The sequence below is a fragment of the Streptomyces sp. NPDC058295 genome (assembly GCF_042880655.1).
GTDB lineage: Bacteria > Actinomycetota > Actinomycetes > Streptomycetales > Streptomycetaceae > Streptomyces > Streptomyces coriariae.
In genome coordinates this window covers 1-57198 of sequence record NZ_JBHVYO010000042.1, presented here as the reverse complement: position 1 = coordinate 57198, position 57198 = coordinate 1, and the positions used below count along the sequence as shown (strand labels likewise).

Sequence of the window (57198 nt, the reverse complement as noted above, 5' to 3'; positions counted from 1 at the left end):
GTGAGAGCGACGCCCCGGACACGGCCCTCACCGCCACGCCCGTCGCCCTCGCTCACCTCCTGGCAGGGATACGCGCCGGACTCGCGCCTCAGCGGACGACGTCGAAGACGTTCTTCTGAAGGCCGTTGGCGTACGCCTCGTGCTCGACGAGCTTCAGCTTCTGGGTGTCCTTGTCCGTGGCGCTGAACAGCCGCTTGCCCGCGCCGAGCAGGAGCGGGAAGACGAGCAGGTGGTAGCGGTCGATCAGGCCGGCGTCCGAGAGGGACTGGTTGAGGGAGGCGCTGCCGTGGACGATGATCGGGCCGCCCTCGGTCTCCTTCAGCGCGGCGACGTCGTCGAGCGAGCGCAGGATCGTCGTCTCGCCCCAGTTCGACACCAGGTCGTCCTCGGTGAGGGTGGTGGAGACGACGTACTTCGGCATCACCTTGTAGTCGGCGAAGTCCGCCATGTCGGGCCACACGGGGCTGAACGCCTCATAGCTGGTCCGGCCCAGCAGCATCGCGGTGGCCTCGGTCTGCTCCCGGCCCTTGATCTCGAAGGCCTCGGGCAGGAACTCGATGTCCTTGAAGGTCCATCCGGCGTTCCGGTAACCGGGCTCGCCGCCCGGTGCCTCGACGACACCGTCGAGCGAGATGAATGCGGTGCTGATCAGGGTGCGCATGTGAGGTCCTCGGGGTGTCGGGGCGTCGCCGTCGGTTCAGTCATGATCTCTGACCGCGGATCACGGCGAAACTCATCGGCGCCCGTCAGAGATCGGCGCCGCAGCCGGCGATGTCGCCGCTGCGGGCCGCCGCCACCAGGGCGATCGTCAGGGTCGCCGACCAGGCGAGGAAGTGGATCGACGGCGGGTAGCTCGCGAGGGTGTAGCCGCCCCCGGTGAGGGCGGCGACGAAGAGGGCCGCCACCGGCAGTCCCGCGGTGAGTGCCGCCAGCAGGCCGCGCAGCGGGGGGCGGGTGAGGAGGCCGCGGGGTGCGAGCGCCAGGGCGAGGCCGGTGGCCGTGCCCAGGGTGACGCCCACGGCCATGCTGCCGAGCACGGCGAACGCGCCCGCTGCCGTCAGCTTCCACGCACTGCCGTCGTGGCCGCCGACCAGGAAGACGAACGCCGCCACCAGGCACAGAGTGCCGACGATCCCCGCGGGCCACACGCCGATCAGCGCGCCGAGGCGCACACCCCGCCCGACGACCGTGCGGACGGTCATGCGAGACCGCCGGCCGTGTCCCCCGTGTTCCGGGAGGTGTGCGGCAGCGGGCCCGCGCGGTCCAGCAGACCCGTGCGGGCCGCGAGCGCCGCCGCCTCCAGCCGGGAGCCGACGCCCAGCTTCATCAGGACCCGCTGGACGTGCGTGCGGGCCGTGGACGGGGCGATGCCCATGCCGGCGGCGATCAGGCGGGTGTCCTCGCCGTCCGCGACCCGGACCAGGACCTCCACCTCGCGGGGCGTGAGCATCTGGAGCAGCCGCTGGCCCTCGTCGTCCGGCTGGGCCGCCGGGTTCAGCAGTTCGCCGAACGCGCCCTGCAGCAGCGCCGGAGCCACCGCCGCCTCGCCCGCCCGCGCCTTCATGATGGCCCGTTCCACGCCCTCTATGCGCTCGTCGTGGCGTACGTACCCGGAGGCGCCGGCGGCGAAGGCCGCCGCGATGCCCCGAGGGCTCGGTACCGGACCGAGGACCAGGACCGCCACCTGCGGCCGCTCCCGCTTGATGCGGACGACCGGGTCGAAGATGCCCGGCTCGGCCGGGACCGCCGTACCCAGCAGACACACCTCCGGGGCGCGGGTGATCACCAGCTCGGCCGCGCCCGCGGCCGGTGCCGCCGCGGCGAGCACCCGGTGCCCCCGCAGTTTGAGCGCCGAGGCCAGTGCCTCGGCGAGCAGTCGGTGGTCGTCGACCACCATCAGCCGCACTCCCAACGAGCAACCCCCCAGTCCCCCCATGGATGCCCTCACGGGCTCACACGGACTCACACGGACCAACAAAGGGTGCCCCCCGGCACCCCGTCCTTCATGCCCCCGGAAGCTACACGCTTGTTCGACGTTGCGCTCCCCCTACCGGTGAGAAGTGCCCCGGATCGCCGAAATTCCTCACATTCGAGGGTCATGGGCGGTAAGTGAACGGCCCCGCCCCTGAGCAGGGGCGGGGCCGTCACGGCGATTAAGACGATCAGCTGCCCGCGCCGAACGCGACCACGAGGTTCTGCGGGTCGCCGCTCGAGAGCGAGCCGTCGTCGGCGTACACCTCGGACATGTAGAGGCGTCCCTGGGAGTAGAGGACCTCGGAGTACTCCGGGGACATGCTGGTCTCCAGGTCGTGCACCGCCTCCGTGGACGGGTTCTCCAGCAGCTTGGTCTCCTTGAAGGAGCCTCCGGCGATGCTGACGACCTGGCCGCCCTTGTCGTACGGCGGCCGCTTGTAGGCGATCAGGTTGCTGCCGTCCATGCGCAGCGGGTAGATCGTGTAGCCGTCGCCGGCGTCCGCGCGCTGGCCGGTCTGCTTGCCGGTGGCCAGGTCGAAGGCGATGACCTCGTTGGTCCGGCTGTAGTCGCCGGTGCCGTCGTGCTCCTCGGTCGGGACGTAGATCCGGTCGTTACCGACGGCCAGCCCCGTGCAGGCCTCGATCCTGGTGATGCCCTCGCAGTCGGCCGCGTACTGGTCGCCCGGGACCGAGATCCGGGTGCGCAGCTTGCCGGTCTTGTTGTCGATGGAGAAGAAGTCCGAGATGCCGCTGCCGTCACCGGCGCTGTCGCCGACGTCGGCGGCCACCACCAGGGGGTCGCTGGACACGACGGACGCGTAGTCGATGCCCGTGGCCAGCTTGTACTCGGAGATCACCTTCCCGGACACCGGGTCGATGGTCTGGATGCGCAGCTCGGGGTTGTCGTACGCGCCGCACTTGCGCACGGCCACCAGCTTCGGGCCGCCGCCGTAGCCGGCGTCGTAGCAGGTGTCGGCCGGCTTCGGCGACCACAGCACCTTGCCGGAGTCGATGTCGAAGGCGGCGCCGCCGTTGGTGCTGCCGAGGGCCACCGTGTTCGCGCTGACCGTCACGTTATTGAAACTGATCGGGTAGTCACCGGAGTTGACGGTCTTCTTCCACAGCTGCTTGCCCGCGGCGAGGTCGATCGCGGCGACCTGGTCACAGGAGGCCGTCTCGGCGGCGCTCGCCTGGAAGGTGACCGCCGTGCGGTAGTCGTCGGTGGCGAACCTGCTGGCCTCGCACACCGGACCGGGCAGCGGGACCGACCAGAGCTTGGTGCCCTTGTCCAGGTCGTAGCCGACGATCTCGTTGACGCCCGTCTTCACGTACGCCTTGTCGGTCAGCCAGGAGCCCTTGACGCCGACGCTGTCGTCCTTCTTGATCACGGGCATCGGGACCTTGAACAGGACGTCCGAGGCGGGGTCGGCCGGCACCTTCTCCTTGCCGCCGGAGGACGTGCCGCCGGTGCCTCCCGAGCCGCCGGTGTCGCCCCCTGCGCCGGTCGGGCCCGCGGGACCCGCCTCTTCCTTCTTCCCGCTGTCACCGGACTTCGCGTACCAGACGCCGCCGCCGACGATCAGCGCGATCGCCACGACCGCCCCGACGATGATCGCCACCTGCGCGTTGAACTTCTTGCCGGCGCCGCCCGTTCCCTGGCCGGGGCCGCCGGCCTGCGGGTGCATGGGCATGGTGGGCTGCCCCGGGTAGCCGTAACCCGGCTGAGCGGCCGGATACCCCGGCTGACCCGGCTGTCCCGGGTAGCCGTAACCGGGCTGCTGGCCGTACGGGGGCGTCGGCTGGCCGTAGGGGCCCGGCTGCTGGGGCTGACCGTACGCGGACGGCGCGGGCGTGCCCGGCTGGGCCGGGTAGCCGTAACCGGGGGCCGCGGCCGGGGGCGCCGCCTGTCCGGGCGCCTGCGGGTAGCCGTACCCCGGCTGGGGCTGCTGCGGGGGCCCGGCAGGGGCCGGGGGCGGAGGCGTCTGCGGCGGCTGGGGCGGATGGGGGTGCTGAGCCGCCTGGGCCGGAGCCTGGGGCGGCTGGGGCGTCTGGCCCGGCTGGGGTGCCTGCGGGTAGCCGTAGCCCGGCTCCGGAGCCTTCGTCAGGTCGGGGGCGGGAGGCTGCGGCGCGGCGTCTTGAGGGGTCGCGTCCTTGGGCACGGCGTCCTTCGGCGGCGTGTCCTGCGGCGGCTGGGGCGGGCCGAAACCGCCCTGCTGCGGCTGCTGCGGGGGCTGGTTCGGCGGCGGGGGCGGCGGCTGGGTCATGGTGTGGATACCTCGGGAGAACGCTCGGAAAGCTCGGGCGGACGGGGACACGACGTCGACGGGGCGGGGAAGGCGGTGGGTCGCCTCACTTGCCGTAGGCGAGCATCAGCTTCTCCTTCGTCTCGTCGTTGCCCGTCAGCCGGGTGGAGGAGAGGTAGAGCCGCCCGTCGACCCAGGCGAGGTCACGCGAGTAGAAGCCGTCCTCGATCTCGGCCGTGCTCTGGGGCAGCTGCATCAGCGTCGTCGGCGTGTGGGCGGACCCGGCCGTCGGGATGCCCACCACCCGGCCGGCCGCGTCGTACGACGGCTCGACGTACGCGACGAGGTTGCCGCCCTCGACCTTCACCGGCAGCATCGCCTCGTCGGTCGGGGACTTCACGCGCCACTTCTCCTTGCCGGTGGAGAGGTCGATCGCCACGATCTCGTTGGGGCCGCTGCTCGACTCGGTCGGCAGGTAGAGCGTGTTCGCGTCGGAAGCCGTGCCCGTGCAGCCCGTCAGGTTGCGCTGGAGGAAGCCGGAGTCGCACTCGGGCGCGAAGTCCTCGTCGAAGCCGACCTGCGAGCGGTAGCCGCCGTTCGGCTTGAACGTCGCGATGTTCCAGGTGTTCTTGTCCTCGTTGGTGCTGTAGACCACCAGTGGGTCGACGGAGTACGTCTTCGCGACCGACCAGCCCTTGTCGAACTTCTGGGTCCACCTGACCTTGCCGGTCGCCGGGTCCAGTTCCTGGATCTCGTCGTGCTCGTTGGCCTCGGTCGCGTCGCAGGACGCCACCGCGATCAGCCGGGTGCCGCCGGCGAACGCCGTCGGGAAGCAGGAGTCGCCGTACTTCTGCTTGTCGTACAGCTTCTTGCCGGTGCGGACGTCGTACGCCGTGCCGGACTGCGAGCGGCCCACCATCAGGGTGTTGCCGGCCAGCGACAGCTCGATGCTGATGGCGCTGTCGAACAGCGCGCCGTCCGCGACCACGCCCTTCCAGCCCTGGGCGCCGGTGTCGAGGTCGATCTGCTGGAGCTGGTTGCACTTGGCGCGGTCACTGGTGCCGCTCATGTACGCCACGACGACCTTGTCGTCCGCCGTCTTCTGCGGGGTGACCGCGCAGATCTTCTGCGGCAGGGCGATGGTGTCCCAGGTGGGCTTGCCGTCGCCGACGTTGTACGCGACGACCTCCTTGTACGCGGCCTTCACGGCCACCTTGGAGGTGATCCACATGCCGGGGGCGTCGGCGCCGGAGGCGGGCGCGTCGGGCGCCTCCTTGTACCAGAGCACCTTCGCCTCGCCGGCCTTGCGGTCCGCGTTGAAGTCCTCGGTGTCCTCGCCGCCGTCGCCGCTGCCGTCACCCGGGTTGGCCGGTGCGCCGCTCGATGTGGCCTTGCCGTCGTCGCTCGGCTCGGCGACCGGCTTCTTGCCGCCGTCGTCATCGCCGTTCGAGACCGCGAACACCGTCCCGCCGATCACCAGCAGCGCCGCCACCGCGGCCCCGACCACCAGCGCGGGCCGCCCCTTGAAGGGGTTGCGCCCACCGGGCGGCGTACCGGGAGCACCGGGCGCTCCGGGGAACTGGGGCGCCTGCGGATAGCCGTAGCCCGGCTGCTGGCCGTACGGCCCCGGCTGGGCGTAGGGGCCGGGCTGGCCGGGCTGGCCGTAGGGGCCCGGCTGCTGGGGCTGACCGTACGGACCGGCCTGCGGCGGCTGACCGTACGGGCCGGGCTGCTGCGGCTGCTGCTGCTGCTGCTGATAGCCGTAACCCGGCTGCGGCGGCTGGGCGGGCGGGCCCTGCGGCGGCTGCGGCGGCATCTGGGGCGCGCCGAAGCCACCCTGCGGCGGCTGCGGCGGCTGCGATGCCTGTGGCGGCTGCGGCTGGTCCTGCGGTGCTCCGAAACCACCCTGCTGCGGCGGCTGATTGGGCGGCTGAGCCATCAGCGTGTTCCCCCTATGTCACTGGTTTTTAGCCACGCCCCCAGGTCAGTGACCCGCCCGGAGCCGTCTTCAGAGAGTTCTCAGACGGCTCTTTCTATCACCCGCGGCCAATGGCTCCCGGGGCCGATCCACCCCTGTTCCCAAGGGAGGACCGGCCCGTGATGCCGTCGTTATGCGCCTTCACGCACCCTTCACGCGTCCTCGGCGAGTTCCAGCCACCGCAGCTCCAGCTCGTCGCGCTGGCCCACCAATCCCCGCAGCTCGGCGTCGAGTTCGGCGACCTTCTCGAAGTCGGTGGCGTTGTCGGCGATCTGGGCGTGCAGCTTGGACTCCTTCTCCGAGACCTTGTCCAACTGCCGCTCGATCTTCTGGAGTTCCTTCTTGGCGGCGCGCTGATCGGCGGCGCTCTTCTCGGTCACCGGCTTCGCGACGGCCGCCGGAGCCGAGGCCGCGGCGACCTCCTCCATGCGCTGCCGGCGCTCGATGTACTCGTCGATGCCGCGCGGCAGCATCCGCAGGGCGGCGTCGCCGAGGAGGGCGAAGACCCGGTCCGTGGTCCGCTCGACGAAGAAGCGGTCGTGGGAGATGACGATCATCGAGCCGGGCCAGCCGTCGAGGAGGTCCTCCAGCTGGGTCAGGGTCTCGATGTCGAGGTCGTTGGTGGGCTCGTCGAGGAAGAGGACGTTGGGCTCGTCCATGAGCAGGCGCAGGATCTGCAGGCGGCGGCGCTCACCGCCCGACAGGTCCCCGACCGGCGTCCACTGCTTGTCCTTGTTGAAGCCGAACGTCTCGCAGAGCTGCCCGGCGGTCAGCTCCCGCCCCTTGCCCAGGTCGACGCGCTCCCGCACCTGCTGGACGGCCTCCAGAACCCGCAGCCCGGGGTCGAGCTCGCCGACCTCCTGGGAGAGATAGGCGAGCTTGACGGTCTTGCCGACGACGACCCGGCCGGCCACGGGCTGGACCTCGCCCTCGGTGCGGGCGGCCTCGGCCAGGGCCCGCAGCAGCGAGGTCTTGCCGGCGCCGTTGACCCCGACGAGGCCGATGCGGTCACCGGGGCCCAGGTGCCAGGTGATGTGCTTGAGCAGCACCTTGGGACCGGCCTGGACGGTGACGTCCTCGAGGTCGAAGACGGTCCTGCCGAGGCGCGAGGAGGCGAACTTCATCAGCTCGCTGCTGTCGCGGGGCGGCGGCACGTCCTTGATGAGCTCGTTGGCGGCCTCGACGCGGAACCGCGGCTTGGACGTCCGCGCGGGGGCGCCGCGGCGCAGCCAGGCGAGCTCCTTGCGGACCAGGTTCTGCCGCTTGACCTCCTCGGTCGCGGCGATGCGCTCACGCTCGGCGCGCGCGAACACGTAGTCGGAGTAGCCGCCCTCGTACTCGTGGACGTCACCGCGCTGCACGTCCCACATGCGGGTGCAGACCTGGTCCAGGAACCAGCGGTCGTGGGTGACGCAGACGAGCGCGGAGCGGCGCTCGCGCAGATGCCGGGCCAGCCAGGAGATGCCCTCGACGTCGAGGTGGTTGGTCGGCTCGTCGAGGACGATCAGGTCCTGCTCCTCGATCAGCAGCTTGGCGAGCGCGATCCGGCGGCGCTCACCGCCGGAGAGCGGACCGATGACGGTGTCCAGGCCCTGCGGGAACCCCGGCAGGTCGAGCCCGCCGAAGAGCCCCGTGAGCACGTCCCTGACCTTGGCGTTGCCGGCCCACTCGTGGTCGGCCATGTCCCGGATGACCTCGTGCCGGACGGTCGCGGCCGAGTCGAGCGAGTCGTGCTGGGTGAGGACGCCGAGGCGGACCCCGCCGGAGTGCGTGACCCGGCCGGAGTCCGCGTCCTCCAGTTTGGCGAGCATGCGGATCAGCGTGGTCTTCCCGTCGCCGTTGCGGCCGACGACGCCGATCCGGTCCCCTTCGGACACGCCGAGCGAGATGCCGTCGAGGAGGGTACGGGTCCCGTACACCTTGCTGACGTTCTCGACATTGACCAGATTGACGGCCATTTCTCTCCTGCCACGGGGGATGCTCGACCCTCCAGGGTAGTCGGCGCGGCGGACACCCTTCGGCGCCCGGCTTTTTCGCGGTCATGAGGGCGGCAGCGGCTTGCGGCAGGGCGCGCGATGGTCGTGCGCGCTGTTCACGAACGGCGCGTGCGCGGATCGCTCACGCCCCCGGTCCCCGCGTGCCGACGGTGACACCCATCGGGCGGCGGCCCGCGACGAACGGTTGCGCGCGCGGGGCGGACGCCCCCTCGCGCACGCCGTGGCGGGCCGGGCACGGGCGCGAGCCCTTCCGGCCGGGCCGGCATCGTCACTCCGGCTCGGAAGGCTTCGCTTCGGAGCCCCTCGGCTCGGAAAGCCTCGACTCGGAGACCTCCGGGTGGCGTTCCTCGTAGCGCCACATCGCCCGCACGAGGCCGTCGTCCGGGCCGCCGTCGACGTCGAGGGGCCGCAGCGCGCGCACGGCGGCGACACAGCGCGGGTCGTCGCGCTGCGCGAGCCCGTAGGCGGCGTGTACCCGGGTGTCCCGCAGCTCGTCGTCGAGGAGTCCGGCGAGCACGTCGGTGACGCCGGGCGCCTGCGCGGGGCAGTGCGCCAGCCAGTGGGCCGCCCGCTCACGCACCCGGGGGTCGGGGTCGCCCGCGAGTGCGTACAGGACGTCGAGCTTCCCGCGCGCCACGCGCGTACCCGCGGATTCCGGTCGCAGGGTGTCGGGCACCTCCAGGCGTACACGCGGGTCGGGATGCCCGGCGTACGGCAGACCCACGGCCTCGATGATCTCCCCGTTCCCGTCCGAGTCGCCCTCCTCGCTCAGCCCGGACAGCACCAGGGCGAGCACCTCGGGATCCGGCTCCTCCAGGGCCCAGGGCAGGAACACCTCGGGCGCGAGTTTGTGGACGACGGAACCCGGCCGCGAGAACATGCCGCCGAACCCGATGACGAGGCACCGCAGCACGTCCGCGGCGAAGAGTCGGTGCAGTCGGTCGGGATGCGCGCTCAGCGCCTGGGCGGCCCCCCAGGTCTCCTCGTCCAGCCGACCGGCGAGGAGGACGACGGAGTCGGACCAGACGCCGTGGTCCCGGTCCGGGCGGGTGAGTGCCCGCGCGACCAGCTCGTCGAACGACGTCCGGATCCGGAAGCGCTGCTCCAGCACGGTGAGGACACCCGGATGGCCGTCCCACACGGTCTGCCCGCCGAGCGAGTGGCGCTCGTACTGCGAGGACCAGGAATCGACCCGCACCGTGCCGCGCTCGACCGGCCCGGCCGCGCCGGTCCTGCGCCGCAGCTCGGTCCCGAGGTCCGCCTCGGCCCAGTACCGCGCGCGTGCCAGCAGATCGGCCCGCGCGTCGGCGTCGAGGCGCACGAGATCGGGGAGCAGCCTGGCGGCCATCCAGGAACAGCCGCCGTCCACCGCCCGGGTCAGCGCGGTGTCCCCTCCCGGCAGCCCGGGGTCCCCTCCCGGTACCCCGGCCAGTGGGCGCAGCGGATCGGCGCCGGCATCGATCAACGCCTCGGCGACCGGTTCGTCGTACGCCGCCACGGCCACGCAGAGGAGCGGAACGCCGTCGGCCGGGTCGCAGGCGTTCGCGTCCTCCACGCCCTCCAGCAGGTCCCGGACGGCTTCGACGTCCCCGCGCCGGACGGCCGCGGCCAGATCGGCCGATCTCATACGCATGCCTCCCCACCCCGGCGTCCTGGGTGGAACCGGCCGGGGGAGCCTAGAGGGGACGGGCCGCTGGTAGCAGCCGAATTACGGCCGGGACAGGCTGTCTACGACGAGGACGGCCGCGTCACGTGCGGTCCCCGACGACCGTCGCGCCCGGCGCCGGTCCCGCCGCCACGCGCACGTTCCGGCAGGTGCCCGACGTGCGCAGCGCCTGCGCGATCTTCTCCGCGGCGGCGGGGTCGCGGGCGAGGAACGCGGTGGTCGGGCCCGAGCCCGAGACGAGGGTGGCGAGGGCGCCGGCCGCGTGGCCCGCGGCGAGGGTGTCGGCGAGTTCGGGGAAGAGCGACAGCGCGGCCGGCTGGAGGTCGTTGGAGACGGTGGCCGCGAGGGCGTCGGGGTCACCCTCTGCCAGGGCGTCGAGGAGGCGCCGGGAGGCCACCGGTGCGGGGATGTCCCGGCCCTGCGCCAGCCGGTCGAACTCCCGGAACACCGACGGGGTCGACAGCCCCCGTTCGGCCATCGCGAACACCCAGTGGAACGTGCCGCCGGCCTCCAGGGCCGTCAGCTTCTCGCCGCGCCCGGTGCCGAGAGCCGCCCCGCCGACCAGGCTGAACGGCACATCGCTGCCCAACTCGGCGCAGATCTCGAGGAGTTCGTCACGGGTGGCGCCGGTGCCCCACAGCGCGTCGCAGGCCAGCAGCGCGCCCGCGCCGTCCGCGCTGCCGCCCGCCATGCCCCCGGCGACGGGGATGTCCTTGGCGATGTGGAGGTGCACGTCGGGCGTACGGCCGTACCGCTCGGCCAGCGCGATCGCGGCCCGCGCCGCCAGGTTCGTACGGTCCAGGGGCACCTGGCCGGCGTCCGGGCCCTCGCAGGTGACGCGGAGTCCGTCGGCCGGGGTCACCGTGACCTCGTCGTACAGACCGACCGCGAGGAAGACGTTCGCCAGGTCGTGGAAGCCGTCCGCGCGGGCGGCGCCCACCGCGAGCTGCACGTTGACCTTGGCGGGCACCCGCACGGTGACGCTCACTCGGAGGACTCCTCGGGCTGTCCGGGCTGCTCGGGCTGCTTGTTCTCGGCGATGCGGGCGAACTCCTCGACCGTGAGGGCCTCGCCGCGCGCCTGTGGCGAGACGCCGGCCGCCACCAGGGCCTCCTCGGCCCGGGCCGGGGAGCCCGCCCATCCGGCGAGCGCGGCCCGCAGGGTCTTGCGGCGCTGGGCGAACGCCGCGTCGACCACGGCGAACACCTCGCGCCGCGACGCCGTGGTGTCGATCGGCTCGGTCCGCCGCACCAGCGACACCAGCCCGCTGTCCACGTTCGGCGCGGGCCAGAAGACCTTGCGCCCGATGGCGCCGGCCCGCTTGACCTCGGCGTACCAGTTGGCCTTGACCGACGGCACGCCGTACACCTTCGAGCCGGGCCCGGCGGCGAGCCGGTCGGCGACCTCGGACTGGACCATGACGAGGGTGCGCTCGATGCTCGGGAAGGTCTCCAGCATGTGCAGCAGCACGGGCACGGCCACGTTGTACGGCAGGTTCGCGACCAGCGCGGTCGGGGCGGGGCCGGGCAGCTCGGTCACCTGCATCGCGTCGGAGTGCACCAGCGCGAAGCGCTCCGCGCGCTCCGGCATGCGCGCCGCGATCGTCGCGGGCAGCGCGCCGGCCAGGACGTCGTCGATCTCGACGGCCGTGACCCGGTCGGCGGTCTCCAGCAGCGCCAGGGTGAGGGAGCCGAGCCCCGGGCCCACCTCGACGACCACGTCGTCGGGCCGGACCTCCGCGGTGCGGACGATACGGCGGACCGTGTTCGCGTCGATCACGAAGTTCTGGCCGCGCTGCTTGGTGGGACGCACGCCGAGGACCGCCGCCAGCTCACGGATGTCGGCGGGGCCCAGAAGGGCGTCGGGGGCGGGGCTGGTACTCACGGGACAAGGGTACGGGGGCGCACGGACACCGCCCGCCGCCGCACCTCTCACCCGTCCGCCGCCGACCGCTCAGCCGTGCAGCCGCGTCCCGCAGTGCGGCCAGGGACTCGCCCCGCGTCGCACGTACAGCTTCTTCGCGCGGAGCGTCTGTTCCGCCGCCGGTGCGTCCTGGGGCCGTCCGCTGCCGCCGAGGCTCTGCCAGGTGCGGGTGTCGAACTGGTACAGCCCGCCGTACGTGCCCGAGGGGTCGACCGCGTTCGGCCGGCCGCCCGACTCGCAGACCGCGAGACCCTGCCAGTCCAGGCCGTCGGCGCCCTGCACGGAGGCGGGCAGCGGCTTCGTCCCGACCTTCACCACCTGATCGCGCGGTTCGCGCACGATCTCGTCGCGGATCCGCCGCGGTTGCTGCCGTACGCCGTTCACGGTGCGCAGCGAGTACGTGATCCGGCGCAGGCCGGGCTGTCCGGCCCGCTCCACCACCTCCGTGCCCTTGAACAGCGAGGAGTCGTCGGTGCGGTGCACGTCGAACGGGATCGCCTCCTCCCGTACCTCCTTGGTGCCGGTGATCCGCAGCACGGTGACCGTCTGTCCGTCGCGCGGGAAGCTGTCGGGCGCGACGGACGTGGCGTCCTGGCCGCGCAGGGTGATCCCGGCCGCCGCCACCGCCTCGCCCACGGTCGCCGCGTTGGTGCGGATGGTGCGGGCCCGGCCGTCGGCCATGACCGTGACCGAGCGCTCGGTGCGGACGTCCAGCGCGAGCCCCGCGCGGCCGATCGGCTGGGAGCGCGGGACGGACAGGTAGGCGCCCTCCGCGCGCACCCCGAGCTGCTGGAGCGCCTCCTGCACGGTGTGCGCCGTCGTCCACACCTCGTGCCGGTGTCCGTCCAGGGTGAGCCGGACGGGCCGCCCGTAGTGCACCGCGATCTCGTCACCGCTGGTGAGGGCGGTGTCGGGGCCGGGCGCCACCACGTCGTGCGCGCCCACCCGCACGCCTTCCTCGGCGAGGAGTTCGCTCACGTCGTCGGCGAAGGTGTGCAGCGTGCGCGGCTTGCCGTCGACGGTCAGCTCGACCGCCTTGTCCTCGGCGACGAAGGCGGTGGTGCCGCCGGCCAGGAACGCGACGACGAGTGCCTGCGGGACCAGTCGGCGGATGGTGGACTCGGGACGCTCGGCGGAGCGCCCCCGGCGCCGGCGCGCGGCCCGCCCCGCGTCCTGTCCCGCGTCCTGCCGCGGCAGCGGGGACAGCGGGGGCGGCGGAGCCTGCTGGGGCAGCACCGGTCCGGAGAGCTGGACCGTCTCGGCGTACGGAGCGGCCCCCGTGAACCGGCCCGGCTCGGCGTAGGGAGCGGTCCCGGCGGGCGGGGCCTGCTCGGCGAACCGGACCGGTTCGGGGAGCTGGAGCGTCTCGGGAGGCGGGGGCGGCGCTTCGTACGTCTCGTACGCGGGCCGGTAGGTGTCGTCGTACGTCCCGGGCGCCGCGTACACGCCGTACGCGATCGTCTCGGCGTTGTGCAGGTCGACGTACGACCCGCCACCGGCGTACGGCTCGTACTCGAAGTACTGCGAGTTGCTCACGCCGACACTCCAGGGGAGGGGTCCGGATCAGGCCCCCAGAACCTAGCGGAGCGACGGTCACTCTCCAAAGTGGCGCGGCTACCGAGAGTTGTGTTCGACGGGTGGCGGGCGCCCTCAGTAGTCGAACGCGCGTGCGGTGTTCGCGGCGAGGGCGGTGGCCAGGGTGTCCTCGTCGATGTCCCGTACGGCGGCCATGGCGCGCACCGTGACCGGAATCAGATACGGCGCGTTGGGCCGTCCGCGGTAGGGCGCCGGGGTCAGGAACGGGGCGTCGGTCTCCACCAGGAGCAGCTCCAGCGGGGCCACCGCGACGGCGTCCCGGAGGTTCTGGGCGTTCTTGAAGGTGACGTTGCCGGCGAAGGACATGAAGTATCCGGCGCGGGCGCAGATCTCGGCCATCTCGGCGTCGCCGGAGTAGCAGTGGAAGACGGTGCGCTCGGGGGCGCCCTCCTCCTTCAGGACGCGCAGGACGTCCGCGTGGGCGTCACGGTCGTGGATGACCAGGGCCTTGCCGTGCCGCTTGGCCATCTCGATGTGGGCGCGGAAGGAGGTCTCCTGGGCGTCCTTTCCCTCGGGTCCGGTGCGGAAGTGGTCGAGTCCGGTCTCGCCGACGCCCTTGACGTGCGCAAGCGCGGCCAGGCGGTCGATCTCGGCGAGCGCCTCGTCGAGCGCCTGCGTGCCGCCCGGCGTCCGCGCGCCCTGGCGGGACCAGCCGTCGGGATCACCGTGCACGATGCGCGGCGCCTCGTTCGGGTGCAGGGCGACCGTGGCGTGGACGCTGCCGTGGGCCGCCGCCGTCTCGGCCGCCCACCGGGAGCCCCGTACGTCGCAGCCGACCTGCACGACCGTCGTCACGCCGACCGACGCCGCTTTCGCGAGGGCCTCCTCCACCGTGCCCGACTGCATGTCGAGGTGGGTGTGGGAGTCGGCGACCGGCACCCCGAGAGGGGCCGGAAGCGGCGGCGCGGCGTTCTTGTCGGCGTTCTTGTCGGCGTTCGAAGGCATGCCCCGATCCTACGGAAGGGGCACGCCCTCCTCGGCGGGCGATCGGGCCGCCCGCCTGCGCCGCCCGCCTGGCCGGCTCGCCTGCCCGGCTAGCTCGCCTTGCGGAACGGGTGCAGAAGGTCGGACAGGTGCCAGTGGTGGTGCTGCGGCGCCTTGGACCGCGCGTCGGGCTGTGCGTCGGAGGGCTCCCCGGCCGCCGAGACCGGTGCCTGGACCGGTCCGGCCGGGGGCGCCTTGTGCTGTCGAGCCGCGTTGAGCACCGACGAGACCTGCCCCGCCCGCATGATGCGCACCACGTGCCCGTCGCAGTTCTGGCACGCGGGGCGGCTCAGCGGCGACGGCACGACCCGCCCGTTCGCCACGTAGAGCACGAACTCGTGACCGTCCGCGTCGGTGTGGTGCTCTATCTCGAAGGCCTGCTCCCAGCCGTGCCCGCAGCGCATGCAGGCGAAGGAGTACGACTCGTTGACGACGGCGCCGGCGCCGCCGCGGAGGCCGGTCTGCCCTGTGATGTCACTCATGACCGCTCCTGGTGTCCGCTGGTGGGACCGCTCAGGTCCCGTCATCCAGTGGACGCCTCGCCCGGAGCGAATGCACTCGACCTGTGCACTGTTGAAGGCGATTTGGGCGTCCCTTGCCCCAACGCCCGGCGTCCTTTGCCCGCACATGGGGCGCACGCTCAGACGACATGCGCCCTGCTCAGAGGGGGTGTGAGTCCCTTCACAACACCCGGGCAACAACCGTCACAGGCCCCCGGTGTTCTTCGCCGCCACCACCGCGTCGAACACCTCGCGCTTCGGCAGCCCCGCCTCCGCGGCCACCGCCGCGATGGCCTCCTTGCGGCGCTCGCCCGCCTCCTCGCGCACCCGCACCCGCCGCACCAGCTCCGCCGCGTCGAGCTCCTCGGGGCCGCGCTCGGGCGCCCCGGTGACGACGACGGTGATCTCGCCCCGCACGCCCTCGGCCGCCCACTCCGCCAGCTCGCCGAGCGGACCGCGCTTCACCTCTTCGTACGTCTTGGTCAGCTCCCGGCACACGGCGGCCCGCCGGTCCGCGCCGAACACCTCGGCCATCGCGGCGAGGGTGTCGTCGAGCCGGTGCGGGGCCTCGAAGTACACGAGGGTCCTGCGTTCCTGCGCGACCTCCCGCAGCCGGGACAGCCGCTCGCCAGCCTTCCTCGGCAGGAACCCCTCGAAGCAGAACCGGTCGACGGGCAGCCCGGACAGGGCCAGCGCGGTGAGCACCGCGGACGGGCCGGGGACGGCGGTGACGCGGATGTCCTGCTCGACGGCCGCGGCGACCAGCCGGTATCCCGGGTCGGAGACCGACGGCATCCCGGCGTCGGTGACGAGCAGCACGCGCGCGCCGCCCACCAGATCCGCGACCAGATCGGGAGTACGGGCGGACTCGTTCCCCTCGAAGTAGGACACGACCCGCCCCTTGGGCGTCACCCCCAGCGCGTGGGTCAGCCGCCGCAGCCGGCGCGTGTCCTCGGCGGCGATCACGTCGGCGCCTGCCAGCTCCTCGGCGAGACGGGGCGGGGCATCGGAGACGTCACCGATGGGAGTACCGGCGAGAACGAGGATTCCGGGCGTAGCTGTCACGTTTCCATCCTCGCAGGGCCGGGCCCCACTCGATCGGCCAGGCCGGTTAGGGCCCGTGCACGGGACTCACACAGACCTGTTCCCTACGATGGCGCGGTGACCAGTACCGCGTCCTCCATGGACTCCACGGACTACCGGCAGGGCCAGACACCGCCAGACCAGCGGCCGTCGTGGCAGCAACGGCTGCGCCGTTTCGGATACACCGCGGAGCCCTCCGCCGACGTCCGGGAGCGGCTGGTGCCGCCGTTCGCGCAGCCCAGCGCCCGGTTGTGGCAGGCGCTTGGCATCTCGCACCAGCGGGCCGACCGGATCGCGCGCCGGTCGTCCTGGACCGGTCCGCTGCTGGTCACGCTGCTGGCGGGCGTGCTCCGGTTCTGGCATCTGGGCAGCCCCAAGGCGGTGATATTCGACGAGACGTACTACGCCAAGGACGCGTGGGCGGTCGTCCACCGCGGGTTCGAGGTCAACTGGGACAAGAACGCCAACGACGTCATCCTCTCCTCCGGCGGGCACGTCACGATCCCGGCGGACGCGGCGTACGTCGTGCATCCGCCGGTCGGCAAGTACGTGATCGGGCTGGGCGAGCTGCTCTTCGGGTTCGACCCGTTCGGCTGGCGGTTCATGACGGCGGTGCTCGGCACGCTCAGTGTTCTGCTGCTGTGCCGGATCGGCCGCCGGATCTTCCGCTCCACCTTCCTGGGCTGCCTGGCGGGCGCGCTGATGGCGGTCGACGGGCTCGCCTTCGTGATGAGCCGCACCTCGCTGCTCGACGGCGTGCTGATGTTCTTCGTGCTGGCGGCCTTCGGCTGTCTGGTGGTCGACCGGGACAAGGCGCGCGAGAAACTCGCCGCCGCGCTCCCCGTGGACGTGGACGGCCGCTGCCGCCCCGACCCGCACATCGCGGAGACCACCCGCCTGGGCCTGCGCCCCTGGCGCTGGGGCGCCGGTCTGATGCTGGGCCTGGCCATCGGCACCAAGTGGAACGGCCTGTACATCCTGGTCGCGTTCTGCCTGATGGCGGTGTTGTGGGACGTCTCCTCGCGCAGGGTGGCGGGTGCCCGCCGCCCGTACCTGGCGGTGCTGAAGCGCGACACGGGCTTCGCGTTCCTGGCCACGGTGCCGGTCGCGCTGGTCACCTACCTGGTGTCGTGGACGGGCTGGATCCTGTCCGCCACGGACGGCAAGGGCGGCTACTACCGCAACTGGGCGGCCACCGACGGCAAGGGCGGCAACTGGACCTGGCTGTTCCCCGACTGGTGGCGCAGCCTGTGGCACTACGAGCACGAGGTCTACGAGTTCCACACCCACCTCACCTCGCCGCACACGTACCAGTCGAACCCGTGGAGCTGGCTCGTCCTCGGCCGCCCGGTCTCGTACTTCTACGAGTCCCCCGCCCCGGGCCAGGACGGCTGCCCGACGGACGCGGGCGAGAAGTGCGCCCGCGAGGTCCTCGCGATCGGCACGCCCCTGCTGTGGTGGGCGGCCTGCTTCGCGGTCCTCTACGTCCTGTGGCGCTGGCTCTTCCGCCGCGACTGGCGCGCCGGCGCGATCGTCTGCGGCATCGCGGCCGGCTACCTGCCGTGGTTCATGTACCAGGAACGCACGATCTTCCTCTTCTACGCCGTCGTCTTCCTGCCGTTCCTGTGTCTGGCGGTGGCCATGATGATCGGCGCGCTCATCGGTCCCCCGGGCTCCAGCGACACCCGCCGCGTGGCGGGCGCCACCGGCGCGGGTGTCCTCGTCCTGCTCATCGCCTGGAACTTCATCTACTTCTGGCCCCTGTACACCGGCCAGGCCATCCCGATCGACGACTGGCGTTCACGTATGTGGCTGGATACGTGGGTCTAACGATTACTGAAACTCTCGCCCCACGCGCCACCCTTTCCGCTTACTGTGAGCCTGAGGGAATTTTCTGAACGCGTTCAGAAACGCCCACGAGGGCGGCAACGGGGACAACGGGGAGGGCGTACATGCGCAAGGGGGCCAAGGCAGCGGTAGTCGGCTCGGTCTTCGCGGTGATGGTGGGCGGGGCCGGGTACGGGGCCTTCAACATCGTCAACGCGCTGAACGGCGGCGGGAGCGGGGCCGACGGGCCGGGGGGCAGCGAGCCGGTGGCCGTGAAGACCGGGCCGCCCAGCGGGTCCGAGGTGAAGGACACGAGCGCCCGGTTCTTCGCGGCCTGGGAGAAGGGGCAGGCCGTGGCGGCCGCCCATCTCACCAACAACGCGGCGAAGGCCGAGCCCCTGCTGACCTCGTACGGCCAGGCGGCGCACATCACCGGCGTGAAGATCACGCCGGGCGCGTCGGTGGGCGACAGCGTGCCCTTCACGGTCCGGGCGACCGTGTCGTACGACGGGAAGTCCAAGCCGCTCACCTACAAGAGCGAGCTGACGGTCGTCCGGGGCGTCACCACCGGCAAGGCACTGGTGGACTGGGCGCCTTCGGTCGTCCACCCCGAGCTGAAGTCCATGGACGACACCCTGGTCACGGGCTCCTCGACGGCGCCGTCGATCGAGGCCGTGGACCGTGACGGCAAGGTGCTCACGAAGGAGAAGTACCCCTCCCTGGGGCCGATCCTGGACCAGCTGCGCGCCAAGTACGGGAACAAGGCGGGCGGGACGGCCGGCGTCGAGCTGGCGATCAGACACGCCACCCCGGACACCGCCGACACCCCGCTGCTGACCCTCGCCGAGGGCAAGGCGGGCAAGGTGCCCACCACCCTCAGCGCCGACGTGCAGGCGGCCGCGGAGAAGGCGGTGCAGAAGTACGACCAGTCGTCGGTGGTGGCCGTCAAGCCGAGCACCGGCGAGGTGCTGGCGGTCGCCAACAACCGGACGGACGGCTGGAACGCGGCGTTCCTGGGAGAGGTCGCACCCGGCTCCACCATGAAGATCCTCAGCGCGGCCACGCTCATCGACAACGGCCTGACCACCGCGAACGGCCCCGCGCCCTGTCCGTCCACGGCCGTCTCCGAGAGCCAGACCTTCCACAACATCACCGGCATGAAGCCGAACGACAACGCGACCCTCGCCGAGAGCTTCGCCCGCTCCTGCAACACGGCGTTCGTGAAGTTCGCGGACGAGGTGAAGGTCGACTCGCTGACGAACGAGGCCCGGGACCGGTTCGGGATCGGCCTCGACTGGCAGACCGGCATCGCGTCCTTCGACGGCTCCGTCCCGGCCGCCGGCGGCCCGGACACCGCGGCCGGCCTGATCGGCCAGGGCCAGGTCCAGATGAACCCGCTGAACATGGCGTCGGTCATGGCGACCGCGATGACGGGCACCTTCCGCCAGCCGGTGATCGTGCCGCTCAGCCTCGACGGCCGGGAAGCGGCACACGCGCGTGGTCTGTCGTCGGGCACCGTGCAGCAGCTGCGCTCCATGATGAACCGCACCGCGACCAGCGGCACCGCGGCCGAGGTGATGGCCGGGCTGAGCGGCCGGATCGGCGCGAAGACCGGTTCCGCCGAGGTCGACGGGCAGAGCAGGTCCGACAGCTGGTTCACCGGCTACCGGGGTGATGTGGCGGCCGCCGCGATGACCCAGGACGGCGGTCACGGCGTCGACGCGTCCGGCCCGATCGTCGCGGACGTGCTGCGGGCCGGCTGAACGGCGGGACGGTGGCTGACGTCACACATGACGTCACCCTCACAGGACGGGACTCTAGGGTGGTAGCCGTCGTTGGGGTCAATGAGGGCAACGAGGGCAGCGGGGCTGGGGGGAAGCCCCTGGGGATCCGGAGGATCTGGCAGTGGGCAAGAGAAGGCGCGTCGAAGAACGGCGCAAGAAGCGGCGGCCCGCCGTCGCCGGCGGCATGATCGCCGTCGTGATCGTCGGGGCGGGCATCGGCGTCTACGCGCTGTACGGGGGCGGAGCGGCGGCCGACGAGGGCTCGGCCGCGACGGCCAACGGCACCCAGGTGCCCCGGGTCAGGGCCGACGCGCCGTCGGCGACCGAGGCGAAGACCACGGCCGCCCGGTTCCTGACGGCCTGGCAGCAGGGCAAGGTGTCCGGGGCGGCCGCCGCCACGGACGACCCCGCGGCCGCCACCGCCCTCCTGACCGGCTACACCAAGGACGCCCACGTCACGGGCGCCACCTTCACCGCGGGCAAGGCCGCCGGCGCCAAGGTCCCGTTCTCCGTGAAGGGCACGGTGAAGTACAAGGGCGTCAGCAAGCCGCTCACGTACGCCAGCACCCTCACCGTCGTCCGCAACCCGAAGAACGGCACGGCGCAGGTCGACTGGCACGCTTCCGTCGTCCACCCGGACCTCCAGGACGGCGACACGCTCGTCACCGGCGACTCCGGCACCCCGCCGGTCAAGGCCGTCGACAGTGCGGGCGGCGAGCTGACCGCCGCCAAGTACCCCTCCCTGGAGCCGGTCCTGGACGGGCTGCGGGAGAAGTACGGCAAGAAGGCGGGCGGCAAGGCCGGTGTGGAGCTCCAGGTCGTCCGCGGCAAGGCGTCGAAGGCGAAGAAGGCCTCCGACAAGACGCTGCTGGAGCTCAGCAAGGGCACTCCGGGCACCGTGAAGACCACACTGAGCCCGACCCTCCAGGCGGCCGCCGAGCGGCAGGTGGCGAAGACCGCGAAGTCGTCGGTCGTCGTGATGCGCCCCTCCACGGGCGAGATCCTCGCGGTGGCCAACGCCAGCCACGGCTTCAACACCGCGTTCAACGGCTCGCTCGCGCCCGGCTCCACGATGAAGGTCATCACCTCGTCGCTCCTCATCGAGAAGGACCTGGCGTCGGCCGACAAGGTGCACCCCTGCCCGAAGACGTTCACCTACGGCGGCTGGAAGTTCCACAACGACGACGACTTCAAGATCGACGGCGGCACGTTCAAGGCGAGTTTCGCGCGCTCCTGCAACACCGCCTTCATCAGCCAGGCGCCCGACCTGGACAACGACAGCCTGACCAAGCAGGCGCAGCAGGTCTTCGGCCTGTCGATGAACAACTGGGCGATCGGCGTGCCGTCCTTCGACGGCTCGGTCCCGGTGCAGTCGGCGGCGCAGATGGCGGCGTCGCTGATCGGTCAGGGCGGGGTCCGGATGAATCCGCTGAACATGGCGTCGGTCGCCTCCACCGTGAAGGCGGGCACCTTCCACCAGCCGTATCTGGTCGCCCCGTCCGTCGACGACCGCACGCTGGCGACCGCCTCGCGCACGATGTCGTCTTCCACCCTGTCGCAGTTGCGGGAGCTGATGAACTACACCGCCGCGGCCGGCACCGCCGCCGAGGCGATGTCCGGCCTGGGCCCCGACTACGGCGCCAAGACGGGCTCGGCCGAGGTCGACAACCAGGACAAGCCCAACGGCTGGTTCACCGCCTACCGCGGCGACCTGGCGGCCGCCGGCGTCGTCCAGGCGGGCGGCCACGGCGGCGACACGGCCGGACCCATCGTGGCCTCACTGCTGCGCCTGGGCGGCTGACACCCCGCCCGAAAGCCCACCGGAACGCGGGCCTGACGCCCACCGGAACACGGTCCGGCACGCCCGCCGGGCCGGTCCGGTCCGGGCCGGACCGTCCGGCTAGTGCGTGACGGGCTGCTGTGCCGTCGCCATGTAGGTGCGGCGCAGGAACCGCAGCAGCGTCTTCGACTCGAACTGGACGACCGAGACTCCGTGCGGGGAGTGGAACTCGACGACGGCCTGGACGCGCCCGCACGGCCACACCCGGACCTCGCCGGTACCGGCCGGGGCACGCAGCCCCTGTTCCAGGAGAGTGCGGGAGAACGTCCACTCGCGCCGGTCGGGCAGCCCGACGCGGACCGACCGGGGATCCTCGGGGTCGTACCGCAGGACGACGGGTACGGCAGTGCGTTCTTCCTCGGCCTGATCGGCGTCGGTGACGATGTGGGCTCGCGCGTACTGTTCGACTACGGACATCGGCCGACCCTCTCACGCAGCGTGACCTGTGCGGAAGCTGTGCGTCCGCTCCCCTTCCAATGTCGCATATTTTGCGGATTGCGCTCCTCGCGCAGGCATATCTCACCTGTGCGATACACGGATGCGGCGGGGGCCCGCCGCAGGATTGCCGCGAGCCCCGCGCACCTCGCAAGCCCCGCGAGCCGCGAGCCCCGCGCCGGAAGAGACAAGCTTCTCGCTCTTGCGAACCGTTCGCATTAAGCCACTATCATCGTCGGGTGCACGTACCCGACGGATTCATCAACGCCCCGACCTCCGCCGTGACCGGAGTCGTCGCCGCCGGCGCCATCGCCGTGAGCCTGCGCGGCGCGCGCCGCGAGCTGGACGACCGGACCGCGCCGCTGGCCGGCCTGGTGGCGGCGTTCATCTTCGCCGTGCAGATGCTGAACTTCCCCGTCGCGGCGGGGACCAGCGGCCACCTGCTCGGCGGCGCGCTCGCCGCGATACTCGTGGGCCCCTGCACAGGGGTCCTGTGCGTGTCCGTGGTCCTGCTGATGCAGGGCGTCCTCTTCGCCGACGGCGGTCTGACCGCGCTCGGCGTGAACATCACCGACATGGCCATCGTGACGACCGTCGTGGCGTACGCCGTCTTCCGCGGCCTGGTGAAGGTGCTGCCCCGCAGCCGCCGGTCCATCACGGTCGCCTCCTTCGTCGCCGCCGTACTGTCCGTGCCAGCCGCCGCCGTCGCCTTCACGCTCATCTACTGGATCGGCGGCACCACCGACGTGGCGATCGGCAAGGTGGCGACCGCGATGATCGGCGTGCATGTGCTGATCGGTATCGGCGAGGCCGTGATCACCGCGCTGACCGTGGGCGCCGTTGTCGCCGTCCGGCCGGATCTCGTCCATGGCGCACGCGATCTGCGGCAGAAGCTCCGGCTGCGGGTGCACGGCGAACTCGTCGACGCCCCGGCGGCCGAGGAGGCGCCGGCCGGCGCGCGCACGCCCGTGGCGGCGCGCACCTCGCGGCGCACGCTGTGGGTGACGGGCCTGGTCACGTCCCTCGTCCTGGCCGGATTCGTCAGCTTCTACGCCTCCGCCAACCCCGACGGCCTGGAGAAGGTCGCCGCCGACAAGGGCATCGACAGGAAGGCCGAGGGGCACGCCTCCGCCGACTCCCCGCTCGCCGACTACGGCGTCAAGGACGTGACGAACGCCCGTCTGTCCGGCGGCCTCGCGGGCGTGATCGGCGTCGGCACGACCGTCGTCGCGGGCAGCGCGGTGTTCTGGGCGGTGCGCAGGCGCCGGACGGGCGACGACGTGTCACCGACGGCCGTAGAGAACGTCTGACGTCATGGGCGCGGGACACGCACACCGGCTCTACCGGCACGGGCACTCGCCCGTGCACGGCCTGCCGCCGCACACCAAGCTCGCCGCCGTCTTCGCCTTCGTGGTGGTCGTCGTGTCGACGCCGCGGGAGGCGATGTGGGCGTTCGGCCTGTACGCGGTCCTGCTGGCCTTCGCCGCGCGCCACGCGCGCGTGCCCGCCGGTTTCCTGCTCAAACGGCTGCTGATCGAAGTGCCGTTCGTCGCGTTCGCGGTACTGATGCCGTTCGTGGCGGAGGGCGAACGGGTGGACGTCCTCGGCCTGTCGCTCAGCGTCAACGGCCTGTGGGGCGCCTGGAACGTCCTCGCGAAGGGCACCCTGGGCGTCGCCGCCTCCGTGCTGCTGGCGTCCACCACCGAGCTGCGGGAACTGCTCCTCGGCCTCCAGCGTCTGCGGCTGCCCCCGCTGCTCGTGCAGATCGCGTCCTTCATGATCCGCTACGGCGACGTCATCGCGGACGAGATGCGGCGCATGCGGATCGCCCGGGAGTCACGCGGGTTCGAGGCGCGCGGGGTACGGCACTGGGGGGTGCTCGCGAAGTCGGCGGGCGCGCTGTTCATCCGCTCCTACGAACGCGGCGAGCGCGTACACCTGGCCATGATCAGCCGGGGGTACGCCGGTTCGATGCCGGTGATCGACGAGGTGACCGCGTCACGGGCGCAGTGGTCGTACGCACTCACCCTCCCGTTCGTCGCCCTTCTGGTCTGCGTGTTGGGATGGTCCCTGTGACTGACGCCGTGACGCCTTCCGTGACGCCCTCGCCCTCCCTGGAAGTGGCCGGTCTGGCCTTCGCCTACCCCGACGGCCACCAGGCCCTGTTCGGCGTGGACTTCTCCGTCGCGCGAGGCGAGCGGGTCGCACTGCTCGGCCCCAACGGCGCTGGCAAGACGACCCTCGTGCTGCACCTCAACGGCATCCTGACCGGCGGCGCGGGCACCGTGACGGTGGCCGGGCTGCCCGTCGGCAAGCAGCACATGGCGGAGATCCGCCGCAAGGTCGGCATCGTCTTCCAGGACCCGGACGACCAGCTGTTCATGCCGACGGTCCGCGAGGACGTGGCGTTCGGGCCGGCCGCCGCCGGGCTGAAGGGGGCCGCCCTGGAGGCGCGGGTCGACCACGCCCTCGAACAGGTCGGCATGGCGGAGTTCAAGAACCGTCCGCCGCACCACCTGTCCTTCGGCCAGCGCCGCCGGGTGGCCGTCGCGACGGTGCTCGCGATGGAACCGGAGATCCTCGTCCTGGACGAGCCGTCCTCCAACCTCGACCCCGCCTCGCGCCGGGAACTGGCCGACATCCTGCGGTCGTTGGACGTCACCGCGCTCATGGTCACGCACGACCTGCCGTACGCCCTGGAGCTGTGTCCGCGCGCCCTCATCCTCAGTGAGGGCGTGATCGCCGCGGACGGCCGGACCGGCGATCTGCTCGCCGACGACGCCCTCATGCGCGCCCATCGCCTGGAGCTGCCCTTCGGGTTCGACCCGCGCTCCGCAACAATGGGCGCGTGAACAATGGGCGCGTGACGAACGAGGCACCCACCGCCGACGGCACCCTGCTCCTCGACGAGCAGCTGTGCTTCGCGCTGTACGCGGCCCAGCGGGCGGTGACGGCCGCCTACCGGCCGCTCCTGGACGAGCTGGGGCTCACCTACCCCCAGTACCTCGTGCTGCTGGTCCTGTGGGAGCGCGGCGAGACGACCGTCAAGGAACTGGCGTCGGCCCTGCGCCTCGACTACGGCACGATGTCGCCGCTGCTGAAGCGGCTGGAGGGGGCGGGGCTGGTGCTCCGGGAGCGCTCGGCGCGGGACGAGCGCTCGGTGCTCGTCGCATGCACCGGGCGCGGCGAGGAGCTGAGAGGGCGCGCGGAACGCGTGCCCGCCTCCCTGCTCGCGACGACGGGGCTCGGGGCGGCGGAGGTCACACGGCTGCGCGAGGAGCTGTGGGAGCTCGCGGAACGGGCACAGGGCGCGGCGGACCGCACCCGCTGAGTCCGGTGGAGTCCGGTGGAGTCCGGCTGCAACGGAGTCCGGCGGCACGGAGTCCGGCGGAGCCTCACGGCTGCCACCGCCGCCCTCCACCCCCCTGAGTTACCCCCGGTACGGCCCCCCTGGTAGACGAGCACCTACCTACCGGCCGGTACCTTGTGCACGATGTAATTGGGCAAGGTTATTGGGCAAGTTCCCGGGGGAGGTCCCGCCGTGACCGAAGGCAGCGCCGTCGACACCGTCAACACCGTCGACACCCGTCCGACGAAGATCACATACGTCGCCGAGGCAACCGCGCACGGCGGCCGCGACGGGTACGTGACCAGCCAGGACGGCCAGATCGAGCTGAAGGTGGCGATGCCGCCGGAGCTGGGCGGCGACGGCAACGGCACCAACCCGGAGCAGCTCTTCGCGGCCGGTTACAGCTCCTGCTTCCACAACGCGCTGATCCTGGTCGGCAACCGCGCGGGCTACGACCTCACCGGGTCCACGGTGGCGGCGAAGGTCGGGATCGGCCCCAACAAGACCAAGGGCTACGGGCTCGCCGTCGCGCTCAGCGTCTCGCTCCCCGTACTCGACCCGGAACTCGCCGGGAAGCTGGTCGACGCGGCGCACCAGGTGTGCCCCTACTCGAACGCCACCCGCGGCAACATCGATGTAACGATCATTCTCGGCTAGCGAAACGAAGGAATCGCAGGCTCGACGGGGGTGTTCCCCCAGGAGTTGAAGGCGGTCTTCGAGAGGGCGTGCGGGCGTGAACGTGAACGGTGCGGTGGCCGAGGGCTTCGAGCCGGTCCGGGAGGCGTTCGCGGCGAACTTCGAGGTGCTCGGGGACCGGGGCGCGGCGGTGGCCGTCTACCGGGACGGGCACAAGGTCGTCGACCTGTGGGGCGGCACGCGAGACGTCGACGGCGCGGCCGGCACGGCCGACGCGGCGCCCTGGGAACAGGGCACCGCGCAGATCGTGCGGTCGGCGACCAAGGGCGTCGCCGCCGTCGCACTCCTGCTGCTGCACCAGCGCGGGGAACTGGACCTGGACGCGCCCGTGGGGACGTACTGGCCGCAGTACAAGGCCGCGGGCAAGGAGCGCACGCTCGTCCGGCACCTGCTCGCGCACCGCGCGGGCGTCCCCGTGCTGGACCGGCCGCTGACACCCGCCGAGGCCGCCGACCCCGACCTCGGCGCGGCGGCGGTGGCGGCGCAGGCGCCGGCCTGGGAGCCCGGGACGGACCACGGGTACCACGCCCAGACGTACAGCTGGCTGACCGGCGAGCTGGTGCGGCGGATCACCGGGCGGACCATCGGCGAGTGGATCGCCGACGAGATCGCCGGCCCGGTGGGGGCCGACCTGTGGCTCGGACTGCCGCAGGCGCAGCACGCGCGCGTGGGGCGCGTGGGGCAGGTGGACGCGCCCGCGCGGAGCGGGGCGCTGAAGACCCGGCCCAAGCCGGCCGTCACCGCCGCCCACGCCGACCCCGCCTCCCTCACCCGCCGCGCCTTCGCCGCGATCACCCCGCTGCCCGACGAGAACGACCCCGCCTACCGGGCCGCGGCGCTCCCCGCCTCCAACGGCATCGCCACCGCGGACGGCCTGGCCCGCTTCTACGCGTCGCTGATCGGCGAGGTGGCGGGCGGGGTGCGGCTGCTGCGGCCGGAAACGGTGGAACTGGCGCGCGGCGAGCAGTCCTCGGGCCCCGACCGGGTGCTCGTCGTGAACACCCGGTTCGGCCTCGGCCCCATGCTGCACGGGGCCGCGTCCCCGCTGCTGTCCCCCACCTCCTTCGGCCACCCGGGCCGCGGAGGCGCGCTCGGCCTCGCCGACCCCGAGTCCGGCGTCGCCTTCGGCTATGTCACCAACGGCTTCCGGACGAGCGTGACGGCGGACCCGCGCGCGCAGGCGCTGCTGCGAGCGCTGCGGACGGCCCTGACCGCCGAGCGCTGACGCCCACCCGTCTCACGCGCGTCTCAAGGTCCTCGCACGCCTCACGTGTCTCACACGTTGATCGAGTGCGACCTGTGGCCCGAGTCGTCGTCGATCTCCACATGGGCCTTGGTCAGCAGCTGCATGGCGATCTCGTTGAGGGCGCGGGCGCCGGCGATCTCCTCGCCGACCCGTGGCTGGTTGACGTCCACGTTGTGCCGGGTGGCATGCCCATGGGTCCTGATCTCGGTCCCGTCGGGCAGACGTACCAGCGCCACCGCGCGGGTGTGCCGGCCGTCCTCCTCGAACTCCAGCTCGACATGCCATCCGACAGTGGTGTGCATAGTGGTCATGAGGTCACCTCCGGGGGTCCTCCTTCCAGGGTGCTCCCGCGAGCGGACGAACGCACCGCGTCGGCTCAGGGCAGCAGCCGCGTTCCGTCCGGTACGGCGACGCCGAACTCCTCGTCGAGGACCCGGCGCGCCTCCGTCTCGTCGGTGAGCTCGCGCTGCTTGACCGTGCCGTCGGGGTGGGTCTCGGTGAGCAGCGGACCGTTGAGGAGGAGATGGCGGTCGGCGGTGCTGCGCTGGACGTAGGCGCGGCTGCTGAACGGTGAGCGGGGGTTGGTGGCGATGTGCCAGTTGATCACCTCGAAGTCGGGCCGTTCGAAGGGTTCGAGAGTGAAGGCGTACTGCGCCTGCCAGCCGCCCCCGCCGGACACCCGGGAAGTCCCGGAAGTCCCGGGCGCCTCGGACACCCCGGTCGCCCCGGCCGTCGCCGCGTGCGCCTGGAGCACCCACAGTTCCAGCGGGCCGCGGTGCGGGGCGTGGACGAGGCGATGGCGGCGGCCCGCGTCGTGGAACTCCACGTCCGCGGTGAGCGGGACGGCTTCGAGCAGGGCTCCGGGGGCGCCGAAACCGACGTCGGCGAGGTACGGCCGCGGGTCGCCCGGGACCTCGACGAGGAGCGCCATATGGGTGCGGGGCCGCTCCTCGAAGCGCTGCGCGCCCACGACGACCCGCGCCGTCAGCAGGGTCACCCCGAAGCCCAGCGCCTCCAGGACGCCCGCGAGCAGCATGTTGTGCTCGTAGCAGTAGCCGCCGCGCCGGCCGCCCCGCACCAGCTTGGCGATCAGGTCCGCGGGGACGAGCGAGGGGACCGTGCCGCGCAGCGGGTCCAGGTTCTCGAAGGGGATGGCGCGGCTGTGGGCCAGATGCACACCCCGCAGGGTCGCCGCGTCGGCACGGCGTTCCCCCTCCCAGCCGATCCTCCTCAGGTAGGAGTCGAGATCGTCAGGGCCGAACGCTGTGGTCTCGGGCATGACTTCACCCTAACCAGCCGGGCACCCGGACGGACGAAGGGCGGTCGAGCGGACGGGCGGGCGAGCGGACAGGCGAGTCAGCCCGTGTGCAGCATCAGGCCGATACCGACGACGAGGAGTCCGGCGGCGACGAGCCGGGGCGCGCCGAACCGCTCCTTGAAGAACAGGGCGCCGATGGCCGCTCCGACGATGACCGACGACTCCCGCAGCGCGGCGATCGGCGCCAGTTCGGCGCGGGTCTGCGCCCACAGGACGAGGGCGTACGCGACGACGGACAGCGCGGAGCCGAGCAGCCCCAGGGCGGCGTAGGGGCGGAGCACGGCGAGGGTCCCCCCGCGCCAGCGGTGGACGGCGTACGCCGGGATGACGACCCCCTGCACGGCCATCAGCCAGGCGATGTACCCCAGGGAGGACCCGGAGGCGCGCACGCCCAGCCCGTCGACGACGGTGTAGGCGGCGATGGTCAGCCCGGTCGCCAGCGCGGCACCGATCGCCGCCCAGTTCGGCCGCCGGCCGCGCAGCCCCCACAGGGCGACGCCGGTCAGCCCCGCGCAGGACAGCGCGACACCGGCGGCCGCCCAGCCGTCCGGCACCTCGTGCGCGAAGACGGCGGCGAGGACGGTGACGACGAGCGGCGCGGAGCCGCGCGCGATGGGGTAGGCCTGCCCGAAGTCGCCGAGCCGGAACGACCGCATCAGCAGCACGTAGTAGGCGATGTGGACGAGAGCGGAGGACAGCAGGTACGGCCACGCGCGGGCCGCCGGGAACGCGGTGAACGGCACGAGCGCGAGCCCGATGAGCATGCCGCCGCCGGCGATCAGCGTGAACCCGACGAGTTTGTCGGTGATCCGGTGGGCGATGGCGTTCCAGCTGGCATGGGTGATCGCGGCGACCAGGACGGCCGCGGTGACCAGCGGGGTCACGCGGTGCGCTCGCGCACGTCCACGAGGGTCGCGTCGGCGTGCTCGACGAGGTCCTGGGGCGCGATGGGGAAGACGACGTGCGGGTTCCCCGCGGCGGCCCACACGACGTCGTGCGCGAGGAGGTTCCGGTCGGCCAGCACCCGCGTCCGCGTCCGGTGTCCGAAGGGCGGCACGCCCCCGATCGCGTATCCGGTGGTCTCGCGTACGACGTCGGCGGCGGCCCGGGTCACCTTCGCCACGCCGAGTTCCCTGCGCACCAGCTCCACGTCGACGCGCGAGGCGCCGTCCATCAGCACCAGCACGGGCACCCCGTCCGCCGCGAAGATCAGCGACTTGCAGATCTGGCTCAGCTCGCACCCGATCGCGGCGGCGGCCTCGGCGGCGGTCCTGGTCGCCTCGGGGAACCGGCGGACCCGGGTGTGCAGCTGGTCGAGGCCCAGGTCGTGCAGGGCCTCGGCGAATCGGGGATGCGCGGCTGTCGTCGTCATGCACCGCACGCTAGTGGCCGGTGTAGGGGGCACGCGAGCGGGTTGTCCCGCCTCAGGACGCCGGGTCCGTGCCGGAGCCGTCGTACGTCCCGCGCGAGCGCGCACGAAGCGCGAGCAGGATCGCGGCTCCGGCCCCGATCCAGAGATGGCCGACCGAGGGCCGACCGGTGGCCGATCGCGTGAGAAGAAGCCGGTGAGGGCGCCCCGTCCCCACGGAGCCCTCACCGGCGGTCTTGTGCGGTGGACCGGTACGTCAGGCGCGCACCAGTTCCCGGTCCTCGTCGCCGTCACGGGAGGAGGCGGCGTCGGCCTGGGTCTTCAGGCCCTCGCCCTCGACGTCCACGTTGGGCAGGGCGCGGTCCAGCCACTTCGGCAGCCACCAGGCCTTCTTGCCGAGCAGTGCCAGCACGGCCGGCACGATCGCCATGCGCACGATGAACGCGTCGAAGAAGACGGCGATCGCCAGGCCGAAGCCGATCATCTTGATCATCGACTCGGTGGAGCTGATGAAGCCGCCGAAGACGGCCATCATGATGATCGCGGCGGCGGCCACCACCTTGGCGCTGTGCCGGAAGCCGGTGACGATGGCCTGGCTCGGGCTCTCGCCGTGGACGTACGCCTCCCGCATCCGGGTCACGAGGAACACCTCGTAGTCCATCGCGAGGCCGAAGACGACGCCCACCATGAAGATCGGCATCATCGACATGATCGGGCCGGTCTCCTCGACGCCGATCAGGCCGCTGAGCCAGCCCCACTGGAAGACCGCGACGACGGCGCCGAGCGCGGCGAGCACGCTGAGCAGGAAGCCGAGCGCCGCCTTCAGCGGGACCAGGATGGAGCGGAAGACCACGATCAGCAGCAGGAAGGCCAGGCCGACGACCAGGCCCAGGTACGGGATCAGCGCGTCGTTGAGCTTCTGCGAGAAGTCGATGTTCATCGCGGTGGTGCCGGTGACGAGCACCTGCGCGCCGGTGTCGGCCCTGACGTCGGTGCCCTGGTCACGGATGGCGTGCACCAGGTCCTCGGTCTGGGTCGAGGACGGCTTGGAGCCCGGGATCACGGTGATCGTGGCGGTGTCGCCGGCCTTGTTGAACATCGCCGGGGTGACCGTCGCGACGTCCTTGAGGTCCTTGATCCCGTCGGTCACCGTGGTGGCCGCCGCCTTGGGGTCGTCGCTGTTCTTGGCGTCGACCACGATCATCAGGGGGCCGTTGAAGCCGGGGCCGAAGCCCTCCGACAGCAGGTCGTACGCCCGGCGCTGCGTCGTGGACGTCGGCTGCGAGCCGTCGTCGGGCAGGCCGAGTTCCAGCTGGGTGGCGGGGACGGCGATCGCACCCAGCCCGACCACACCGAGCAGCAGCACGGCGGCCGGACGGCGGATGACGAAGCTCGCCCAGCGGACGCCCGGACCCGGCTTGGCCTGCTTGGCCTGCTTGCCCTGCCGATCCTTCTCCCCGGTCCCGGCACCGGCCTTGGCATCGGTCTTGGCACCCGTCTTGGAGCCGGTCGACCGGCGCTTCTCGCCCGTGGCCCTGACCCTCTTGCCGGCGTAGCCGAGCAGCGCGGGGATCATGGTGAGCGCGATGAGGACGGCCACCACGACCGTGCCCGCCGCCGCGAGGCCCATCTTGGTCAGCATCGGCACGTTGACGACCGCGAGGCCCGCCAGGGCGATCACGACCGTGAGGCCGGCGAAGACCACCGCCGAGCCGGCGGTGCCGGTGGCGCGGCCGACCGCCTCCTCGCGGTCGCGGCCCTCGGCCAGCTCGCTGCGGTAGCGGGAGACGATGAACAGCGCGTAGTCGATACCGACCGCGAGGCCGATCATCAACGCGAGGGTGGAGGTGGTGTCGCCGAGGTCGAGCGCCTTGGCGAGGACGGTGATGGTGGAGACGCCGATGCCGACGCCGATGATCGCCGTCAGCAGCGGCAGTCCGGCCGCGACCAGCGAGCCCAGGGTGATGACGAGGACGACGGCGGCGATCGCGAGACCGATGACCTCGCCGATCGCACCCGGCTCGGCGCCGGCCTGGAGGGCGTCACCTCCGACGTCGACGGTCAGTCCGGTCGCCCGGGCGTCGTCCCCGGCCTTCTCGAGGGCGTCCCTGGTCGAGTCCTTGAGCTCCATGCCGGGGGCGTCGTACTTCACCGACGTGTAGGCGACCGTGCCGTCCTTGCTCACGGCACCGGTCGTGAACGGGTCGGTGACCGAGGCGACCTCGGAGCCGTCGCCGAGGGCGTTGACGGTCTTCTCGACGGTCGCCTTGTTGGCAGCGTCCGTCATCTTCTGGCCCTCGGGCGCCTTGAAGACGATGCGCCCGGTCCCGCCGTCGGCGCTGGCTCCGGGGAAGCGCTGTTCCAGCAGGTCGAAGGCCTTCTGGGCCTCGACGCCGGGGATGGAGAAGGAGGTCGAGCCGGCGGCGGGCGCGGAGGCGGCGCCGACGCCGGCCAGGGTCAGCAGGGCCACCCATATCAGGGCGACGAAGTGGCGTCGCCGGAAGGCGAGACGGCCGAGTTTGTAAAGGAACGTGGCCACGGAGGCGTACTCCCGGTCAGGTCGTGGTGTGGGGCCACAGGCCCCAAGGGCAGGGTTGACCAACCCGGCGGGGAGAGCAGGGGTGATCGGCCCGACGACGTGAGCGGTGACGTCAGGGTGGGCAAACCGTGGGGACGGTCAGGTGGTGGTGGAGACGCCGAGGGCAGGGAGGACCACGGCGTCGATGTACGAGAGGAGGAAGGCCTGCGTCGGCGGTTGTTCGTCGAGCATGGTGCGGGCGGCGAACGCGCCGATCATCATGTGCGGCACGAAGTCGATCGCCGGGTTGTCCGCACGGATCTCGCCCCGGTCCATCGCCCGCTGGAGCACATTGCGGAACTCCGCCATCTCCGGCTCGACGAGATGTTCCTTGAACGCCCTCAGGAGGTCCGGGTTGCCATGGATCGCCATGGCCAGTCCTCGCATCAGCGCGGAGTTCTGCTCCATCTCGCAGTCGTCCGAACGCATCGTGAGGGCATGCAGGTCGCCCCTGAGCGATCCGGTGTCGACGCCGCCGGCGGAGACGCCCGGCTTGTCGTGCCGCACCGCCTTCGCCACCAGCTCGGCCTTGCCGCCCCACTGGCGGTAGAGCGTCGCCTTGCTGGATCGGGTGCGGGTGGCGACGGCGTCCATGGTGAGGGCGTCGTAGCCGACCTCGCGGAGCAGGTCGAGCACGGCCCGGTACAGCTCGGCCTCGCGCTCGGGCGTGATGCGACTGCGACGCGTCGTCGCGATCTCAGTCATGTCACTCACCTTCCGGCTCCGTCGTCGCCAACTCGTCTCGTACACCATGAAGATACCCCGAGGAGCAGCGAAACGAAACCGTTTCGTACGTGTGCTGGCTCACGAACGTGAAGGGCACATAAGACGGGCGCACGAGTTGCCCTGCCCCATTCGCCGGAAAAGCATGGGGAGGTGAGCTATCTGCGTCTGCCCCACCTCAGTGGTGACCTGCTGTGCTTCGTGGCCGAGGACGACCTCTGGCTGGCCCCCCTGGCCGACCCGGGCCGCGCCTGGCGGCTCACCGTCGACCGCACCAAGGCCGGACACCCCCGGTTCTCCCCCGACGGCAGCCTGATCGCGTACACGAGCTGGCGCAGTCTCGTCCCGGAGATCCATCTGGTGCCCGTGGACGGCGGGCCGGGACGGCGGCTGACGTACTGGGGCAGCTCCGACACCCAGGTCTGCGGCTGGACGCCCCCCGACCAGGACGGGAACACCGACATCCTCGCCGTCGCCTCCCACGGCGAGCCCTTCTCCTACTTCACCTGGGCCTACAAGGTCCCCACCGACGGCGCACCCGGCCGCAAGCTCCCCTGGGGCCCGGTCTCCGACCTGCAGACCGCCGACATCGCCGGCGAACGCAAAACCCTCCTGCTCACCGGCACCCCACCGCACGAACCCGCCGCCTGGAAGCGCTACCGGGGCGGGGCGACGGGCCGCCTGTGGCTGCACGGGCAGCGGCTCCTGGCGGACCTCGACGGCCATGTGCACTCCCCCCTCTTCGTCGGCGACCGGATCGCCTTCCTCTCCGACCACGAGGGTGTCGGCAACCTCTACTCCTGCGCCCACGACGGCTCCGACCTGCGTCGGCACACCGACCACGACGCCTTCTACGCCCGGCACGCCGCCGGCGACGGCACCCGGGTGGTGTACCAGTGCGCCGGCGACCTGTGGATCGTCGACGACCTCGCCGCCGACTCCGAGCCGCGCCGGATCGACGTACGGCTCAGCGGCCCGCGCGCGGGGCGGCGGCCCTACCAGATCCCGGCCGCCCAGCACGTGGACGGCATCTCCGTCGACGAGACGGGACGGGCGAGCGCGGTCGTCGTACGCGGCAGCCTGTACTGGCTGACGCACCGCGACGGCCCCGCCCGGACGATCACCGACACTCCCGGGGTACGGGTGCGGTTGCCGGAGATGCTCGGCTCGGGCGGCCAGGTCGCCTATGTGACGGACGCGGAGGGCGAGGACGCCGTCGAGATCGCCCATCTGCCCCGGGCCACCGGCGACCGCGCGCCCCGCAGGCTGGCCTCCGGGCGGCTCGGCCGGGTGCTGGAGATGGTGTCCGACCCCGACGGCGAGCGGCTCGCCGTCGCCGCGCACGACGGACGGCTGCTCCTCATCACGGTGTCCGACGACCTCTCCCTGGCCGACGACCTCGGCCTCGCCGCCGACGACATCACCGGGTCCGACGACGCGGACGGCGCGCGATCGGGCGGCGCGCACCCGGAGGGTGCGGAATCGGACGGTACGCATCCGGCCGGTACGGATCCGGCCGGTACGGAATCGGACGGCGCGGAATCGGACGGTGCGGTCACCGAGCTGATCTCGTCGGTCAACGGACCCGTGCGGGACCTGGCCTTCTCGCCCGACGGGAGCTGGCTGACCTGGTCGCATCCGGGGATCGGCCGGTCGCTGCGGCAGATCAAGATGGCCCGCATCAAGGACCGGCTCATCGTCGACGTCACCAACGGCCGGTTCGAGGACGAGAACCCGGTCTTCACCAGGGACGGCCGCTACCTGGCCTTCCTCTCCTGGCGCGGCTTCGACCCGGTGTACGACGTGCACACCGGGGACCTGTCCTTCCCGCTGGGCTGCCGCCCCTACCTGGTGCCGCTGTCGTCGGCGACCCCCTCCCCCTTCGCCCTGACCCCGGAGGGCCGGCCCGCCGCCGGAGGCCTGGACCCGGTGGAGGACGACGAGGGCGGCGACGGAACCGTGACCGTCGAGATCGAGGGCCTGGAGAGCCGTGTCACGCCCTTCCCGGTACCGGCGTCCAAGTACTCGGCGCTCTACCCGGTGGCGGGCGGTGGGCTGGTGTGGCTGCGCTGGCCGATCTCGGGGGCGCTGGGCGAGACCTTCGCGAACCCGGACGACACCAGCGGGCGGCCGACACTCGAGTACTTCAACATCAGCAAGGCGAAGAAGTCCGAACTCGTCGACCACCTCGACTGGTTCGCGCTCAGCGGGGACGGCTCCCGGCTGGTCGTGGTCGACGAGGGCGACCTGCGGGCGGTGCCGTCTGCCGAGTCCGGCGACCTGGACTCCACGGTCTGGATCGACCTGCGGCGCATCCTGCACGAGGTGGACCCGGGCGCCGAGTGGCGTCAGTCGTACGAGGAGGCCGGGCGGCTGATCCGCGCCTACTTCTGGGACCCGGGGATGTGCGGCATCGACTGGGACGCGATCCTCGACCAGTACCGGCCGCTGGTCGAACGGGTCGCGTCACCCGACGAGTTCGCGGATCTGCTGCGTGAGGTGCTGGGCGAGCTGGGCACGTCCCACGCGTACGTCACCGCCGCCCGCCGCAACGAGGGCCCGCCCCACTACCAGCGCCTCCAGGGCCTGCTGGGCGCCAACCTCGTACACCGGGAGGCCGGTTGGACGGTCCGGCGGATCCTGCCCGGCGACTCCTCCGACTCCAAGGCGCGTTCCCCACTGGCCGGGACCGGGATCCGGGACGGGGCTGTCCTCACGCACGTGGACGGGCGGCAGGTCGACCCGGTGACCGGCCCGTATCCGCTCCTCGCCGGCGCGGGCGGCACCACGGTGGAACTCACCTTCACCTCGGCCGAGGGCGGTGCGGGCCGTCCGCGCCGGGTGGCCGTCGTCCCGCTCATCGACGAACGCCCGCTGCGCTACCAGGACTGGGTGGCCAAACGGCGGGCCGTGGTCCACGAGTTGAGCGGTGGCCGATGCGGCTATCTGCACATCCCCGACATGGGCGGCTCGGGCTGGGCCCAGTTCAACCGCGACCTGCGGATGGAGGTGTCCAGGCCCGCACTGCTCGTGGACGTGCGCGGCAACGCGGGCGGGCACATCAGCGAACTGGTGGTGGAGAAGCTGACCCGCACCATCCTGGGCTGGGACCTCACCCGCGACGCCCAGCCGGTGTCGTACGCCTCGAACGCGCCGAGGGGCCCGGTGGTGGCGCTGGCCGACGAGGCGACGTCCTCGGACGGCGACATGATCACGGCCGCCTTCAAGCTGCTGAAGCTGGGCCCGGTGGTCGGCCAGCGGACCTGGGGCGGCGTGGTCGGCATGACCGGCCGCCACCAGCTCGGCGACGGCACCGTCATCACCGTCCCGATGAACGCGGCCTGGTTCGACGCGTACGGCTGGTCCGTGGAGAACCGGGGCGTCACCCCCGACCTCGAGGTGCTGCGCACCCCGCTCGACTGGGCCGAAGGCCGCCACGCCCAACTCGACGACGCCGTACGGCTGGCCCTGGACCTTCTCACCAGCCGCCCCCCGGCGAGCCCGCCGACCTACGACGACGTCCCCGACCGCTCCCGGCCCAAGCTGCCGCCCCGCCACGGGCTTCGTTAGACGAGGCAGGGCGCCCTCCCGGAAGGGAGGGCGCCCCACGTCATCGCACCGACCGGGTCCGGCTAGAAGTCCTGGCCGATACGGTCGTCGTCGTCGCGCCGCATGCGCTCCGTGTCCTGGCCCGGACGCTGGCCGGAACGCTCGCCCGGACGCTCACCGGGACGCTGGCCCGAACGCTCTGCGGGCCGCTCGCCGGGACGCTCGCCGGACCGCTCGCCCGGACGCTCACCCTGGTTCTGCTTGCCGCGCTGCTGCGCCTGCTCCTTGGCCTGCCCGACCTTCTGCTTGGCCTGCTGCTTGAACTGCTCGGACTGGTCCTGGAACTTGTCCTTCATACCCATGTGGGTTCACTCCTGTAGGAGATGAGGGGGTTTGGGCCCCTTGGTGGGGCCTCGACCAGATTCACACGGGCGCTCACCGCGCGCATCTCGATCAACTACGCTGCGTAGCCCTCGCCTGCTCGTCGGCGGAGCCGCCCGCACCCACCAGCCCCGTCCGCATCCCCTGCAGCCGGGGCGCGAACCGCTTCATCTCCCGCTGGCCCACCGTCCCGATGAGCGCGGGCAGATAGCCGCGCACCCCCTGCATCCCCCGCAGCCACCACTGCCCGTACACGTGCGACGAGCGGCGTTCGATCCCGGCCACGATCCGGTCGACGGCCGGCCCCAGCGGGTACGTCTTGTTCGACGGCCACGGCAGCCGCTGCCTCAACTCCCGCATCACCTCGTCCTGATCGGCACCCCGCACCATGTCGGTGTCGGTCCAGGACAGGTAGCCGACGCCGACGCGGACACCCTGGTGGCCGACCTCGGCGCGCAGGCTGTGCGCGTACGCCTCCACGCCCGACTTGGACGCGCAGTACGCGGTCATCATCGGCGCCGGGGTGATCGCGGCGAGCGAGGCGATCTGGAGGAGGTAGCCGCGGCTCTCCCGCAGCAGCGGCAGGAAGGCGCGGGCCGTGACCGCCGAGCCGATCAGGTTGACCTCGATGACCCGCCGCCAGGCCGCCGGGTCGGAGTCGGCGAACGGACCGCCGTTGGCCACACCGGCGTTGGCGACCACGATGTCCACCTTGCCGAAGCGCTCCTTCACCTCCGCCGCGACCCGGGCCATCGCCTCGTGGTCGGTGACGTCGGCGTACCAGTGGTCGCTGTCGCTGTGCAGCCGCTCGGAGACCTGCTTGAGCGCGTCCGGCTCCAGGCCGACCAGCGCGACCTTCACACCGCGCGCGGAGAGCTTGCGGGCCAGCAGCTCCCCGACGCCCCGCGCGGCCCCGGTCACGACGGCGACCTGTCCCTCGAGACTGACCCTGCTCATGCGCCCTCCTTCAACTGTGCGTATGTGGTGACGAGTTCCCGGATCCGGCCGGTGACCAGGCCGGGTGCCTCGACCGGCGTCATATGGCCGAGGCCGGGCAGTTCGGTGAGGCCGACGCAGTGCGGGAGCGCGGCGGCGATCCTGCGGGCGTGCACCGGCGGGGTGAGCCGGTCGGCGCTGCCGACGATCACCGCCGTGGGCACCCGCAACTCCCGTACGCCGTGGTCGAGGTCGAGCAGGTTCAGCACGTGCGACCAGGTGTGCCGCACCTTGCGCGGGCAGGCGTGCACGATGCGGGCGCACGCGTCCACCATGTGCGGGGCGGAACCGGCGCCCATCGTGGCGTACTTGAGGATCCGCTTCGCGACCGGCGTGACCGGCCCGAGGGGCGCTCTCGACCCGAGGACGTGCCGGGTCAGCCAGGTCCGCAACGGCCCGGGCCGCAGGGGGAGGACGGTCGACTCGGCGACCAGGGCCGAGGCGCCGGTGCTGCACAGCAGGACGGCCGCCGCGTGTTCCCGGAAGGCGTCTCTGCCGGCCGCCGCCAGCACCGTCATGCCGCCCATGGAGTGCCCGGCGATCACCGCCTTCTCGCCGGGCGCGAGCGTCGCGGCGAGGACCGCTTCCAGGTCGTCGGCGAGCGTGTCGGTGCTGCACGCCTGGCTCGGCAGGGTGCGTCCGTGGCCGCGCTGGTCGTAGGCGATGACCCGGTGGTCGGCGGCCAGGTCCCGGATCTGGTCCGCCCAGAACGCGGTCGAGCAGGTCCAGCCGTGGGCGAGGACGACGGCGGGCGCGGCCTCGGGACCGTGGACCTCGACGTGCAGGAGCGTGCCGTCGGCGGAGACGGCGGTGAGCTCGCGGGCGGAGGTCATGCCGTCACCTCGTCGTTCTCGTTGTGCTCCGCGCGCACCGGCGGCACCGCGGACGCGCGCAGGACCTCGTACTCCGCGAGGTCGACGCGTCGGGTGGCCCGCCGGAACTCGGCCGTGGTGCCCGGCCAGATGGTGGTGTTGCGGCCGCTCGCGTCCAGGTACCAGCTGGTGCAGCCGCCCGTGTTCCACACCGTGCGCTTCATCCGGTCCTGCACCCGGCGGTTCCAGGCGTGCACGGCGCTCGGCCGCGCGTCCAGCGCCGCGCGCTCGCCGAGGACGTCGAGCTGGCGCAGGTAGTCGGCCATGTAGTTCAGCTGGGACTCGATCATCAGGATCATGGAGGAGTTCCCGAGGCCGGTGTTGGGGCCGATGATCGTCATCCAGTTGGGGAAGCCGGCGGCGGAGGCACCGCGCAGGGCCTCCATGCCGTCCTTCCAGCTCTCCGCGAGCGTCCGCCCGTCGGCGCCCACCACCCGGTCGGCGATCGGCATGTCCGTGACGTGGAAGCCGGTGCCGAAGACGATCGCGTCGACCTCGGCCTCGCTGCCGTCGGCGGCGACCAGGGTCGACCCGCGGATCTCGCTCAGCCCGCTCGCGACGACGTCCACGTTGGGCTGGGCAAGGGCCGGATAGTAGGTGCTGGACAGCAGGATCCGCTTGCAGCCGATGCGGTAGTCCGGGGTGAGCCTGGCACGCAGGGCCGGGTCCTTGATGGCGCGGGCCATGTTCTGCTTGGCGAGCCGCTCGACGAGTCCGAGCTGGTTCGGGTGCTTGGTGAACGCCTGGACCTGGAGTTCCCGGATGCCCCAGAGCAGTCCGCGGCGCAGCTGGGTGGTGAGGGGCAGCGCGCGGTGCAGCGCGCGCTCCGCGCCGCTGATGGGCCGGTCCATGCGGGGCATCACCCAGGGCGGGGTGCGCTGGAAGAGCGTCAGCCGGGAGACGTCGGGCTGGACGGCGGGCACGATCTGTATGGCGGAGGCGCCGGTGCCGACCATGGCGACGCGCTGCCCGGTGAGGTCGTGGTCGTGATCCCAGCGGGCCGAGTGGAAGACCTTGCCGGGGAAGGTGTCGAGGCCGGGGATCTCCGGGATCTTCGGGTCGGACAGCGGCCCGGTGGCCGACACGACGACATCGGCGAAGTACCGCCCGCCGCTGGTCTCGATGTCCCAGCGCAACTCCTGCGCGTCCCACGTCATCCGCAGCACCTCGGAGTCCAGCCGCAGATGCGGACGGAGCCCGAAGACGTCCGCGACGTGCTCCAGGTAGGCGCGGATGTGCTCCTGCCCGGAGAAGGTGCGCGGCCAGTCCGGGTTGGGCGCGAAGGAGAAGGAGTACAGGTGGGAGGGCACGTCACAGGCGCACCCCGGATAGCTGTTGTCCCGCCAGGTGCCGCCGACGCTGCCCGCCCGCTCCAGGACGACGAAGTCGGTGAGCCCCTCGCGGCGCAGCCGCACGGCCGCCCCCAGCCCCCCGAAACCGGACCCGATCACCGCCACCCGTACGTGTTCGGTCATCCCGACGCCTCCTAGCCGTGCGTGCGACTCTACGGACTCTGCCAGTGAACACTGGCGCAATGGGAGCGTAGAGCAGCTCCGTACCGATGGGTAGGGGCCGGGAGAGGGAAAGTTACCGGCGGTACAACATAGGCTTCGCCCGTGACGGACAAGCGGGAGTACCGAACGGAGGAGCTGGCCGCGGAGGCCGGCATCACGGTGCGCACCCTGCGCTTCTACCGCGAGCGCAAACTCCTCGCACCACCCCGCCGCGAAGGCCGTATCGCCTGGTACGACGACCATCACCTGGCCCGCCTGCGCACGATCGCGGCGCTGCTGGAACGCGGCCACACCCTCACCGGCATCGCGGAGCTGGCGGACGCCCTCGACCACGGCCGCGGCGTGGCCGACCTCCTGGGCGTCGGCGGGCCCACCGAGGAGGAACCGGTCCGCCTGACCCCCGAGGAACTCGCCGCCCGCTTCGAGGGGCAGGTCACCACCGAGAACCTCGCCGCCGCCCTGGACCTCGGCTACCTGGGCACCGACGGCGACGAGATCGTCCACATCAGCCGTCGCCTGCTGGACGTCTCCTCCGCCCTGGTCCGCGAGGGCATCCCGCTCGCCGAGGTGCTGGCGGCCGGCGTCCGGGTCCGCGAACACGCCGACGCCCTCGCCGCCCTCTTCACCGACCTGATCCTGCGCCACGCGACGGAGGACGACCTGCCCCGCCTGCGCCCACTGGCACGCAGCGTGGTCGAGGCGGAACTGTCCCTCGCCCTGGACCGACGACTGCACAAGACGACCTAGAGATCCTTTCGGCGGTCGCGCCCGCGGTGGCAATCGCGGTCATACCCAGGTCGTACGTGCCGTCACCCTGGTGAACGCGACCGGGGCCGTGCCTGCGGTCGTCCCCGGAAGCGCTCGGCGTCGTGCTTGCCGTCCTACTCAGGTCGTACGTGCCGTCGCCCTATAGGTCGTCGCCGTAAGGTCGCCCTGTTGGTCGGCGCCATGAAGGTCGCCCTAAAGGTCGTAGACCACCGTCACCGGAGCGTGGTCCGACCAGCGCTCGCCGTGTGTGGCCGCCCGCTCCACGAATCCCTTGACGGCCTTGCCCGCGAGGGTGGGCGTCGAGACGTGGAGGTCGATGCGCCACCCCGAGTCGTTGTCGAAGGCCCGCCCCCGGTACGACCACCACGTGTACGGCCCCGCCACGTCCGGGTGCAGCGACCGCACGACGTCCACGTAGCCACCGTCCGTCGGGGCGAACACCTGGGTCAGCCAGTCGCGCTCCTCCGGAAGGAAGCCGGAGCTCTTGGTGTTGGAGCGCCAGTTCTTCAGGTCGGCCTGCTGGTGGGCGATGTTCCAGTCGCCCACCACGAGGACCTCGCGGCCGTCGGCGGCGGCACGGGCGCGCAGATCCTTGAGGTGGGCCAGGAACTCGCCCATGAAGCGGACCTTCTCGTCCTGCCGGTCGGTACCGACCTCACCGGAGGGCAGGTAGAGGGAGGCGATCGTCACACCGGGCAGGTCGGCCTCGACGTAACGGCCGCTGCCGTCGAACTCGGACGAGCCGAAGCCGATCCGGACGGCGTCCGGTTCACGGCGGCTGTACAGCGAGACACCGGCGCGGCCCTTCGCGGCGGCCGGTGCGTGGGTGACGAACCAGCCCTCGGGGGCCCGGACCGCCTCCGGCAACTGCCCCGGCTCGGCCCGCACCTCCTGGAGGCACAGCACGTCGGCGGAGGTGTCCGCGAGCCACTCCACGAAGCCCTTCTTCGCGGCGGCACGCAGTCCATTCACGTTCACGGAGGTCACGGTCAGCACCCCGGCACGATACAGGCCCGGCCCCGCGCGGACCTCCGCCCTCCGCCCGCCGGCATCCACCCTCCGGCATCCACCCTCCGGCGGATACCGGCACACTGGACCAGGTCCAGAATCGACTTTTCCAGGATTGTGCATACAACTACTGTGAGCGGCATGAATATACGTCCGGTCGCCTTCGACCACCCCGACGCCGTCAAGCTCAACGACGAGGTGCAGGCCGAATACCACGAGCGCTACGGCGACGGCGGTGACGCCACGGTCCTGGAGCCGTCCGACTTCCAGCGGCCGCACGGGGTCTACCTGATCGCGTACGACGAGCTGGACCGGCCGGTGGCCACGGGCGGCTGGCGCAGCCAGGACGACGACGGCGAGGGGCACGAGGACGGCGACGCCGAACTCAAGCGGATGTTCGTGGTCCGGGAGATGCGGGGCAGAGGACTGGCCCGGCGGATGCTCACCGCGCTGGAGGAGGACGCGCGGGCGGCCGGCCGCGTCCGGATGGTCCTGGAGACCGGCACCGAGCAGCCCGAGGCCATCGCCCTGTACACCTCCAGCGGGTACGCGCCGTGCACGAAGTTCGGCTACTACCGCGAGTACGAGAACAGCCGGTGCTACGCCAAGCCGCTCCGTCCCTGAGGAGCCTCGGCTCCCGAAACCGCTCGGCCCTGAAACCCGTCGGCTCCCGAAACCGCTCGGCTACGGGAGAGCCTCAGCTCCTGAGGTAGGCGAGCACCGCCAGGACGCGGCGGTGGGTGTCGTCGGCCGTGGGCAGGTCCAGCTTGGTGAGGATGCCGCCGATGTGCTTGCCGACGGCCGCCTCCGACACCACCAGCTGACGGGCTATCGCACCGTTGGACCGCCCCTCCGCCACCAGCGCCAGCACCTCCCTCTCGCGTGGGGTGAGCCGGGCCAGCGGGTCGCGGCGCCGGCGCAGCAGTTGCCGTACGACCTCCGGGTCGACGACCGTGCCGCCGGCCGCGACCTCGCGCAGCGCGTCGACGAACTCCTCCACCTGGCCGACCCGGTCCTTGAGCAGATAGCCGACGCCGGTGCCGTCGCCTGAGTCGAGGAGTTCGCCCGCGTACGCGCGCTGCACGTACTGACTGAGGACGAGCACCGGCAGCCCGGGCCGCTCCGCGCGCAGCAGGACCGCCGCCCGCAGCCCCTCGTCCTGGAAGGCGGGCGGCATGCGGACGTCGGTGACGACGACGTCGGGCGCGTGCTCGGCGACCGCCTCCAGCAGACCCGGCGCGTCGCCCACCGCCGCCACGACCTCGTGCCCGAAGCGGGTGAGCAGCGTCGTCAGGCCGTCGCGCAGCAGGACGCCGTCCTCGGCGAGGACTACGCGGATGCCTCGGCGGCCCTTCCCGTCCGCTCGCTCGGCTCCTGCGGCTCGCTCGGCGGACTCGGCGGACTCGGCGGGCTCGGCATGCTCGGCGCGCTCTGCAGGCCCTGCGGGTTCGACTGATTCGGCGGGCTCGGCTCGCAAGGGATCTCCACACGCAGCAGGGTCGGTCCGCCCGGCGGGCTGGTCAGGGTCAGTCTTCCATCGAGCACCGACACCCGGTCCGCGAGACCGGTGAGGCCGGTGCCGCGGGCGCTGTCGGCGCCGCCGCGGCCGTCGTCGTCCACCTCAAGGACGAGGAGCCGTCCGCCCCGGTGCTCCGCACGCACGCGTGCGCGCCGCGCACCGCTGTGCCGGGCCACGTTGGCCAGTGCCTCGCGGACCACGAAGTAGGCGGCGGCCTCCACGGCCTGCGGGAGCCGCGGCACCGACCGGGCGAACTCCACGTCCGCGGGGACGGGCGAGCGGTCGGCGGCGTCGGCGACGGCCGCCTCCAGGCCGTAGTCGGCGAGCACCTGGGGGTGGATGCCGTGGATCAGCTCACGCAGTTCCGCGAGGGCCGCGCCCGCCTCCTCATGGGCACGGGCGAGCTGCTCGGCGAGGGGGCCGCCGGGCGGGGCGTCGAGACGGGCCAGGCCGAGGTTCATGGTGAGCGCGACCAGACGCTGCTGGGCGCCGTCGTGCAGATCGCGTTCGATCCGCCGGCGCTCTCCCTCGAACGCGTCGACCAACCGCGCGCGTGAGCGTGTCAGTTCGACGACCCTGGCCTGCGCATCGCCCCCGCGCGGGGCGACGAGCAGCCGGGTCAGCGCGGCCCTGGCTCCCGCCGCCGCCCCAAGGGCGTATCCGCCCACGGCCAGCAGCAGCACGCCCAGCGCGGCGGCGCCGAAAGCCGTCGGCCAGTCGGTCACCGTCCACACCTTGAGCACCTTCGTCTCACGTCCCTCGCCGACCGTCGCCAGCAGCAGCGGCGCCGCGACCATCGCGAGGGGGACGAACAGGGCGACGGTCAGCAGGAGCGCCTCGGCCGGCCACAAAAGGCACGCGGCGAGGAGGGCGTGGCCGAGCTCGCGCCAGGTGGCCCGTTCCCGGAGCCGGGTGGTGAGCCAGCTGCGCAGGCCCGGCGCGGCGGGCTCGGCATGGGCGCCGGGCGCGTCGTCCGCGTCGACGAGGCGCAGCCGGCGCCGCTCCAGGGCGGCCACGGGCAGCCCGGCGAAGGCGACGGCCGCGAGCAGCGGCAGCCCGACGAGGACGACCGCGAGAACTCCGCCCACCGCCACCACCGCGACCAGCCCCACGAGGACGGCCGCTCCGGTGACCGCGCCCGTCAGCAGGTAGGCGACGGCCCGCCAGGGCCACGGCGTCAGCAGGTAACCCGGGCGGATCAAGGCCTGCCACATGTTTCGGGGTTGCATACGGATCACCGTAGAAGGGGCGCCGCGCCGGGACCATCGGCCTGACCGGAGGTTCGGGGGTATGCCTGGCCCTACCCCAGGTCTCGGTCCTGCCCGAGAGACCGGACCGGGGTGCGCGCGGTTTCGTGGGGCCATGACCACACACGCCGTCCAACTGACCTCCGTGAGCAAGCGATACGGTGCCGCGGGCACCAGGGTGACCGCGCTCGACGACGTCACCCTCGCCCTCCCCCGGGGCTCGTTCACCGCCGTCATGGGGCCGTCCGGCTCGGGCAAGTCCACGCTGCTCCAGTGCGCCGCGGGGCTGGACCGGCCGACCTCGGGGTCGGTGCGGATCGGCGGGACCGAACTGACCGGGCTGAGCGAACGGCGGCTGACGCTGCTGCGCCGGGAGCGGATCGGCTTCGTCTTCCAGTCGTTCAACCTGCTGCCCACCCTCACCGCCGAGCAGAACGTCGCCCTCCCGCTGCGGCTGGCCGGCCGCCGTCCGTCCAGGGCACAGGTCCGCGACGCCCTGCGGCAGGTCGGACTGGCCGACCGCGCCGGTCACCGCCCGGACCGGCTCTCCGGCGGCCAGCAGCAACGCGTCGCCCTGGCCCGCGCGGTGATCACCCGCCCGGAGGTCCTGTTCGGCGACGAGCCGACGGGCGCGCTGGACTCCCGTACCGGCCGCGAGGTGCTGGTCCTGCTGCGCTCCCTGGTCGACGAGGACGGCCGGACGGTCGTCATGGTCACCCACGACCCGCTCGCCGCCTCCTACGCGGACCGGGTGGTCTTCCTGGTCGACGGCCGCGTCCACGGCGAACTCTGCGGCGCCGACGCGTCCGTGGCGGCGATCGCGGCCCGGATGGCGGGGCTGGAGACCGCGGCCGACGGCGCCACGCTCTCCCCGGCAGGTGCCGCGTGCTGAGCGTCGCGTGGCACACCCTGCGCGCCCGATGGGCCGCCTTCGCCGGCAGTTTCGTCGCCCTCGCGCTCGGCGTCGCCCTGCTCACCGTGATGGGACAGGCGCTGGCCGCCTCCCTGAACGCGCCGGTGCGCGCGCCGGAGCGCTTCGCGGCGGCGCCGGTGGTGGTCAGGGGCCAGGACACCCTGCGGGTGGCGACCTCCACCGGTGAGCGGACGAAGGAGCTGGCCCGGCCGCGCCCGGTGCCCGCCGGGACCGTCGCCGCGCTCCGCGCGCTCGGCCCGGTCACCGAGGACCGCTCCTTCCCGGTCCGGGCGTACGGCGCCCCCACCGTGCCCGACGACCTGGTCGGCCACCCCTGGTCGACGGCCCGCTTCGCCCCCTACCGGCTCACCGCGGGCCGCGCCCCGGCAGCGGCCGACGAGGTGGTGACCAGCGGCAACTGGGCGACCGTCGGCACCCGACTGCACACCGCGGACGGACCGTTGCGCGTGGTCGGCACCGTCGGGACGGTGAGCGAACCGGCCACCGGCACCGGACCCGGCACCAGTACCGGACTCGGCCCCCAAGCCGCCGCCGGACCCGGCTTCGAGCACGCCGTGTTCTACCCGGACGCCCAAGCCGCCCGTCTCGCACCGGAGTCGACCCAGCTGGTCGTCGAGGCGGACGCGGCGGCCGTACGGGCGGCCGTCAAGGACCAGAGCGACGACGAGGACGGGGACGGGGACGTACGGATCCTCACCGGGGACGCCCGCCGGCTGGCCGACGCCGACCCGGGCCGCGACGCCGAAGCCCTGACGGCGCTGAACGCCCTGTTCGGCACGGCGGGTGGCGTGACCGCCTTCGTGTCCGTCTTCGTCGTCGCCTCCACCTTCGCCTTCGCGGTCGACCGGCGGCGCCGCGAGTTCGGCCTGCTGCGCACCGCCGGGGCGACTCCGGGCCAGATCCGGCGGACGGTCCTGACGGAAGCCCTGCTGATCGGCACGTTCGCCTCGGCGACAGGCTGCGTGCTGGGCGCGTACGGCGCGCCGCACCTGGCCGAGCTGGTGGTCGACGGCGGACTCGCGCCGAAGTGGTACGCGATCGGCGGCCCTTCGGCCGGCGTCTGGCCGTACCACCTGGCCTTCTGGACGGGTCTGCTGGTCGCCCTGTGCGGTGCGCTCGCCGCGTCCTGGCGGGCCGGACGCACCGCCCCGGCCCAGGCGCTGCGCGAGGCCTCGGTGGACGGGCGCGCACTGACCCGGGGACGCCGCGCGTGCGGTACGGCTCTCCTGCTCACGGCGGTCGCGACCCTGACGTACACGCTGGCGACCGACCCGGGCGAGCTGCTCCACCGCAAGTCGTACATCAGCCGCCCCCTCTTGCTCATCACCGCGGTGGCGCTCCTCTCGCCCCTGACGGTGCGTCGGCTGGTGCCCCGGCTGCCAGGCGCGGTCGGCCTGTTGGCGCGGGCCGGAGCGGTCGCCGGGGTACGCCGTACCGCCGCGGTGGCCGCGCCCGTCCTGGCCACCGTCGCGCTGGCGGGCTCCCTGCCGGGCGCGACGGCCACGATCGGCGCCGCGCGGGCGGCGGAGGTACGGCAGCAGACGGTCGCCGACTTCGTGGTGACCCCGCAGGACGGAACGACCCTGCGGGCAGGGGCACTGGAGAAGCTGCGGCAGGTGCCCGGCACGGTGGTGTCGGCCAGTTCCGCCACCACCGTGTTCACCCTGGAGGACGGCGTGGCGCTCGTGAAGTCCGAGGCCAGGGCGGCCGATCCGGCGCTGCTCGCCACCACCGTACGGCTGCCGGTGACCGCCGGGCGGCTCACCGACCTCGACGACGGGTCGATCGTCGTGACCGAGGAGTGGGCGCGGCACCGGGTGGGACAACGGGTGCGGGCGTGGCTCGGAGACGGAACGCCGAAGACCCTCAGGATCGCCGCCGTCCTGTCCATCGGCACCGGCGACAACGGCGCCTACGTCACCCCGGCCAACGCCGGCGGCGGGGGCGTGGACCGCGTGGACGTACGGGTACGGGCAGGCGCCGACCCGACGGCGGTGGGGGCACGGCTGCGGACCGTCGACGGGGTGCGGGTGATGAGCAGGACACAGTGGGTGCGAGCCGCTCACCCGCAGACCAACAGCACGACCCGGCTCGGCATGCTGCTCGTCCTGGGCATCGCGCTTCTGTACACCGGCATCTCGGTGGCCAACACCCTGGCCATGGCTGCCGCCGAACGCAGAGCCGACCTGACGGCCCTACGGCGGACAGGCGCCACCAGCGGTCAGATACTGCGACTGGCCGCCACCGAGGCACTGGTCGCCGTGGCGGTCGGCACACTGCTGGGCCTCGTGGTCACGGCCGTCAACCTGACCGGCCTGAGCGCCGCCCTGCACCTGCTCTCGGCCCCACCGACCATCGCCCTGCCCTGGCAGGCACTCACCTGCACCACAGCAGCCTGCGCCCTGCTGGCGACAGTCACGGCCCTGACATCGACAACACCGGCGCTACGCCCGCCCCGACCATGAACCACCGGACCTGCCACGAGACCTGCGTGGGCCGGCGGTCGACCTCGTGCCGTCCTCTCAGGTGTCCGCGCCGTCGGTGGTCGGCAGGAGGGCGGCCAGTTCGGCGTCGTCCGGACGATGGGCCGCCTCGGCCGCCTCACGCAGAACGGCGCGGTCGACCTTGCCCGCGCCGGCGATGAGACGAATCCTCACACCGTCCTCGGGCACCGCGTATTCGTGGCTGTCACCGGCCTTGCGGTACCAGGCGTCGCCGTCGTGCTCACAGGTGACCTGCTTGTCCGTCACCTCGCCCAGCGGCTGCTCGGGGCAGCTCTCCGCTGTCAGCGTGCCGTGACCTACGAAGAGGCCGAACTTGGTGTCACCCTTCTCGGACCGATACGCGGCGACGAACTCGTCCTCGTACTCACCGACCGACTCCTGGAACAAGGCGTAGCCGGAGACCTCGGTGACGTATTCGCCCCGGTTAAGCGGCGCTGCTGCCTGGATCCTGAAGCACCAATTTGGAAGATCGCGTATGCGGGTATGGGCTGAGCTGACGAGACGGTCACCTGCGTCTCCTCGGCACCGTCTCCGTGATTCCCTGTTGGTCCCCGGTGGTGGCTGCTCGATCGGGCACATGAGGGACACGGGCCGGCCATGCCTGTCCGCTACTCACTAGAGTCAGCGGCCTGGCGAGTCGAGGGGGAGCTTCGTGACCTTAGCTGTGGGTATCTTCGATCTGTTCACCTATGGGATACCAGGCATGCTGCATCTATCCTTGATCATTTACGTGCTCGCACGCTTGCAGGTCATCGATGTCCCAAGTCTGGTCGCGGCACCGTCAGCGCTACAGGTAGTCGGAGTCGCTGTTGCCAGTTACCTGCTGGGGCATCTCGCCTATCCTCTGAGCGCCCTCCTGGACAAGGTGGCACCACGTTGGAACTGGAGCATCGAGGACGCTCGTCTCGATTTCGTGGCCAGGGTGCCCGAGTCGCGGGACCGAGCTTTCGTGCGCACTGATGTATCTCTGCTGTTGGCTGCGGCGGAACTCCACGACAAGGACGCAGCGGGTGAGATCACTCGGCTCCAAGGCGTCGCGTTGATGTTGCGGAACTCGGCCCTCGCCCTGCTGTTCGCGCTCGTCGTCGCGATGATCGAGCTCGTTGTGGGATCCGATCGGGTGCTGGCAGGATGCTGTGCGGCACTGCTACTGGTGAGCCTGACTGCCGCAGTCAGACACGGGCGCCGTGTGCGGCACTGGGACCGCCTGAAGACGTTGGAGATCTGCTTCTGGATCCCAGACATCGACGGCAGATTCAGCTCTGATCACCAGTGATCACCGCGCCACATCCGCGGGTCTGACATGAGGCCCCACGGCCCAGCCGTGGGCCAGGACGAATCTGCGCGCGCGCCAAACAACCGCCTTCAGTCACCACTCACCCAGCTCCCATCCCCTACGCCGTCGACCCACACACCGTGGAGCGGGCGTGGTTCCTGGCGTCCAGGTGGAGCGCGCCACTGTACGAACGACCTGGACGCCAGGGGCCGCGTCTGCTCGGATCTGCCTGGGTCGACGGTGGACGGGATGGGAGCTCCCAGCATCCGCCACGACGGACCCGCAGTCGGCGACGGCACCCCCTCCATCCCGGTGCCGGCCGATCCCCCGCCGGAGGCACTGTTCCGACCGTCGCGTACGCGGTGATCGACTCATGGCCATCGGCCCTATCCACCAGTGGGCGCGCGTCGGCGCAGCGCGGGCGGAGCGGGCCGGAGGCAGGAGCGTCGCCCGCAGCGGAGCCGGGAAGCGCGCCCGGCGGAGCGGAGCGCAGCCGGGGCTTGAAGCGGCGAGCGCGGCCCATGACTCTCTGTACGCGGCGTACGTACTCATCCTCGTCCTGGGCTTCCGGCGTGGCGAAGTGCTCGGTCTCACCTGGGAGAACGTGAACCTGGACGCCGGCGAGATCTCGGTGCAGATGCAGCTACAGCGCATCAACCGGCGCTTGGTCCACGACGAGACCAAGACCGAGGCGTCCACAGCCGTGCTGCCGCTTCCGGAAATCTGCATTGCGGCTCTCCAGCGCAGGCAGAAGGAATGGGAGTTGGCCAAGCAGGCGGCCGGTGAGCTGTGGTCAGACTTCGACTTCGTGTTCAGCACTCGCTACGGCACGCCGTTCGAACCCCGCAACTTCAACCGCCGGTTCGTCGACCGCTCGACCCGGGCCGGCGTCCGTCAGATCCGCCTCCACGACACTCGGCACACCTGCGGCTCGCTCCTCGCCGCACTCGACGTGCACCCGCGGGTCGCCATGCAGATCCTTCGGCACAGCAAGATCGCGGTGACGATGGAGGTGTACACGCACGTGCCCTCGGAGGCCACCCGCCGGGCACTGCGCAAGCTGGGCAAGCACCTTGGGAAGCAAGATCCGGAGTAGCTGCTGTACTTCGCTGCTGTACGGCATGCCAAAGCCCCGGTTAGGAGATCCCAACCGGGGCTTTGAGCTGCGTGGACCTGTGGGGATTTGAACCCCAGACCCCCTCGATGCGAACGAGGTGCGCTACCAGACTGCGCCACAGGCCCTTGCAACGAGTGAAACTCTAGCATCCCGGTCGGCCTGCTTGGAAATCCGTTCCCCGAGGCCGGGAGCGGGATGCCGGGGCTCTCATTCGTTGGCGGCCAGCGGTCGCTCGCCGTCCTCGTACTGGTCGAACAGCGGGGTGCGGCCGCGTTCGCGCGAGCGTCGGGCGGAGGCCGCGCGCCGGGCGTCGCTCCGCTCGCCGCCGTCCGCTTCCCGGTCCTCCGCGCGGTCCGCGTCGTCGGATTCCCCGGCCGGTGCGTCCCCGGCGTCGGCCGGTTCGTGTTCCGGCGCCACCGAACTCGAGCGGGCCGAGCTCCAGGCGTCCGGCGCCCCGAGGTCCACGTCGGAGGTCGCCCGGGGCGCGACCGGCGCCGTCACGTACGTCGGCAGCGGTACCGGTACCGGGTCCCAGCTCTCGCCGTGGCCGGGCCGGCGCTGCCGCTCGCGCTGCTGGTCGACCCACTCCGCGTGATCGGTCTGCTCGACGAGCGCCCTGCGGTCCGCGGCGAGCGCCAGCAGACCCGGGTCGGTCTCCGGCTCGGGGGCCGCGTGCGGCTCCTCTGCGCCGGCGTCGGGGCCGGTGTCGACGGACGAGGCGTTCGCCGAGGCGGGCGCGCGTCGGCGCGGCTGACGCTCCCGCAGCCGCTGCGCGGCGACTTCGGCACGCCTGCGGTCCATCTGGAAGGCGAAGCGGCGTCGCTCCTGGGCGCGCAGGTACCCGATGTACCCGCTGAGCAGGACGGCGGGCACGCCGGGCGCCCAGAGGAACGCGAGCCCGCCGACCGCCGCGACGATCGCGCCGAGCGTGAAGGCGAGGAAGAGCATCACGGTGGTGCGCCGACGGCGGGCGAGCGCCTTCGAGCGCTGGGCGCGCGCGGCGGACGCCTGCTCGGCAGGCGTGCGCCGCGCGACCGGCGCCCGACGGCCGGCCGGAACGGTGCCGCCTTCGCGTGCGGGCTTGGCGCCCTGTTCACGGTGGTCGTGCGCGGGCTTGGCCACCGGATCGCGCGCCGGTTCACGCGTCGCTTCCGGACGTCCAGCCTCCGGACGCCCCGACCCTCGTTCCTGTCCGCGCTCCTGTCCGCGCTCCGAGGCTCTTTCCTGAACGCGTTCCTGAGCTCGCTCCTGGACCGGCGCCTTCACCTGCGGGCGGGTCGGAGGCATGGCGAAGGACCGGACGTCCACCGATGCGGTGACGGCGTCCGGGACGTCGGCGTCGGACTCCCCCTCCTCGGTGGAGCGCGCCCGCAGGTCCTTGGCGTACCGGCGCTCCATTCCCGCCCGTCCGGACAGCAGCCGGATGGCGGTGCTGAAGCGTTCCGTCGGACGGGCCTCGTTCAGCTCGTCCTGCCTACGGAGCCACATAGGCACCAAGTAGGCGGCCCAGGCCCCGACAATGACTGCGTAGATGAGGCCGCTGCTGCTCACGCCTCACACGGTAGAGGGGTTTACGTGAGGCCATCCGCCAATTGGGCCGGTGTGTCGCACGATCTGGCTGATATTTCGAACTTTTTTTGCGACCGGTGCGATCAACCGATCATTTTCGAACATCTATTCGGCTGGTCGGCTAATTCAATTGGACGCCTTCTGCGAGCGTGTGCGCCGCCACCGGTTCAGCAGGCCCTCCGGGACCTCCTCCGCCGTGAGCGCGAAGACCAGGTGGTCACGCCAGGCGCCGTCGATGTGGAGATAGCGCGGCCGCAGCCCTTCCTCACGGAATCCGAGTTTTTCCACGACCCGGCGGCTCGGCCCGTTCTCGGGCCGAATGCAGACCTCGATGCGGTGCAGTCCGACGGTGCGGAAACAGTGGTCCACGATGAGCGCCACGGCCGTCGGCATCACACCGCGGCCGGCCACCGACTCGTCCACCCAGTAACCGACGTGTCCGGAGCACATCGACCCCCAGGTGATCCCCGCGACCGTCAACTGCCCGACGAGCCGCCCCTGGTACTCGATCACGAACGGCAGCATCCGGCCCGCGTTCGCCTCGGACCGCAGATGCCGGACCATCTGACGGTAGGTCGGCCGGTGCGCGATCGGCCCGCTGGGCGCGGGCGGCGGGATGGTCGCCTCCCAGGGGCGCAGCCAGTCCCGGTTGCGCCGGTTGACCTCGCGCCAGGCCCGCTGGTCGCGCAGCTTTATGGGCCGCAGGACGATGTCGCCCTCCACCAGTTCGACGGGCCAGGATGAGGTGTTCAGCTCGCACCCCCATGGCTCGGTCTGGGGTGGTCGCCGCCACGGATCTGGTCGACGGCGTGGATCAGCAGGGGCTCCAGGACGGCCAGCCCGTCCTTCACCCCGCCCGAGGAGCCCGGCAGGTTGACGATCAGCGTGCCGCCCGCCACTCCGGCCAGGCCCCGGGAGAGCGCCGCGGTGGGCACCTTCTCCCGGCCGTACGCCCGGATGGCCTCGGCGATGCCCGGCACCTCGTGGTCGATCACCGCGCGGGTGGCCTCGGGGGTGCGGTCGGTGGGCGAGATACCGGTGCCGCCGGTGGTGACGACGGCGTCGTACCCGGCCTCGACGGCGGCCCGCAGCGCCGCCTCCACCGGGTCCCCGTCGGGGACCACCTGCGGCCCGTCGACGGCGAAGCCGAAGCCGCGCAGGCCCTCGGCGATCAGCGGGCCGCCCCGGTCCTCGTAGACGCCGGCGGCGGCCCGGTTGGAGGCGGTCACGACCAGCGCGCTGTACCGAGCGGGCAGGGCGCCACCGACCGACGTGTCGAGTGTCATGCCCGGCTCCAGTCGCCCGACTTGCCGCCCGTCTTCTCCTCCACGCGCACGTCCGTGATGACCGCTCCCTTGTCGACCGCCTTCACCATGTCGATCACGGTCAGCGCGGCGACGGAGACCGCGGTGAGCGCCTCCATCTCGACGCCCGTGCGGTCCGTCGTCTTCACCGTGGCGGTGATCTCCACGGCGTCGTCCGCGACCGACACATCCAGTTTCACACCGGAGACGGCCAAGGGGTGGCACAGCGGGATCAGGTCCGGGGTGCGTTTGGCGCCCATGATGCCCGCGATCCGCGCGGTGGCCAGCGCGTCCCCCTTGGGTACCCCCTCGCCGCGCAGCAGCTCGATCACCCGGGGCGAGACGAGGACACGCCCGCTGGCACGCGCGGTGCGCGCGGTGACGTCCTTGCCGGAAACGTCGACCATGCGGGCGGCGCCCACGTCGTCGATGTGCGTCAGTCGGTCCTGCGTACTCATGGTGGTGTGGCGCTCCCGGTCCGGGCCTGTTGTGCGCGACACGGTACCCCCAACCAGGGGGACTCAGCCGAGGAGGACCACCTCGACGTCGGCACCGGGCTCGACGGACTCCACGTCCTCGGGGACGACGATCAGCGAGTCGGCGTGCGCGAGGGCCGCGACCAGGTGGGATCCAGCGCCCCCGACGGGGCGGACGGTGCCGTCGTCGTAGGTGGCGCGCAGGAACTGTCTGCGGCCCTTCGGCGAGGTCAGCGCCTTGTCGGCGATCAGCTTCGCGCGCGTGGTGGGCCGGTGGACGTCCTCGAGACCCATGAGGGTGCGAATGGCTGGGCGCACGAAGAGCTCGAACGAGACGTACGACGACACCGGGTTGCCCGGCAGGGCCAGCAGGGGGATGTGGTCGGGTCCGATGGAGCCGAACCCCTGCGGCTTGCCGGGCTGCATGGCGAGCTTGCGGAACTCGACACCGCTGCCCGCCTCGTCCTCGTCGCCGACGTGCTCGAGGGCCTCCTTGACGACGTCGTACGCCCCGACGCTCACCCCGCCGGTGGTGACGACGAGGTCGGCGCGGACGAGCTGGTCCTCGATGGTGGAGCGGAGCGTCTCGGCGTCGTCGGCGACCGCGCCGACCCGGTAGGCGATGGCGCCGGCGTCCCGGGCGGCCGCGGTGAGGGCGAAGCTGTTGGAGTCGTAGATCTGGCCGCTGCCCAGCTCCTCGCCGGGCTGGACGAGTTCGCTGCCGGTGGACATCACGACCACGCGCGGGCGCGGGTGCACGCGTACGGTGCCCCGGCCGATCGCGGCGAGCAGGGCGATCTGGGGCGGTCCGAGGACGGTCCCGGCGTCGAGGGCGCGGTCGCCCGCCTTCACGTCGCTGCCCTTCGCGCGTACGTGCGCGCGTGCCTCGGCGGGCCGGTACACGCGCACGTGCCCCGAGGCCTGCTCGGGGGCGAGGCTGCGGGCACGCATCCCGCTGACCGGGCCCTCACCGAGTCCGCCGTCGGTCCACTCCACGGGGACGACGGCCTCGGCGCCCGCCGGGAGCGGGGCGCCAGTCATGATCCGGGCGGCCTGGCCGGGTCCCACGTACAGCAGATCGGCCGCCTGTCCCGCCGCGACGTCCCCGACGACGTCCAGAGCCGCCGGGAACTCCTCGCTCGCGCCCGCGACATCCGCGACCCGCACCGCGTACCCGTCCATGGAGCTGTTGTCGAAGGGCGGCAGTGAGACCGGCACCATGACGTCGTCGACCAGGACGCAGCCCTGGGCGTCGGGCAGTTGCAGCTCGATGGGTTCCAGGGGGCGGACGGTGGCGAGGATGTCCTCCAGGTGTTCGTCCACCGACCAGAGCTGGTCCTGGCCGGTGGGGCGGTGCGCGGCGGTGCTCAAAGTGGCTACATCTCCTCGGTGACGTAACTGCGAAGCCAGGACCGGAAGTCCGGACCCAGATCTTCACGTTCGCACGCGAGTCTGACAATGGCACGCAGGTAGTCGCCACGGTCGCCGGTGTCATAGCGGCGGCCCTTGAAGACGACGCCGTGGACGGGGCCGCCGACCTTCTCGTCCTGCGCGAGCTGCTGGAGGGCGTCGGTGAGCTGGATCTCACCACCGCGGCCGGGCTCGGTCTGCCGCAGTATGCCGAACACGCTCGGGTCGAGGACGTAGCGTCCGATGATCGCGTAGTTCGACGGGGCGTCCGCCGGGTCCGGCTTCTCGACGAGGCCGATCACCTTGACGACGTCGCTGTCCACGGTGGCCTCCACGGCCGCGCAGCCGTAGAGGTGGATCTGCTCGGGTGCGACCTCCATGAGCGCGACGACGCTGCCGCCGTGCCGCTCCTGCACCTCGATCATCCGCTGGAGCAGCGGGTCGCGGGGGTCGATCAGGTCGTCGCCCAGCAGGACGGCGAAGGGCTCCTGCCCTACATGCGGGGCCGCGCACAGGACGGCGTGTCCGAGGCCCTTGGGGTCGCCCTGGCGCACGTAGTGCATGGTCGCGAGGTCGCTGGACTGCTGGACCTTGGCGAGCCGGGCGGCATCGCCCTTCTTCTGCAGCGCCGACTCGAGTTCGTAGTTGCGGTCGAAGTGGTCCTCTAGAGGGCGCTTGTTGCGGCCTGTGACCATGAGGACGTCGTCGAGGCCGGCGGAGACGGCTTCCTCGACCACGTACTGGATAGCCGGCTTGTCCACGACCGGCAGCATCTCCTTGGGAGTGGCCTTGGTCGCCGGCAGGAACCGGGTACCGAGGCCGGCTGCGGGGATGACAGCCTTGCTGATCCTGGGGTGCGACTGCGTCATGTCGGCAACCTTATCCGGTGACTTTGAGAGGGATCTGTGGCTCCGGTTAATTGATGTTCATATGAACGCATTGGAGCGGTGTGGGACAAGTACAGGAGCGACATATGAGCCACCTCGAAGGCGGACCAGAGTCTGACAAACGTACGTTGCGGCGAGGGTTCCTCACCGTGAGAAACAGGTTGACGCCCGATGACGTGCGCGCGGCTGCCGTCGCCCTGGCCGAGCGGGCCCTGGAGCTACCCGAGTTGACGCACGCGCGCACGGTCGCGGCGTACGTCTCCGTGGCTACCGAGCCGGGCACCCTGGCGCTGTTGGACGCGCTGCGCGCGCGGGGCGTGCGGGTGCTGCTCCCCGCACTGTTGGCCGACAACGACCTGGACTGGGGCACCTACACCGGCGAAGGCTCTCTCGCGCGGGTCCTGCACGGCGGGAAGATGGCCCTCCTGGAGCCGGCCGGCGAGCGCCTCGGCCCGGACGCCGTGACGACCGCCGACGTGGTGCTGCTGCCGGGGCTGGCGGTCGACGCGCACGGAACGCGCCTGGGGCGCGGCGGAGGATCGTACGACCGCGTACTGGCCCGGCTGGCGGACGCCGGGGCCCACCCCGCGCTGGTGGTGCTCCTGTACGACTCCGAGGTCGTCGAGCACGTCCCCGGGGAGGCGCACGACCGGCCGGTGCACGCGGTCGTGACCCCGTCGGGGACGCGCCGCTTCACCTGACACGACCCGTGCCCTCGTACGGAAGAAGGGGCCCTCCACGCGCGCGTGGAGGGCCCC

General features: G+C 72.0%; 52 protein-coding genes and 1 tRNA gene (1 of these 53 only partly in view). 18 read left to right on the top strand and 35 right to left on the bottom strand.

Going from position 1 to position 57198, the window contains the following annotated elements:
* Positions 1 to 119, top strand: partial view of a DUF397 domain-containing protein gene (locus ACFVYS_RS33975; RefSeq protein ID WP_389508377.1) — the 3' portion only. 106 nt of this gene lie to the left of the window's left edge; 119 of the gene's 225 nt are visible here — the last part of the coding sequence; its start codon lies off the left edge, out of view; the stop codon is at positions 117 to 119.
* Here ACFVYS_RS33975 and ACFVYS_RS33970 read toward each other — a convergent pair.
* The 13 genes from ACFVYS_RS33970 to rsmI form a co-directional block, all read right to left on the bottom strand.
* Positions 89 to 661, bottom strand: a complete 573-nt coding sequence (locus ACFVYS_RS33970) for a dihydrofolate reductase family protein (protein WP_389508376.1) — start codon at positions 659 to 661, stop codon at positions 89 to 91. The two genes, ACFVYS_RS33975 and ACFVYS_RS33970, sit on opposite strands and share 31 nt — an antisense overlap.
* A gap of 85 nt (positions 662 to 746) precedes the next feature.
* Complete coding sequence (locus ACFVYS_RS33965; protein WP_389508374.1) at positions 747 to 1202, bottom strand: hypothetical protein; 456 nt, start codon at positions 1200 to 1202, stop codon at positions 747 to 749.
* The gene (locus tag ACFVYS_RS33960; protein WP_389508403.1) at positions 1199 to 1912 is read right to left on the bottom strand and encodes a LuxR C-terminal-related transcriptional regulator; all 714 of its coding nucleotides are present in this window, start codon (positions 1910 to 1912) and stop codon (positions 1199 to 1201) included. Before ACFVYS_RS33960 ends, ACFVYS_RS33965 begins: the two co-directional genes overlap by 4 nt.
* A gap of 250 nt (positions 1913 to 2162) precedes the next feature.
* Positions 2163 to 4238, bottom strand: coding sequence for a PQQ-binding-like beta-propeller repeat protein (locus ACFVYS_RS33955; RefSeq protein WP_389508372.1), 2076 nt, complete (start codon positions 4236 to 4238; stop codon positions 2163 to 2165).
* An 85-nt stretch (positions 4239 to 4323) separates the two neighbouring features.
* Positions 4324 to 6156 carry a PQQ-binding-like beta-propeller repeat protein gene (locus ACFVYS_RS33950; protein ID WP_389508370.1) on the bottom strand — a complete coding sequence of 611 codons (1833 nt, stop codon included), beginning with the start codon at positions 6154 to 6156 and terminating at the stop codon, positions 4324 to 4326.
* A gap of 191 nt (positions 6157 to 6347) precedes the next feature.
* Positions 6348 to 8153 (bottom strand): ABC-F family ATP-binding cassette domain-containing protein, encoded by a 1806-nt coding sequence (locus tag ACFVYS_RS33945; protein ID WP_389508368.1) that lies wholly within the window; start codon positions 8151 to 8153, stop codon positions 6348 to 6350.
* 307 nt (positions 8154 to 8460) lie between these two features.
* Positions 8461 to 9819 carry a HEAT repeat domain-containing protein gene (locus ACFVYS_RS33940; RefSeq protein WP_389508366.1) on the bottom strand — a complete coding sequence of 453 codons (1359 nt, stop codon included), beginning with the start codon at positions 9817 to 9819 and terminating at the stop codon, positions 8461 to 8463.
* A 121-nt stretch (positions 9820 to 9940) separates the two neighbouring features.
* Entirely contained in the window at positions 9941 to 10846 is a 906-nt protein-coding gene (locus ACFVYS_RS33935) for a 4-(cytidine 5'-diphospho)-2-C-methyl-D-erythritol kinase (protein WP_389508364.1), read from the bottom strand.
* The gene (gene rsmA, locus ACFVYS_RS33930) at positions 10843 to 11742 is read right to left on the bottom strand and encodes a 16S rRNA (adenine(1518)-N(6)/adenine(1519)-N(6))-dimethyltransferase RsmA (protein ID WP_389508362.1); all 900 of its coding nucleotides are present in this window, start codon (positions 11740 to 11742) and stop codon (positions 10843 to 10845) included. The genes ACFVYS_RS33935 and rsmA overlap by 4 nt, the downstream gene beginning before the upstream one ends.
* Positions 11743 to 11811: 69 nt before the next feature.
* The gene (locus ACFVYS_RS33925) at positions 11812 to 13317 is read right to left on the bottom strand and encodes a ubiquitin-like domain-containing protein (RefSeq protein ID WP_389508360.1); all 1506 of its coding nucleotides are present in this window, start codon (positions 13315 to 13317) and stop codon (positions 11812 to 11814) included.
* Between the two features lie 114 nt (positions 13318 to 13431).
* Positions 13432 to 14322: a TatD family hydrolase gene (locus tag ACFVYS_RS33920; RefSeq protein ID WP_389508358.1), complete on the bottom strand. Its 891-nt coding sequence runs from the start codon at positions 14320 to 14322 to the stop codon at positions 13432 to 13434.
* An 89-nt stretch (positions 14323 to 14411) separates the two neighbouring features.
* On the bottom strand, positions 14412 to 14843 hold the full coding sequence (locus ACFVYS_RS33915; RefSeq protein ID WP_389508357.1) for a hypothetical protein: 432 nt from the start codon (positions 14841 to 14843) through the stop codon (positions 14412 to 14414).
* Between the two features lie 222 nt (positions 14844 to 15065).
* A complete protein-coding gene (gene rsmI, locus ACFVYS_RS33910; RefSeq protein ID WP_389508355.1) occupies positions 15066 to 15926 on the bottom strand; it encodes a 16S rRNA (cytidine(1402)-2'-O)-methyltransferase in 861 nt (286 codons plus the stop codon).
* Between the two features lie 96 nt (positions 15927 to 16022).
* On the opposite strand from rsmI, the gene ACFVYS_RS33905 reads away from it, so the two are divergent.
* The 3 genes from ACFVYS_RS33905 to ACFVYS_RS33895 all read left to right on the top strand — a co-directional run bounded on the left by ACFVYS_RS33905 (position 16023) and on the right by ACFVYS_RS33895 (position 21356).
* The gene (locus ACFVYS_RS33905) at positions 16023 to 17774 is read left to right on the top strand and encodes a dolichyl-phosphate-mannose--protein mannosyltransferase (RefSeq protein WP_389508354.1); all 1752 of its coding nucleotides are present in this window, start codon (positions 16023 to 16025) and stop codon (positions 17772 to 17774) included.
* Positions 17775 to 17896: 122 nt separating this feature from the next.
* Positions 17897 to 19534 carry a penicillin-binding transpeptidase domain-containing protein gene (locus tag ACFVYS_RS33900; protein WP_389508352.1) on the top strand — a complete coding sequence of 546 codons (1638 nt, stop codon included), beginning with the start codon at positions 17897 to 17899 and terminating at the stop codon, positions 19532 to 19534.
* A 142-nt stretch (positions 19535 to 19676) separates the two neighbouring features.
* The gene (locus ACFVYS_RS33895; protein WP_389508350.1) at positions 19677 to 21356 is read left to right on the top strand and encodes a penicillin-binding transpeptidase domain-containing protein; all 1680 of its coding nucleotides are present in this window, start codon (positions 19677 to 19679) and stop codon (positions 21354 to 21356) included.
* Between the two features lie 99 nt (positions 21357 to 21455).
* Here ACFVYS_RS33895 and ACFVYS_RS33890 read toward each other — a convergent pair whose 3' ends face one another.
* On the bottom strand, positions 21456 to 21812 hold the full coding sequence (locus tag ACFVYS_RS33890; RefSeq protein WP_389508348.1) for an SsgA family sporulation/cell division regulator: 357 nt from the start codon (positions 21810 to 21812) through the stop codon (positions 21456 to 21458).
* 257 nt (positions 21813 to 22069) lie between these two features.
* Here ACFVYS_RS33890 and ACFVYS_RS33885 point away from each other — a divergent pair, with 257 nt between their 5' ends.
* The 6 genes from ACFVYS_RS33885 (at position 22070) to ACFVYS_RS33860 (ending at position 27100) form a co-directional block, all read left to right on the top strand.
* Positions 22070 to 23140 carry an energy-coupling factor ABC transporter permease gene (locus ACFVYS_RS33885; RefSeq protein WP_389508346.1) on the top strand — a complete coding sequence of 357 codons (1071 nt, stop codon included), beginning with the start codon at positions 22070 to 22072 and terminating at the stop codon, positions 23138 to 23140.
* 4 nt (positions 23141 to 23144) lie between these two features.
* Entirely contained in the window at positions 23145 to 23906 is a 762-nt protein-coding gene (cbiQ, locus tag ACFVYS_RS33880; protein ID WP_389508344.1) for a cobalt ECF transporter T component CbiQ, read from the top strand.
* On the top strand, positions 23894 to 24682 hold the full coding sequence (locus tag ACFVYS_RS33875; RefSeq protein ID WP_199920295.1) for an energy-coupling factor ABC transporter ATP-binding protein: 789 nt from the start codon (positions 23894 to 23896) through the stop codon (positions 24680 to 24682). Before cbiQ ends, ACFVYS_RS33875 begins: the two co-directional genes overlap by 13 nt.
* A gap of 11 nt (positions 24683 to 24693) precedes the next feature.
* Positions 24694 to 25161, top strand: coding sequence for a MarR family winged helix-turn-helix transcriptional regulator (locus ACFVYS_RS33870; protein WP_389508342.1), 468 nt, complete (start codon positions 24694 to 24696; stop codon positions 25159 to 25161).
* Between the two features lie 210 nt (positions 25162 to 25371).
* On the top strand, positions 25372 to 25836 hold the full coding sequence (locus tag ACFVYS_RS33865) for an organic hydroperoxide resistance protein (protein WP_389508340.1): 465 nt from the start codon (positions 25372 to 25374) through the stop codon (positions 25834 to 25836).
* Positions 25837 to 25912: 76 nt separating this feature from the next.
* Entirely contained in the window at positions 25913 to 27100 is a 1188-nt protein-coding gene (locus tag ACFVYS_RS33860; protein WP_389508338.1) for a serine hydrolase domain-containing protein, read from the top strand.
* Positions 27101 to 27150: 50 nt separating this feature from the next.
* Here ACFVYS_RS33860 and ACFVYS_RS33855 read toward each other — a convergent pair whose 3' ends face one another.
* The 6 genes from ACFVYS_RS33855 to ACFVYS_RS33830 form a co-directional block, all read right to left on the bottom strand.
* Positions 27151 to 27423 (bottom strand): DUF1876 domain-containing protein, encoded by a 273-nt coding sequence (locus ACFVYS_RS33855; RefSeq protein ID WP_389508401.1) that lies wholly within the window; start codon positions 27421 to 27423, stop codon positions 27151 to 27153.
* A 74-nt stretch (positions 27424 to 27497) separates the two neighbouring features.
* On the bottom strand, positions 27498 to 28400 hold the full coding sequence (locus ACFVYS_RS33850; RefSeq protein WP_389508336.1) for an arylamine N-acetyltransferase: 903 nt from the start codon (positions 28398 to 28400) through the stop codon (positions 27498 to 27500).
* 77 nt (positions 28401 to 28477) lie between these two features.
* Complete coding sequence (locus ACFVYS_RS33845) at positions 28478 to 29323, bottom strand: EamA family transporter (RefSeq protein ID WP_389508334.1); 846 nt, start codon at positions 29321 to 29323, stop codon at positions 28478 to 28480.
* On the bottom strand, positions 29320 to 29811 hold the full coding sequence (locus ACFVYS_RS33840; protein ID WP_389508332.1) for a YbaK/EbsC family protein: 492 nt from the start codon (positions 29809 to 29811) through the stop codon (positions 29320 to 29322). The genes ACFVYS_RS33845 and ACFVYS_RS33840 overlap by 4 nt, the downstream gene beginning before the upstream one ends.
* 253 nt (positions 29812 to 30064) lie before the next feature.
* Positions 30065 to 32347: an MMPL family transporter gene (locus ACFVYS_RS33835; protein WP_389508330.1), complete on the bottom strand. Its 2283-nt coding sequence runs from the start codon at positions 32345 to 32347 to the stop codon at positions 30065 to 30067.
* A 138-nt stretch (positions 32348 to 32485) separates the two neighbouring features.
* Entirely contained in the window at positions 32486 to 33091 is a 606-nt protein-coding gene (locus tag ACFVYS_RS33830) for a TetR/AcrR family transcriptional regulator (RefSeq protein WP_389508329.1), read from the bottom strand.
* Between the two features lie 171 nt (positions 33092 to 33262).
* Here ACFVYS_RS33830 and ACFVYS_RS33825 point away from each other — a divergent pair, with 171 nt between their 5' ends.
* Positions 33263 to 36679 (top strand): S41 family peptidase, encoded by a 3417-nt coding sequence (locus ACFVYS_RS33825; protein WP_389508327.1) that lies wholly within the window; start codon positions 33263 to 33265, stop codon positions 36677 to 36679.
* A gap of 62 nt (positions 36680 to 36741) precedes the next feature.
* Here ACFVYS_RS33825 and ACFVYS_RS33820 read toward each other — a convergent pair whose 3' ends face one another.
* From ACFVYS_RS33820 to ACFVYS_RS33805, 4 genes are all read right to left on the bottom strand, one after another.
* The gene (locus ACFVYS_RS33820) at positions 36742 to 37020 is read right to left on the bottom strand and encodes a hypothetical protein (RefSeq protein WP_389508325.1); all 279 of its coding nucleotides are present in this window, start codon (positions 37018 to 37020) and stop codon (positions 36742 to 36744) included.
* 91 nt (positions 37021 to 37111) lie between these two features.
* Positions 37112 to 37996, bottom strand: coding sequence for an SDR family oxidoreductase (locus tag ACFVYS_RS33815; RefSeq protein WP_389508324.1), 885 nt, complete (start codon positions 37994 to 37996; stop codon positions 37112 to 37114).
* Positions 37993 to 38868, bottom strand: coding sequence for an alpha/beta fold hydrolase (locus tag ACFVYS_RS33810; protein WP_389508322.1), 876 nt, complete (start codon positions 38866 to 38868; stop codon positions 37993 to 37995). Before ACFVYS_RS33810 ends, ACFVYS_RS33815 begins: the two co-directional genes overlap by 4 nt.
* A complete protein-coding gene (locus tag ACFVYS_RS33805; RefSeq protein WP_389508320.1) occupies positions 38865 to 40382 on the bottom strand; it encodes a flavin-containing monooxygenase in 1518 nt (505 codons plus the stop codon). Before ACFVYS_RS33805 ends, ACFVYS_RS33810 begins: the two co-directional genes overlap by 4 nt.
* 141 nt (positions 40383 to 40523) lie before the next feature.
* Between ACFVYS_RS33805 and ACFVYS_RS33800 the strand changes: the two genes are divergently transcribed.
* The gene (locus ACFVYS_RS33800) at positions 40524 to 41168 is read left to right on the top strand and encodes a MerR family transcriptional regulator (RefSeq protein ID WP_389508318.1); all 645 of its coding nucleotides are present in this window, start codon (positions 40524 to 40526) and stop codon (positions 41166 to 41168) included.
* 213 nt (positions 41169 to 41381) lie between these two features.
* Here the strand turns inward: ACFVYS_RS33800 and ACFVYS_RS33795 are convergent, their stop codons facing one another.
* Complete coding sequence (locus ACFVYS_RS33795) at positions 41382 to 42185, bottom strand: exodeoxyribonuclease III (RefSeq protein WP_389508316.1); 804 nt, start codon at positions 42183 to 42185, stop codon at positions 41382 to 41384.
* A gap of 153 nt (positions 42186 to 42338) precedes the next feature.
* Between ACFVYS_RS33795 and ACFVYS_RS33790 the strand changes: the two genes are divergently transcribed.
* Complete coding sequence (locus tag ACFVYS_RS33790) at positions 42339 to 42821, top strand: GNAT family N-acetyltransferase (RefSeq protein ID WP_389508314.1); 483 nt, start codon at positions 42339 to 42341, stop codon at positions 42819 to 42821.
* A 73-nt stretch (positions 42822 to 42894) separates the two neighbouring features.
* Here the strand turns inward: ACFVYS_RS33790 and ACFVYS_RS33785 are convergent, their stop codons facing one another.
* Positions 42895 to 43536, bottom strand: a complete 642-nt coding sequence (locus ACFVYS_RS33785) for a response regulator (protein ID WP_389508399.1) — start codon at positions 43534 to 43536, stop codon at positions 42895 to 42897.
* Positions 43527 to 44945 (bottom strand): sensor histidine kinase, encoded by a 1419-nt coding sequence (locus ACFVYS_RS33780; protein ID WP_389508312.1) that lies wholly within the window; start codon positions 44943 to 44945, stop codon positions 43527 to 43529. The genes ACFVYS_RS33785 and ACFVYS_RS33780 overlap by 10 nt, the downstream gene beginning before the upstream one ends.
* Before the next feature lie 133 nt (positions 44946 to 45078).
* Between ACFVYS_RS33780 and ACFVYS_RS33775 the strand changes: the two genes are divergently transcribed.
* Positions 45079 to 45855: an ABC transporter ATP-binding protein gene (locus ACFVYS_RS33775; protein WP_389508310.1), complete on the top strand. Its 777-nt coding sequence runs from the start codon at positions 45079 to 45081 to the stop codon at positions 45853 to 45855.
* Entirely contained in the window at positions 45849 to 48362 is a 2514-nt protein-coding gene (locus ACFVYS_RS33770) for an FtsX-like permease family protein (RefSeq protein ID WP_389508308.1), read from the top strand. The genes ACFVYS_RS33775 and ACFVYS_RS33770 overlap by 7 nt, the downstream gene beginning before the upstream one ends.
* A 57-nt stretch (positions 48363 to 48419) precedes the next feature.
* Here the strand turns inward: ACFVYS_RS33770 and ACFVYS_RS33765 are convergent, their stop codons facing one another.
* The gene (locus ACFVYS_RS33765; protein WP_389508306.1) at positions 48420 to 48788 is read right to left on the bottom strand and encodes a hypothetical protein; all 369 of its coding nucleotides are present in this window, start codon (positions 48786 to 48788) and stop codon (positions 48420 to 48422) included.
* A gap of 265 nt (positions 48789 to 49053) precedes the next feature.
* On the opposite strand from ACFVYS_RS33765, the gene ACFVYS_RS33760 reads away from it, so the two are divergent.
* Both ACFVYS_RS33760 and ACFVYS_RS33755 read left to right on the top strand, forming a co-directional pair.
* Entirely contained in the window at positions 49054 to 49677 is a 624-nt protein-coding gene (locus ACFVYS_RS33760; protein WP_389508304.1) for a hypothetical protein, read from the top strand.
* A gap of 373 nt (positions 49678 to 50050) precedes the next feature.
* Positions 50051 to 50773 carry a site-specific integrase gene (locus tag ACFVYS_RS33755; protein ID WP_389508302.1) on the top strand — a complete coding sequence of 241 codons (723 nt, stop codon included), beginning with the start codon at positions 50051 to 50053 and terminating at the stop codon, positions 50771 to 50773.
* Positions 50774 to 50845: 72 nt separating this feature from the next.
* On the opposite strand, the gene ACFVYS_RS33750 is transcribed toward ACFVYS_RS33755, so the two are convergent.
* From ACFVYS_RS33750 to galU, 7 genes are all read right to left on the bottom strand, one after another.
* A tRNA-Ala gene (locus ACFVYS_RS33750) sits at positions 50846 to 50919 on the bottom strand.
* 82 nt (positions 50920 to 51001) lie between these two features.
* Positions 51002 to 52345 carry a gephyrin-like molybdotransferase receptor GlpR gene (gene glpR / locus ACFVYS_RS33745; RefSeq protein WP_389508300.1) on the bottom strand — a complete coding sequence of 448 codons (1344 nt, stop codon included), beginning with the start codon at positions 52343 to 52345 and terminating at the stop codon, positions 51002 to 51004.
* 144 nt (positions 52346 to 52489) lie between these two features.
* Entirely contained in the window at positions 52490 to 53086 is a 597-nt protein-coding gene (locus ACFVYS_RS33740; RefSeq protein WP_020128382.1) for a GNAT family N-acetyltransferase, read from the bottom strand.
* Positions 53087 to 53112: 26 nt separating this feature from the next.
* A complete protein-coding gene (locus tag ACFVYS_RS33735; protein ID WP_389508298.1) occupies positions 53113 to 53649 on the bottom strand; it encodes a molybdenum cofactor biosynthesis protein B in 537 nt (178 codons plus the stop codon).
* Positions 53646 to 54125: a cyclic pyranopterin monophosphate synthase MoaC gene (gene moaC / locus ACFVYS_RS33730; RefSeq protein WP_351767609.1), complete on the bottom strand. Its 480-nt coding sequence runs from the start codon at positions 54123 to 54125 to the stop codon at positions 53646 to 53648. Before moaC ends, ACFVYS_RS33735 begins: the two co-directional genes overlap by 4 nt.
* 63 nt (positions 54126 to 54188) lie before the next feature.
* Positions 54189 to 55514 carry a gephyrin-like molybdotransferase Glp gene (gene glp, locus ACFVYS_RS33725; RefSeq protein ID WP_389508295.1) on the bottom strand — a complete coding sequence of 442 codons (1326 nt, stop codon included), beginning with the start codon at positions 55512 to 55514 and terminating at the stop codon, positions 54189 to 54191.
* A 5-nt stretch (positions 55515 to 55519) separates the two neighbouring features.
* On the bottom strand, positions 55520 to 56422 hold the full coding sequence (gene galU / locus ACFVYS_RS33720) for a UTP--glucose-1-phosphate uridylyltransferase GalU (RefSeq protein ID WP_054244072.1): 903 nt from the start codon (positions 56420 to 56422) through the stop codon (positions 55520 to 55522).
* Positions 56423 to 56526: 104 nt separating this feature from the next.
* Here galU and ACFVYS_RS33715 point away from each other — a divergent pair, with 104 nt between their 5' ends.
* The gene (locus ACFVYS_RS33715; RefSeq protein WP_389508293.1) at positions 56527 to 57141 is read left to right on the top strand and encodes a 5-formyltetrahydrofolate cyclo-ligase; all 615 of its coding nucleotides are present in this window, start codon (positions 56527 to 56529) and stop codon (positions 57139 to 57141) included.
* The last annotated feature ends 57 nt before the right edge of the window (positions 57142 to 57198 follow it).

Bases quoted from the DNA above. Each gene is read 5' to 3' on its own strand.
- ACFVYS_RS33970 (WP_389508376.1), bottom strand. From the start codon at position 661: ATGCGCACCCTGATCAGCACCGCATTCATCTCGCTCGACGGTGTCGTC.
- ACFVYS_RS33965 (WP_389508374.1), bottom strand. From the start codon at position 1,202: ATGACCGTCCGCACGGTCGTCGGGCGGGGTGTGCGCCTCGGCGCGCTG.
- ACFVYS_RS33955 (WP_389508372.1), bottom strand. From the start codon at position 4,238: ATGACCCAGCCGCCGCCCCCGCCGCCGAACCAGCCCCCGCAGCAGCCG.
- ACFVYS_RS33950 (WP_389508370.1), bottom strand. From the start codon at position 6,156: ATGGCTCAGCCGCCCAATCAGCCGCCGCAGCAGGGTGGTTTCGGAGCA.
- ACFVYS_RS33945 (WP_389508368.1), bottom strand. From the start codon at position 8,153: ATGGCCGTCAATCTGGTCAATGTCGAGAACGTCAGCAAGGTGTACGGG.
- ACFVYS_RS33940 (WP_389508366.1), bottom strand. From the start codon at position 9,819: ATGAGATCGGCCGATCTGGCCGCGGCCGTCCGGCGCGGGGACGTCGAA.
- ACFVYS_RS33920 (WP_389508358.1), bottom strand. From the start codon at position 14,322: ATGCCTTCGAACGCCGACAAGAACGCCGACAAGAACGCCGCGCCGCCG.
- ACFVYS_RS33915 (WP_389508357.1), bottom strand. From the start codon at position 14,843: ATGAGTGACATCACAGGGCAGACCGGCCTCCGCGGCGGCGCCGGCGCC.
- ACFVYS_RS33900 (WP_389508352.1), top strand. From the start codon at position 17,897: ATGCGCAAGGGGGCCAAGGCAGCGGTAGTCGGCTCGGTCTTCGCGGTG.
- ACFVYS_RS33890 (WP_389508348.1), bottom strand. From the start codon at position 21,812: ATGTCCGTAGTCGAACAGTACGCGCGAGCCCACATCGTCACCGACGCC.
- cbiQ (WP_389508344.1), top strand. From the start codon at position 23,145: ATGGGCGCGGGACACGCACACCGGCTCTACCGGCACGGGCACTCGCCC.
- ACFVYS_RS33875 (WP_199920295.1), top strand. From the start codon at position 23,894: ATGGTCCCTGTGACTGACGCCGTGACGCCTTCCGTGACGCCCTCGCCC.
- ACFVYS_RS33855 (WP_389508401.1), bottom strand. From the start codon at position 27,423: ATGCACACCACTGTCGGATGGCATGTCGAGCTGGAGTTCGAGGAGGAC.
- ACFVYS_RS33850 (WP_389508336.1), bottom strand. From the start codon at position 28,400: ATGCCCGAGACCACAGCGTTCGGCCCTGACGATCTCGACTCCTACCTG.
- ACFVYS_RS33840 (WP_389508332.1), bottom strand. From the start codon at position 29,811: ATGACGACGACAGCCGCGCATCCCCGATTCGCCGAGGCCCTGCACGAC.
- ACFVYS_RS33830 (WP_389508329.1), bottom strand. From the start codon at position 33,091: ATGACTGAGATCGCGACGACGCGTCGCAGTCGCATCACGCCCGAGCGC.
- ACFVYS_RS33820 (WP_389508325.1), bottom strand. From the start codon at position 37,020: ATGGGTATGAAGGACAAGTTCCAGGACCAGTCCGAGCAGTTCAAGCAG.
- ACFVYS_RS33815 (WP_389508324.1), bottom strand. From the start codon at position 37,996: ATGAGCAGGGTCAGTCTCGAGGGACAGGTCGCCGTCGTGACCGGGGCC.
- ACFVYS_RS33810 (WP_389508322.1), bottom strand. From the start codon at position 38,868: ATGACCTCCGCCCGCGAGCTCACCGCCGTCTCCGCCGACGGCACGCTC.
- ACFVYS_RS33805 (WP_389508320.1), bottom strand. From the start codon at position 40,382: ATGACCGAACACGTACGGGTGGCGGTGATCGGGTCCGGTTTCGGGGGG.
- ACFVYS_RS33790 (WP_389508314.1), top strand. From the start codon at position 42,339: ATGAATATACGTCCGGTCGCCTTCGACCACCCCGACGCCGTCAAGCTC.
- ACFVYS_RS33780 (WP_389508312.1), bottom strand. From the start codon at position 44,945: ATGCAACCCCGAAACATGTGGCAGGCCTTGATCCGCCCGGGTTACCTG.
- ACFVYS_RS33775 (WP_389508310.1), top strand. From the start codon at position 45,079: ATGACCACACACGCCGTCCAACTGACCTCCGTGAGCAAGCGATACGGT.
- ACFVYS_RS33755 (WP_389508302.1), top strand. From the start codon at position 50,051: ATGGCCATCGGCCCTATCCACCAGTGGGCGCGCGTCGGCGCAGCGCGG.
- ACFVYS_RS33735 (WP_389508298.1), bottom strand. From the start codon at position 53,649: ATGACACTCGACACGTCGGTCGGTGGCGCCCTGCCCGCTCGGTACAGC.
- moaC (WP_351767609.1), bottom strand. From the start codon at position 54,125: ATGAGTACGCAGGACCGACTGACGCACATCGACGACGTGGGCGCCGCC.
- galU (WP_054244072.1), bottom strand. From the start codon at position 56,422: ATGACGCAGTCGCACCCCAGGATCAGCAAGGCTGTCATCCCCGCAGCC.
- ACFVYS_RS33715 (WP_389508293.1), top strand. From the start codon at position 56,527: ATGAGCCACCTCGAAGGCGGACCAGAGTCTGACAAACGTACGTTGCGG.